The organism is Bacillus cereus group sp. MYBK108-1 (assembly GCF_051917185.1).
GTDB classification, from domain to species: Bacteria; Bacillota; Bacilli; order Bacillales; family Bacillaceae_G; genus Bacillus_A; species Bacillus_A cereus.
Window position 1 is genome coordinate 173,015 of record NZ_JBQAHZ010000006.1, and the last position, 57,671, is coordinate 230,685.

Genomic DNA, 57,671 nt, shown 5'->3' on the forward strand with positions numbered 1-57,671 from the left:
ACTACAACTTTCACTTCTTTTCTTAAAATCTTACGCCACTCGTCATACTTTTCTCCAACAGACAACGCACTATGAAGAACTGCAACTTGCGAGCCAAACCTACCTTTAAAACGATCCACCATTTGGGGCGTTAGTGCAATTTCAGGAACAAGAACGATAGCTTCTTTTCCTTTCTTGAGCACTGCTGCTATAGATTGTAAATATACTTCTGTCTTTCCACTTCCTGTAACACCATATAGTAAAAATGGATTATAAGTTTCATTTGTAATTGATGATAAAATCGGTGTAATAACTTGTTTTTGTTCCTCCGTAAGTGGAAATGGTTTTGTTTGTTCAAAATCATCATCGTCATACGGATTTCGGTATACTTCCACATACTTTTCTGAAATGAATCCCTTTTTAACAAGTGCTTTTATTGGAGCATCTGTTATTTGTAACTCTTCTGTAATTACTTTCAACGGTGTACTTTTATAATTTTCCACAAAATAATAAAGTACATCTTGTTGTTTTTTACTTTTCAGTTCAAATGCCGCTAATTCCAATTTATCTTCTGGCAACTCCGGCTGAACCACTCTTTGCTTCTTCTTTTGTACTTTATCTTTCACCTGATAAACGACTTCAACCGTACCATTTTTAATTTCTTGTTGAATAGTTCGGTATAAATGTGGCTGTTGCTCGATTACTTCAAAATCAATTGCTTGTTTATCCTGAAATAAATATAGTATTTCAGGTGCTATTTCTTCCTGTTTACAAAGTTGTAGACGTTTTTTATACGTTGCTTTTATCGCAGTTGGAAGCATCACTTGAAAAGCTGAAATCATGTAGCATAACGTTTCACTTGTAAGCCAATATCCAAGCTTTAATAATTCATCATTTAAAACCGGTGTTACATCTAATATTTCATGGATTGTCTTTAACTTCTTACTTTCTACATCCACCGAATCTTTAATCCCAATAATAAAACCTTGCAATTTTCTTGGCCCAAACGGAACTACTACACGCATTCCTGTCTGTACAATATCTTCCCATTTTTTAGGAATAATGTAATCAAATGGTCGATCTGTCTGACGGGCAGGTACATCAACAATTACACTTGCAAATTTCATAAACGATCATCTTCTAACATCATTTCAATTTGCTTCAATATTTCACGAGCTACCTCTTTTTTCATTAAAAGTGGCAACTCAATAACTTTTCCATCTTTTCTATACATTGTTACAATATTCGTATCCGTGCCAAATCCAGCTCCTTGCGCTTTTACATCATTCGCGACAATCATATCTGCATTTTTCTCACGTAGTTTTTTCGTTGCATATTCCTCTACATTTGTCGTTTCAGCAGCAAAACCGATAAGTAACTGTTTATCCTTTTTCTGACCTAATGTTTTTAAAATATCCACCGTTCTTTCAAGTTCAATGACAGCATCACCATTTTGCTTTTTCATTTTATTCTCATGCACATATTTCGGACGATAATCTGCAACTGCTGCTGTTTTAATGACAACGTCTACGTTTTGATAATGTTGAAGAACTGCTTCTAACATATCTTGTGCAGATTCCACTTGCACTGTCGTTACATGTAACGGTGGATTTAATGCTGTCGGTCCTGAAACGAGTATAACATCAGCGCCTAAATTCGCTGCCACTTCCGCAATCGCATACCCCATTTTCCCAGAAGAAAAATTCGTCATAAAACGAACTGGATCAACCTTTTCACGTGTTGGGCCAGCAGTTATTAATATTCTTTTTCCCTGCAATGGTTTGTGTTCTGAGAAAGCTTCCTCTAACCGTGCAATAATTGCTTCAGGTTCTTCTAGTCGTCCCTTCGCTACATATCCACATGCTAAAAAGCCTTCCCCAGGCTCAATAAATGTATATCCTAGCGTTTTCAATGTCATCATATTTTTTTGAACTATCTTATTTTCATACATATGCACATTCATAGCAGGCGCAATCCATACCGGAGCTGTAGTAGCTAACAAAGTAGTTGTAATCATATCATCTGCAATACCACCAGCTAACTTTCCAATACAATTGGCAGTAGCAGGTGCGACAAGTACAACATCCGCCCAATCTGCTAAATCAATATGAGCAATAACAGCTGAGTCTTTCTCATCGAATGTATCCGTATATACATCATGGCGAGAAAGCGCTTGGAATGTAAGAGGCGTAACAAACTTCATTGCCGACTCACTCATCATTACTTTGACAATCGCGCCAAATTGTGTCAATTTACTCGTTAACGCAGCTGCTTTAAAAACCGCAATGCCTCCTGTTACACATAAAAGTATCTTTTTCCCTTTTAGCATATGACTCGTCCTCTTTCTTTTTCAAACTTATAATACTGAAATAGAATTCTCAGCTCGTCAGTACCGATATTTCATTCCTTTCGTAAAAAAATAACAACCTACTTGTAAATAGGTTGTTACCGTTACATAGAAAATTATAAAGTCTATGTTTTATTTTGTCGAAGGCAAAGGCTTATTCAGCTACTTTATCTTCACTTGGTACGTAGCTTAATGCTTCTGCATCGATTTCTTCTAATGCTTTACCTACACATTTATGAGAAACAGGTTTTTCTACAACACAGTTATTAGCAAGTTGCATTTCACGTGCGCGTTTTGCAGCCACTGTTACTAAAGTGTACTTAGAATCGATTTTTTGTAGTAATGAGTCAATTGATGGATTTAACATAATTATAGACCCTCCGTCATTTCTTTATAATATTTTGCTACCCTTTCGCGGCGGCAATGTTCGCCAACCACAATTGCTTTAATTCTATCACAAGCTAATTCAACTTGATCGTTTTCTACTACATAGTCGTAAGCGTCCATCATCTCGATTTCTTCTTTCGCTACAGTTAAACGATTTTCAATAACATCTTCAGTCTCTGTACCACGTCCGACAATACGGCTCTTTAGTTCAGATAAACTTGGAGGTGCTAAGAAAATAAATACACCTTCTGGGAAAGCTTTCTTAACTTGAATTGCTCCTTGCACTTCAATTTCTAAGAATACATCTTTTCCTTCTTGTAATGTTTTTTCAACATAGTCAATCGGTGTTCCGTAATAATTACCTACGAACTCAGCCCACTCAAGTAATTTTTCATTACGAATCATTTCCTCGAATTCTTCTCTTTCTTTAAAGAAATAATCCACACCATCTACTTCACCTTCACGCGGCTTACGTGTCGTTACTGAAATAGAGTACTGAAAACGTGTATCCTCATGGCTAAACAGCTCTTTACGAACCGTCCCTTTTCCAACCCCAGAAGGCCCTGAAAGAACGATGAGCAATCCTCTTCTACTTCTCATAAATATGTAAAACCTACCCTTCCTCACTTAAATCTTCTTTATTATTCAAACGATGTGCAATCGTCTCTGGTTGAATTGGACTTAATACAACATGCCCATCATCCATAACAATAACCGCCCTTGTTTTTCTCCCATACGTAGCATCAAGCAAAGCATTATGTTCGCGTGCTTCTTGTACTGTTCGTTTAATAGGAGCTGACTCCGGACTTACAATAGCAATAATTCGATGAGCAGATACAATATTTCCGTATCCAATATTTAAAAACCGCATGGCCATAGTTTGCGCCTCCTAGTAAGTCTATCCGATTTCTCCACCACGTATAACTTTATATATTTTTTGAAAGCTACTCAATATTTTGTACTTGTTCACGAATTTTTTCAAGGTTATTTTTCATTTCTACAACATATTTTGAAATTGTTAAGTCATTTGCCTTAGAACCAATCGTATTAATTTCTCTATGCATCTCTTGCACGATGAAATCCATTTTCCTTCCAACAGGCTCTTCAATCTGCAATGTTTCACGAAATTGCTCTAAATGACTTTGCAAACGAACTAACTCTTCATGAATATCACAACGCTCTGCAAAGATTGCGACTTCTGTTAGCAATCTTTGTTCATCTAGATCTTGATTATGTAATTCTTTTAAGCGATTTTCTAATCGTTCACGATATTTTTGTGTAACAATTGGTGCATGTGGAATAATCGCATTTACACAATTGCTAATCTCTTGTAAACGATACGCTATATCTTTATGTAATCGTTCTCCTTCGCCATCTCTCATCGTTTTCAACATATGAGCAGCTTGACGAACAGCCTCATATAAACTGTTCTCAAAATGTTCATTTACATTTTCTATTTCTTCAATTGCTGTTACTTCTGGCATTGCCATTAATTGTTCGAGTGTAATAGAATCTTGTAATTGAAATTTCCCTTTTATATCTTCCATCATCGATTGGTACTGCTCAAGAAGTGACCAATTCACACTTAATTTTCTTTCAACAAGTCCTTCACCTGCTATACTAATAGACACTTCGATGCGCCCACGTCGAACTTGCTGTGCAATTATTTTACGAATTTTGTCCTCAAATACCATCATTTGCTTAGGAAGTCGAATACTCATCTCTAAAAAACGGTGGTTCACCGATTTCATTTCTACTGTAATTTGAAAAGTATCACTTTCTACTTTCGATCTTCCAAACCCTGTCATACTAGAAATCATTTTTATCACATCCAAGCCATAAAATAACTCAATGAAAAAGGTAATAGAGACAAGGCTCTACTACCTTCTGTAAATTATATCACATTTTCATAACATTGACTATTTCAAGTTTAATCCCTTCTTATATAACATCGGCTTTTTCTTCTTAGCCTTTTTCCCTGTTAATAAAGAACCTACTAGTAAGAAAGTCGGAATTGATGACAAACCTCCAATTAATAACCAATCTCTTGCTTGTATCGGCATTGTGCTAAAGATCGGTTGTAACGGTGGATAATATATAACCACTAGCATAAGTAGTAACGAAATAATAACCGCCCCTACTAAATACACGTTCCCAAATGGATTACGGTGAAAGACAGAATGCTCACTACGACAATCAAATACATGAATAAGCTGTGCAAGTACCAACGTCGCGAACGCTACAGTTTGTGCATATTTCAGTTCATTTGGATGTTGGTTATACGCAATAATAAACGCCACTAACGTCACTGCTCCAATTAAAAACCCTCGACTTATTATTTTCCACGCAAGCCCTCTAGCGAATACCCCTTCTTTCGGGTGACGCGGTGTTCTCTTCATCACATCTCCTTCAGCCTTATCCAAACCTAATGCCATCGCTGGTAAACCATCAGTAACTAAGTTCACCCATAAAATTTGAATAGGAACCATCGGCAGTGGTAATGCAAGTAACATCGCAAATAACATAACTAAAATTTCTCCAACATTTGACGCCAATAAGTAGCGAATGAACTTACGTATGTTCTCGTATATATTTCTTCCTTCTTTAATCGCTGACTTAATTGTAGCAAAATTATCATCTAGTAAAACAAGTGAAGAGGCTTCTTTTGCAACATCTGTCCCTGTAATCCCCATCGCTATCCCAATATCCGCTGTTTTTATAGCTGGAGCATCGTTCACTCCATCACCTGTCATCGCTACTATATGTCCTTGATTTTGCAATGCTTTAACAATTTTCAATTTATGCTCAGGTGATACACGAGCGAATACATACGTATCTTCTACAACATTTTCTAATTCCTCCACATCCATATTCGCGAGTTCTACTCCTTCAACAACGCGTCCATCTGGTGGTAAAACTCCTAATTGTTCAGCAATCGCCATTGCTGTCACTTTATGATCACCTGTAATCATTACTGTTCGAATACCAGCTTCTTTACACTCTTTTACCGCCTGCGCGACTTCTGGCCTTGGCGGGTCAATCATACCTTGTATCCCAACCAACATAAAATCTTTTTCAACGTCTCTTTCATGTTCAATAGAATCCGTGACTTTTAAAGGTTTAAACGCAACTGCAATTGTTCGAAGCGCTTGACTACCTAAGCTATGAATAGCCGCTTGTACTTCTTTTCTATATAGCTCACTTAACGGCTGCTGCTTATCCCCCCATAAGATTGTTTGACTCATTTGCAAAAGAACATCCGGTGCTCCTTTCGTAACAATAAACTTTTTCCCCTCTCGATCTCGTACAATAACACTCATCATTTTTCGAGTTGAATCAAATGGAAATTCACGAATAATTTCAAATTTCCCTTTCAATGCCTCACGTGTTATCCCAGCTTTCATTGCTGCAGCTACAAGCGCTCCCTCTGTTGGATCCCCATCTAATACGTACGCCTTTTTCTTTTGAATAATATTTGCATTGTTACATAGTGAACCAAATGTAAGTAGCTGATAAAGTGATTTTGTCTTAGCTGGATTCACTTCTTTTTCACCTTTCATAAAAGAGCCATTAGGTTCATATCCTTGCCCTGTCACTTTCCACAATTCTCCGCCTGACCACATATGTGTTACCATCATTTTGTTTTGTGTCATTGTTCCCGTTTTATCAGAGCATATAACAGAAGCGCAGCCTAACGTTTCTACGGCCGGTAACTTCCTTACAATTGCTCTCTTTTTTATCATACGCTGTACACCAAGTGATAAAGCTACTGTAACAATTGCTGGCAATCCTTCTGGAATAGCCGCAACAGCTAGCGATACGCCAGCTAAAAACATATGATATACTTCATTCCCTTGATACACACCAGCCAATACAACGAGCGCTGTCAAAATAAGAGCTACAATAATTAATATTTTTCCGAGCTGTTCTAACCTTCTTTGCAGTGGCGTTTCCATTTGCTCTGCATTTTGCAACATATTTGCAATTTGCCCCATCGCTGTATTCATACCAGTTGCTACAACGACTCCTGTACCAGATCCTCGCGTAATCATTGTCCCCATAAAAGCCATATTTTTTTGATCCCCAATTGCAACATCTTGCCCTTGCAGTGCTTCTACCTTCTTTTGTACAGGTACGGACTCCCCTGTCAAAGCAGACTCTTCAATATATAAACTTGATGCCTCAACAAGACGCACATCAGCCCCAATACGATCACCACTGGAAAACTTAATAATATCACCTAAAACAAGTGCTTTAGATGGTGCTTTTACCCACTTTCCATTCCGCATTACAGTAACTTGCGGGGCAGCTAGTTCCTTTAAAGCTTCCAATGATTTTTCAGCTTTTCTTTCTTGAAAAAAGCCGAGAATACCATTGATAATAACAATGGCAACAATAGCAATAGAATCAATGTATTCACCTAAAAACGCAGAAACAATTGTTGCTCCAAACAAAACGAGTACCATGAAATCTTTAAACTGTGCTAAAAATACCATTAGTGCAGAAGGCCTTTTTGCTTCTTCTAATTCATTAGTACCAAATTTCTTTACTCGCCCTTCTGCTTCTTTCTCTGTAAGTCCAACCTTTACATTCGTATTCGTTCTTTCTTCCACTTCATGTGCTCGCATTCCATACCAGTTCATCCTGCTATCGACCTCCTGATTCCAGACATACTCTATTGAAAGCTTATTCAGCCTCGTCCAAAAAAATGCTATAATTAACATTTAGTTAGAAAGGAGTGTTCATTTATGGCATTCGATGGATTATTTACAAGAGCGATTACACATGAAATTGAAAATTCTCTTTACACAGGAAGAATTTCCAAAATATATCAACCTTCAAAATACGAGATTTTATTACATATTCGAGCGAATGGAAAGAACCAAAAACTAATTCTTTCATCTCATCCTACATATGCGCGTATGCACTTAACGAATCAAAACTACGATTCGCCAGCAATACCGCCGATGTTCTGTATGCTTCTTCGCAAACATTTAGAAGGTGGATTTATTGAAAAAATTGAACAAATCGACTTAGAACGCATTATTCAAATTACAGTTCGCAGTCGTAATGAAATCGGAGACGAATCATTAAAAACATTAGTAATTGAAATAATGGGACGACATAGTAACATTATCTTATTAGATACGAAAACAAACGTGATTTTAGATAGCTTAAAACACGTTTCATTAGCCGTAAACCGTCACCGAACTGTATATGCTGGTGCTGAGTACGTCGCGCCACCAGCCCAACATAAAATCAATCCTCTGCAAATTGAAACCGCAGATGATTTTATTAGACCGCTAGACTTTCTATCTGGAAATATGGATAAACAACTCGTTGGTGCTTTCATGGGAATATCCCCATTATTTGCAAAAGAAGTAGTAAAGAAAGCCGGTATGGTAAACGAGAAAGCATTATCAGAAGCATTTTTCTCTATACAAACACCATTACTATCTCATGCATATACACCTACAATGATTACTGCAAATGGAAAAGAATTCTTCTATCTTTTCCCTCTTACACACTTGCAAGGAGAAGAAAAAACATTCTCATCAGTGAGCGAATTGTTAGATCGTTTCTTCTTTGGCAAAGCAGAACGTGATCGTGTAAAACAACAAGCTCATGATTTAGAACGCTTTATGCAAAACGAAAAAAATAAAAACGAGAAAAAACTCATTAAACTCGAAAAAACACTGCAAGATGCTGGAAAAGCAGATAAATATCAACTATTTGGAGAGCTACTTACAGCCAATATGTACGCTTTAAAAAAGGGCGATAAAGATATTGAGGTCGTTAATTATTACGATGAGGATGGTGGAACTGTAAAAATCACATTAGATCCTTTAAAAACACCATCTGAAAATGCACAACGCTATTTCCAAAAGTATCAAAAAGCAAAAAATTCGGTTGCTGTTGTAGAAGAACAAATCGAAAAAACAAATGAAGAAATTCTTTATTTTGATAGCTTACTTCAACAAATGGAAGCTGCTTCTTCAAAAGATATTGAAGAAATTCGTGAGGAATTAGCTGAAGAAGGTTATGTGCGCAATCGCAAAACGAAAAACGCAAAGAAAAAGCCTACTAAACCAGTATTAGATAAATATGTAGCAAGTGATGGCACAGAGATTTTCGTTGGTAAAAACAATAAACAAAATGATTATTTAACAACGAAGTTTGCCCGCCGTGATGAAATTTGGTTACATACGAAAGACATACCTGGCTCTCACGTTGTCATTCGTTCTTTAGAGCCTGCTGAAGAAACTTTACTAGAAGCTGCCAAAATTGCTGCCTATTACAGTAAAGCGAAAGAGTCTAGCTCTGTACCTGTTGATTTCACCAAAATACGCCATGTCAAAAAACCGAGTGGTGCAAAACTTGGTTTTGTTACGTACGACAATCAGCAAACCGTATATGTAACACCAGATGCTGATATTGTAATGAAATTAAAAGCGTAAATACAAAAATGCGTTGCTTATAAGCAACGCATTTTTTATATTCGTTCACACTAGTTCATATACCCATTTACTAATTCATAACATCTTGCTTTTGTCATCTTATATTTCTCTTCTGAAGCTTCTATACGCCTCATCGTTCCGTTATTTGTATCAGTACCAATTGCTTTAACTTTACTTTCTTTTTCTTTAACCCACGCAATTTGTTTCGTTTTTAACGACTGAAACGCATCAGGTGACATCGTACTTTTTAATGTACTGTAAATTTCATTTAGTTTATTATCCCACAGTTCATAATTTCCTTCTATTTCATTTACTATATCATTGGTTGACATAGCATTCGTATGTTTTTCTTGTTTATCTATAGCAGCTAATTCACTTAAAACATTTGCTCTATCTATCTTTGAAGAAGATTCTTTTTGCGATTGTTTCTCTTCTTTTGAGCCTGTATACGCACTCGAATCCTTTCTCTGTACTTGTTCTGTTTCTTGAATATTTCTTTCTTTCGTTACCTTTTCATACCTATTTTTATCTACATTGTATGAAATAAGAGATGTTTTCGCATTTACAGTAATTAATCCGTTACTATCTTTGAATATGTATTTCTTATCGCCACTATTTTCTTCACTTACAAATGACACATTCTTATCGTCTGGCATTTTTAAAATTCTATTTGCTTCTTCTTTTGTAAGTTTTAAATCTTCAGGAAAAACGAATGACCATTTATCCATTAACCATTCCCCTTCTTTATACACCAAATGAAATTCCCAATCTTGGGCCGCATGACCTATTTCATCTTCTAAACTTAATGTATGTACCGTTAAATTTTCTTTATCTTGTGAAGAAGAAAATCTTATTTCAGTTTGAAAATAATTTGGGAATGGTAACATATCAGTCTCTCTCGATCTATTAAAGTTAGCAAGCAATTCAGGAAGCTGATTCTCTACAAACTTTTCTGAAACCAATCCTTTAACTCCTTTTTTAGCTGTCTCTAAATCCCCAAGATTATTTCGGCTCCATCCATTTTCTTTTTCCATCTCACTAAACGCATTTGCTATTCCATCTACACTCTTTCTTACAATCTTTTTCGCTTCTTTTTCTGTCACTTCTGGCGCTTCATCAAGCTGTTCAATCGTTTCATTTACTTGAACTTTGTGTTCACTTGTTTCACACCCCGTTATAACAAGCATACTAGCGGCCAAACAAAATGACATTACTTTACTTAATTTCTTCATACACTCACATTCCTTAACCCAGTTTTTTTCGTTACATCTCTTTACCTATAAAAAACGTAACAATCCCTTATTATACCAATTAAATTAATCCATTTATACAAAAAATATAATATTTAAATTAAAAAGATTTTCGTTTGCGAGTTTATATTATTGTTCAGTCACATAAAAACTTACTGTAAAAATTTTATATATATTTATTTTACATTCGTCTAGTTTTTTGACACACAGCTACCCTCTTCTCTTTTATTCTAAATAAATATACTGGCACAATTCTTGCTTTATTAATGTAAAAAGGAGGAATTAAAATGAATGTAAGAATAACTAACATCCAAAAACAACTACATAATTACGGAATCGACGGGTTACTTATTACAAAAAAAGAAAACCGTCAATACGCAACAAACTTTACAGGTAGCGCAGGCGTTGTCTTAATCGCTGCGCATAAAGCTATTTTCATTACTGATTTCCGTTACGTAGATCAAGCAAAAACGGAAATAAAAGCAGCAGAAATTATTATGCATAAAGGAAATTTAGAAGAAGAAGTTGCAAATCAAGTATCAAAATTAAAAATTCAAAAACTTGGTATAGAAGACAATAATATGACTTTGCAACAATTTAAGAAACTACAAAAATATATACATACAGAAATGGTTCCAGTGTGTGAGATTATTGAAGATATTCGACTTATTAAAGACACATCTGAAATAGAAACAATAAAAATCGCAGCTACGATCGCTGACGAAGCATTTCACCATATTGTTACATTTCTAAAGCCTGGAATAAGCGAGACTGACGTTCGAGATGAGTTAGAATTTTTCATGCGAAAAAAAGGGGCCACATCTTCTTCATTCCAAATCATTGTAGCCTCAGGCGTTCGTTCTTCACTTCCCCATGGAGTTGCATCAAATAAAATAATCGAACGAGGCGATATCGTTACATTAGACTTCGGTGCACTTTACGACGGATATTGTTCCGATATAACACGTACCGTAGCAATCGGGGAACCATCGGAAGAATTCCAAAAAATATACAATGTTGTACGAGAAGCGTTAAAGCGTGGGACTGAAGCAATTAAGCCTGGAGAAACTGCGAAAAGTATCGATGATATAACGAGGAATTACATTACAGAACATGGATACGGTCAATACTTTGGCCACTCTACCGGGCACGGTCTTGGGTTAGAAATACATGAACCACTTCGCTTATCCCAAGAAAGCAAGGCAACTTTACAAGAAGGTATGGTTGTTACAGTTGAGCCGGGCATTTACATACCGAACTGGGGCGGTTGTAGAATCGAAGATGATATTGTCATCACCAAAGATGGTTATGACGTTATTACAAAATCAAATAGAGAACTAATTATAATCCCTTGTTAATATTATGAAGGTTTAAACAAAACTTTTTTTGCACATAGAATTCCTTCTCTGGAGTATTCATTTAAAGAGGGGGAATTTTAATTGAATTTTGTAATTGATAAATTGGAGGGTTTACATGTAGAATTTTCAAAGCTTGTTTCCATGATGAATTACGCTCGCTATACAACAATGCAAGCAGTGGAAAGTTTAACAATTGAAGAACTTGATTATTTATATGATAAGGAAGCAAATTCAATTGGCATGTTATTGTATCATATGGCTGCTATTGAATTTCACTACCAAATTCATACTTTTGAAGACCGTGAACCAACGGAGGCTGAATTAGAACGCTGGTTACCTGGCATTGAATTAGGCGATCTTGGGCGTGAAAAAATAAAAGGAAACGCTATAGAATTTTACATAAATACATTACAAGAAGTACGTTCCAAAACAATCGAGACTTTTCAATCGTTACCTGATGAATGGTTATTTAAAACGACAGACTTTTGGTATGACAAACCAGCAAATAACTATTTTAAGTGGTTTCACGTTTTTGAAGATGAAATCAATCATCGTGGACAAATTCGTTTAATTAAAAAGATGCAAAAAGCTCATGCAGTAAAATGAGGAAATGCCACCGAATAAGGTGGCATTTTCTTTTATTCATTAACGAATAGCTTTTCGTTTACTATTTTAGCGACTACCACTACCAACATTAAAATGCATATTAAATATAGCATTTTCGCAATAAACAACCACCCTTGAAACATTACAATTCCATCTATTATCTCATTTCCTTTCCATAACAAAAACGGAATTGTGCTGATTATAATGACAAATTCGATGCTGAAAACCATTTTCTTTTTTCGACTATATGCTTTCCATTCATTCCAGCGATACATAGGAGCAAAAATCAATACTCCTATACATAATATAACTGGTACCCATTCACTGTTAAGAAATTGTCCTGAAATAATTGATAATAGTAAACAAACTAGCACACCATAATATCCTATTTTTTCTCTCATTCGTACTCCCCCATTCTACTTCTCCTTTAATATGTAACTTGCTATACTTATAACAATTCTTAGAAAAATAACAACTATAATTACAAGATAAAGAACGTTTGCAGAAGACATCCATTCTTGAAAAATAGACATTTTCTCCATTTGTTTCTGACCCTCTATTAAAATAACCCCTGCGAACAATGAGCAAACAACGATGATACTTATCATAATTCCGATACTTTTTACTGTATTGTTTCATACCATCCCAGTTATATAAAAGTATAAATACAAACCCGAAAACAGGTATAATACTTATCCATTCATTGTTTGTAAATAGCTTTAAAATGATTAATAGACTACAAGATATGATAAATCCCAAAAATCCAATTTTTTTGTGCATAAGCCCTCCTCTAATTCCATTTTTAGGATTAATTGTATTGTAACATCCATTTTTTATCCTTACCATTGCAGTACATGAAATTTTACCTTTTTTTCTGTTTCTTATACTCACATACTTTCCCTACTTTCATACAATAAACTACACGATTGCCTAAGGATGTGAATGTTATGGGAGTTGAATTAACGCTATTACACGCTCTCTATGTTATTTGTTTACTCACTATTATTACCTTTTTTATTCTCCGGAAAGATACTACAATTATTTGTATCGTTTTTATCTTTTTATTAGCATTAACTGCTACAAGTTCTATCCCTCTTGCCGTTAGCGGCATTTTTCAAAGTTTTATTTACGCCATTACTGAGCTATTACCAACTATATTAATCATTTCTATTATTGTATCGATGAGTAACCTACTCGTTCATACCGGTATAAATGATACGATGATTTCACCATTTACAAAGATGATCCGTACCCCTACCCTCGCCTACTGGATTATTGGCCTTTTGATGATGACAATTTCTTTCTTCTTTTGGCCTTCCCCCGCTGTCGCCTTAATGGGAGCTATTTTATTACCGGTTGCTGTACGTGTCGGCCTTCCTCCAATTGGGGTTGCAATTGCTATGAACTTATTTGGACACGGCATCGCCTTATCTGGCGACTTCGTTATTCAAGGTGCACCGAAATTAACTGCAGACGCGGCTGGTCTCCCTGTTGCCAGCGTCGTATCTGCAAGTGTTCCACTCGTTATCGTTATGGGCATTGTGACAACTTCCGTCGCATTTTTCTTCTTACGAAAAGAGTTTCATACAGGCTTATCTATACAAGAATCTATCCCATCAACTGATTCTTCTAAAACGCTCACTTCATTATCTCCTCGCATAAAAAAATGGCTCGCTATATGTATTCCTATCGTATATATCATTGATATCCTTTGCATGATTCAATTTAAACTACAAGGAAGCGACGCAACTGCACTTATCGGCGGAACGACTGTTATTATGATTATCATCATTTCACTCATCGCCTACAAAGGTAATGGACTAAATAAAACAACAGATTATTTTATAGAAGGGCTCCAATTTGGATTTAAAATCTTTGGTCCAGTTATTCCAATTGCTGCACTCTTTTATTTAGGAGATAGCGGCTTTGTGAAAATTATCGGAGACTATTTACCGAAAGGTTCACATGGAATCATTAACGACTTAGGGATTGCCTTATCTCAAACGGTCCCTTTAAACCAATACGTATCAGCGGGAACATTAACTATCGTTGGTGTCATAACAGGCTTAGATGGATCTGGTTTTTCCGGTATATCGCTTGCTGGTTCCATTGCAAACCTTTTCGGAACAGCTTTAGGTCATGGAACAGCTACATTAACAGCACTCGGACAAATTGCGGCTATATGGACCGGGGGCGGGACGTTAATTCCTTGGGCGCTTATTCCTGCTGCTGCAATTTGCAAGGTAGATCCATTTGAACTGGCACGCCGAAACTTTTTACCGGTTGTTATCGGTTTAATTGTCACCACTATCTTTGCGATGTTTATTTTATAACGTAAGCAAGTGTTCTCTTGCTTACGTTTTTTCTTGTAAAATTCATCATGAATTACTGGTTTTCAACAGGGATTCGTTATCCCTTAGCGAAATTATATTAGGAGAGTAATTTTTTCAAAACGTTTACGAGAAACAGATTACTGCAATTAGAAAAGGGGACATAACTATGAATGAATTGATTTTCGTCTTATTAATTTGTCCGTTACTTATCTTTATCGTTTCTGTTATTGGAACGCGCAAGACGAAAACGTATTACGTAATGCCGATTGTAACGTTTGCTAGTTTTTTAATAATAGGTGTTATCGCCTTTACTCCAAAATTTTTCTTTTGGGTCGGCATGTATAGCATCTTCTCGTTTATCGTTTCTTATATGACGCTATTGTTTGTGAAAGGATATGAGGTTGCTGAAAACGCTAAATAGTTGTTAGCAAGGAGACAGCAATATGATTTTCTTTGATATTGATGGAACTTTACTTGATTATGAGGCTGCTGAAAGAAATGGTATTATAGATTTTTTTCAAATATATATTTACTTCTAGTGAACTTGGGATATCGAAACCAGATCCTGAAATTTTTCACAGTAGTGTATTACAATCGAATCTTGAAATGAAAGACTGCTATTATATTGGCGATCGATTAGAGACTGATGCGATTAGTAGTACAGCAGCTGGGATGCAAGGGATATGGTTGAATCGGGATAACTCACAACTCAAGTACGATATTCCTACTATCTGTTCGTTACATGAAATTATAACAATGATATAAAAAAACGACCGCGTTCCCCCGCGGTCGTCTTTTTTCGTGTTACGCTGTGATCCAAGCTTCGTTAGCTGGATTTTTACGCCACTCTTGTAATTTTTTCGTTTCAGCTTGTCCAATCATACCTTTTTCTGCTGCAACTTCAGTTAATGCACTGTAATCACTTAAAGAATATGATGCTACGTTAGCTGCTTCTAGTTTTTCTTTTCCTGCTTCTAACTCATATGTGAAGATTGATACGATTCCTAATACTTCACATCCAGCTTCGCGAAGTGCTTCTACACATGTAATTGCACTACCGCCAGTTGAAATTAAGTCTTCTACTACTACGACTTTTTGACCTTTTTCAGCTTTTCCTTCGATTTGGTTCCCTTTACCGTGACCTTTTGCTTTACTACGTACGTAGCACATTGGTAAATCCATACGATCACTTACCCATGCAGCGTGCGCAATACCAGCAGTTGCTGTTCCTGCAATAATTTCTACAGTTGGGAAGTGCTCTTTAATTAACTCTTCTAATCCAGCTGCAATCGCTTGACGTACTTTTGGATAAGATAAAGTTAAACGGTTATCACAATAAATTGGTGATTTCATACCTGAAGACCAAGTGAATGGATCATTCGGTTGTAAAAATACTGCTCCAATTTCTAATAAATGCGATGCGATTTCTTTTTTCATACTGTTACACCTTCCCACTGTTGTTTTACTGTTTTATACGCTTCAAGCGGATTTTCTGCTTTTGTAATACTACGTCCAACTACGATGTAGCTTGAGCCAAGTTCCCTCGCACGTTTCGGTGTTGCTACGCGCACTTGGTCATTTACATCATCGCTTGCAAGACGAATCCCCGGTGTTACTGTTACAAATTCATTTCCGCATACTCCACGTAATTTTGGAACTTCAAGTGTTGAACAAACAACGCCATCAAGTCCACTTTCTTTCGTTAATTTTGCATAATGAGCAACCGCTTCTTCTAACGTTTTCTCAATGCCGATCTCTTTTTTCATCATAGCTTCCGAAGTGCTTGTTAGTTGTGTAACTGCAATACAAATCGGTCTCTCTTTTCCTTCTTGCTTACCTTCCTCTAATCCCTCAATCGCAGCTTTCATCATGCTGCTTCCCCCAGCAGCATGAACATTTACCATATCAACATCTAGACTAGCTAGGCTACGCATAGCGCTTTTTACTGTATTCGGAATATCATGAAGTTTTAAATCTAAGAAGATCTTATGTCCCTTTTCTTTTAAGTACGTAATAATCGCAGGGCCTTCTTTGTAAAATAACTCCATACCTACTTTGACAAATAACTCTTCCCCTTCAAAGTGGTGTAAGAATTGTTCTACTTCTTGTTTCCCTGGAAAATCTAGTGCAACGATTAACGACTGTGACATGTTTGCTTCCAGCTCCTTCCTTGACATTCCGAAATGTGATCAAATCCTAATTCATCTAATAATGCTGGTAACTCTTCAATAATTGTCGGACATACGAACGGATCGATAAAGTTCGCTGTACCTACTGCAACTGCGCTTGCGCCAGCATAGAAGAATTCAATTACATCTTCAGCTGTTTCAATACCACCCATTCCGATAATTGGAATGTTAACCGCTTGGCTTACTTCATGTACCATGCGAATTGCTACTGGCTTAATCGCAGGACCTGATAATCCGCCTGTACGGTTTGCTAAAATTGGTTTAGCTGTTTTTAAATCTAGACGCATACCAAGCAATGTATTAATCATCGTTAAACCATCTGCACCTGCATTTTCAATCGCTTTTGCAATTTCTACTATGTTTGCCACGTTCGGTGACAATTTCACGTATACAGGTACTTCAGAAACCTCTTTTACTCGCTTCGTTAAATCAGCAGCAATTTCAGGATTTGTACCAAAGGCGATACCACCTGTTTTTACGTTCGGACAAGAAATGTTTAATTCTAGTGCATGGACATTAGGCGCTTTAGAAATTTCCTTCGCAACCGCTACGTAATCCTCAGCTTGTGAGCCTGCAACGTTTGCAATAATTGGAAGGTCAAATTGTTCTAACCATGGTAATTCCGAATTCATTACTTTGTCTAATCCCGGGTTTTGAAGTCCGATTGCATTTAGCATGCCCCCTGGTGTTTCAGCAACACGAGGCGTTGGATTTCCATAACGTGGTTGTTCTGTCGTCGCTTTAATCATGATTGATCCTAGTACACTTAAATCGTAAAACTGTGCATATTCACGACCAAACCCAAAGCATCCAGATGCCGGTATAATTGGATTTTTTAATGATAATCCTGGTAATTCAACTTGCAATCTGTTCATAGTACAACCTCCCCGATTGGAAATACTGGTCCGTCGCTACACACCTTCTTGTAAGAATGTCCACTTGGATCTTCTTGTAAGTGGCATACACATGCGAAACAAGCTCCAATACCACAGCCCATACGTTCTTCTAATGAAATATAGGCTTTTTTCTCTTTGTAACGTCCTTCTAATGCACGAAGCATCGCTAGCGGACCACATGAATAAAGAATATCAAAGTCAATTCCGTAATTATCAATTACATCTGTGACAAATCCTTTTGTACCGTGTGTACCGTCTACTGTCGCAACGTACGTATCACCAAGTTCTGCAAATTTTTCTTCATAGAAAACTACATCTTTCGTTTGAAAGCCTAAGATGTGAATAACACGTACACCTTTTGCAACGAGGCGCTGTGATAATTCATAAAGTGGTGGTACACCAATTCCCCCACCTACTAGTAAAGCTGTTTGACCAGCTTCTGCTTCTTCTACAGGAAAACCGTGTCCTAATGGTCCTAGTACATCTACCATTTCACCTTGTTTTCTAGTTGCTAATGTTTTTGTCCCTTGTCCTTCGGCACGATATAGCATTGTAAATTCGTTCTTCTCTTGATCTACATTACAAATACTAATTGGGCGGCGCAGAAGGGGCGCAATGCCCTCTGCTACCTTAATGTGTACAAACTGCCCTGGTTCGTTCATTTGCTGTACTAACGTTCCTTGAAGCACTAATTCGTAAATATTTTTTGCGATTTCTTTTTGGTTAACGACGATCATATTTTGCTTTTGCATCATGCATGTACCACCTCGTGACGCTTTGTTTGCGTAATTTCTTTCATTGAATGAGCTGAGAATGTCATAGATTCTAATACTCGTAAGATTGCTCTTGTTGTATCAAGTGATGTTAAGCAAGCCACACCATTTTCTACTGATTCACGGCGAATGCGGAAACCATCACGCGCTGGTTGTTTACCTTTTGTTAATGTGTTAATTACAAACTGTGCTTTTCCTTGACGGATAATATCTAGTAAGTTGTAGTCTTCAGAATCAATTTTGTTTACAACTTGTACTGGGATATTTTGCTCTTCTAATGATTGTGCTGTTCCAGCTGTTGCTAATAAGTTATAGCCGATTTCGTGGAAACGTTTTGCAATTTCCATCGCCTCTTCTTTATCTTTATCCGCTACAGTAATGATTACTGAGCCGTGCGTTGGGATGTTAATTCCAGAAGCAACTAACCCTTTATATAATGCTTTTTCAAGCGTTAAGTCTTTACCCATTACTTCCCCTGTTGATTTCATTTCAGGTCCTAATGTTGTATCAACTGAGCGTAGTTTCGCGAATGAGAATACCGGAGCTTTTACATATACTTCTTTCTCTTCTGGGTGATAGCCAGTTCCGTATCCTTGCTCTACTAGGTCTTGCCCTAAAATAACTTTCGTTGCAACATTCGCCATCGGTACGCCTGTAATTTTACTTAAGAACGGTACTGTACGGCTTGCACGTGGATTTACTTCAATTACGTACACTTGATCTTTGAATACTACAAACTGGATATTTAGTAATCCAACAATGTTTAATCCTTTTCCAAGTGCAATTGTATGTTCAATGATTTGTTCTTTTAGTTTTTCAGATAAACTTTGTGGTGGATATACTCCAATTGAGTCACCAGAGTGAACTCCAGCGCGTTCAATATGTTCCATAATACCTGGAATGAATACATTCTCACCATCGGAAATTGCATCTACTTCAATTTCTTTACCAACCATGTAACGGTCGATTAATACTGGGTGATCTGCATGAACTTTAACTGCATTTTTCATGTAGTGCAGTAGTTCTTCTTGACGATATACGATTTCCATCGCACGTCCACCTAGTACGTAAGATGGTCTTACTAATACTGGGTAACCAATTTCTTCTGCGATTGCTACCGCTTGTTCTACAGTCGTTGCTGTTTTACCAACTGGTTGCGGGATGCCAAGTTTTGTTAAAGCAGCTTCGAATTTATCACGATCTTCTGCACGGTCTAAGTCTTCAAGTGATGTTCCTAAAATTTTCACACCGTGTTCTTCTAGTTTCGCTGCTAAGTTAATTGCCGTTTGTCCACCGAACTGAACGATAACACCTTCTGGTTTTTCTAAATCGATAATATGCATTACATCTTCAATCGTTAATGGTTCAAAGTATAATTTGTCAGAAATACTGAAGTCTGTTGAAACTGTTTCTGGGTTGTTGTTAATGATAATTGCTTCATATCCAGCTTCTTTAATTGCCCATACTGAGTGAACTGTTGCGTAATCAAACTCAACACCTTGACCAATACGGATCGGACCAGATCCTAGAACTACTACACTCTTACGATCTGTTACAATCGATTCATTTTCGTCCGCATATGTGCTGTAGTAATATGGCGTTGCAGATTCAAACTCTGCCGCACAAGTATCTACCATTTTGAATACTGGCATCATATTATTTTCTTTACGCATATCGTAAATTTCGCGCTCCGTTTTGTTCCAAGCTGCTGCAATGTAGTGATCGCTGAAGCCCATTTCTTTTGCAGTTTGTAGTACTTCCATATTTCCTACATTCGCTTTTACTTCACGTTCCATATTTACGATGTTTTCAACTTTTTGTAAGAAGAAGAAGTCCATTTCACACCATTCATTGATTTCTTCTTTTGTTACACCTTGGCGAATTGCTTCTGCTACAATAAACAGTCGTTCATCATCCGCTTTAATGATACGTTTTTTCATCGTTTCTTTATCAAGTTCTTTTAAGTGGTCTAATTCTAAGTGATAAATGCCAAGCTCTAAAGAACGAACTGCTTTTAGTAATGATTCTTCTAAGTTACGTCCGATTGACATAACTTCACCAGTTGCTTTCATTTGTGTTCCAAGCGTTCTGTTCGCTGATTCAAACTTATCAAACGGCCAACGTGGAATTTTTGAAACAACATAGTCTAACGCTGGCTCGAAGCAAGCGTAAGTTTTTTGTGTTACTGGGTTTACGATTTCATCTAACGTTAAGCCGACTGCAATTTTTGCTGCTAATTTCGCAATTGGATATCCAGTTGCTTTAGATGCTAGTGCAGATGAACGACTTACACGTGGATTTACTTCGATTACATAGTATTGGAAGCTATATGGATCTAGTGCAAGCTGAACGTTACATCCACCTTCAATTCCTAGTGCACGAATAATTCGTAATGACGTGTTACGTAACATTTGGTATTCACGGTCGCTTAGCGTTTGGCTCGGTGCTACAACGATTGAATCACCTGTATGAACACCAACTGGATCGATATTTTCCATGTTACACACTACAATCGCGTTATCATTTGAATCACGCATTACTTCGTATTCAATTTCTTTACAGCCAGCAATACTTTTCTCTAATAAACATTGTGTTACTGGGCTATGTTTTAAACCACTTGTTACGATTTCAATTAGCTCTTCTTCGTTATGACAAATTCCACCGCCCGTTCCTCCTAATGTGAACGCTGGTCGAACGATTACTGGGTAACCAATTTCGTTTACAAATCCATATGCTTCATCAAGGTTATGAATAATTTCACTTGGTGGTGTTGGTTCATTTAAATCTTGCATTAATGTACGGAATAAATCACGATCTTCCGCTTGCTCGATTGCTGATAATTTTGTTCCTAAAATTTCAACTCCGCACTCGTCAAGTACGCCTGATTTTGCAAGTTCAACAGCCATGTTTAAACCTGTTTGACCACCTAATGTTGGTAGGATTGCATCAGGACGTTCTTTACGAATAATACGGCTTACGAATTCTAATGTTAATGGCTCGATGTATACTTTATCTGCTGTTGCAGTATCCGTCATAATTGTTGCTGGGTTAGAGTTAACAAGGATTACTTTGTAACCTTCCTCTTTAAGAGATTGACAAGCTTGTGTACCAGAGTAGTCAAACTCCGCTGCTTGCCCAATTACAATTGGTCCTGATCCGATTACTAAAATTGTGTTAATGTCTAGGCGTTTTGGCATAACTCTTCCCCTTCTTTCTTGAAGTTTTCAATCATTGTTAAGAAATCTTCGAATAAATCATTTGCATCTTCTGGTCCCGCTGAAGCTTCTGGATGGTATTGTACTGTAAATGCCGGGAACTTCTTATGACGAAGACCTTCTACCGTTCCATCGTTTAAAGCAACATGTGTAATTTCAAGATCTGTATTTTCAACTGATTCTTCTTCTACTGCGTATCCGTGGTTTTGAGATGTAATTGCTACTTTTCCAGTTGCAAGATTTTTTACTGGATGGTTTAAACCACGGTGACCAAATTTCAACTTACTTGTATTTGCACCTGATGCTAGAGCGAACAATTGATGTCCTAGGCAAATTCCGAATAAAGGAACTTTACCGATAATGTCTTTTAACATTTCAATTGCTTCTGGTACATCTTTCGGATCTCCAGGTCCATTACTTAACATAATTCCATCTGGGCTAAGGCGTAAAATTTCTTCCGCTGTTGTGTTGTAAGGAACTACAATTACATCACAGTCACGCTTATTTAATTCTCGTAAAATACCATGTTTCATACCGAAGTCTACTAGTACAACTCGGTGACCACGACCTGGGCTTGGGTATGGATCTTTCGTTGATACGCGTTTTACATGATCTGTAAATACTGTCGCTTTTAATTGGCTTACAATGTACTCTACATCTGCATCCATGTTACAAAGGCGTCCACGTAATGTACCGTATTGACGAATTTTTCTCGTTAATTTTCTCGTATCAATCCCTGCTAATCCTGGGATATTTCTTTCTTTCAAGTAATCATTTAACGAAATTTCATTACGGAAGTTTGATGGGTGATCACAAATTTCGTTTACGATTAAACCATTTACAGATGGGTGAATGGATTCAAAATCGTCACGGTTAATGCCGTAGTTTCCGATCAATGGGTACGTGAATGTTACGATTTGACCGCAATATGATGGATCAGATAATGTTTCTTGATATCCAGTCATTCCTGTTGTAAATACAACCTCACCTGACTTTTCGATTTCGCCTCCGAAACCTGTTCCAATTAATACTGTTCCATCTTCTAAGATAAGTTGTCTTTTCATACTAATGCACTCTCCTTTTGCCATGCGATCTTACCACCAACGATTGTCATTACCGGCCATCCTTGGCATTTCCAACCTGCGAATGGTGTATTTTTTCCTTTTGATAAGAATGTTGTTGGGTCAATCTCTTCTTCTTGTTCTAAATCAATGATTGTAATATCAGCTGCTCTACCTTCTTTTAGGCGACCTGCTTCTAAGCCGAATGTATCAGCTGGCTTTTCTGTTAAGAATTGAATTAACTGTTCTAGCGTAATAACTCCCTTTTTCACAAGGTTTGTGTATAGAAGCGGGAATGCTGTTTCAAAACCAGTAATTCCAAACGGTGCTCTTTCAATTCCTTGTGCTTTCTCTTCCGCTGTATGCGGTGCATGGTCAGTTGCGATCATATCGATCGTTCCATCTAATAAACCTTCAATTAATGCTGCATGGTCTTCTTTTCCACGAAGCGGTGGGTTCATTTTAAAGTTAGGATCAGCTGATGGGATATCATCTTCACATAACACTAGGTGATGCGGTGTTACTTCTGCTGTTACTTTAATTCCAGCGCGTTTCGCATCACGGATTACACGTACAGAACCTTTCGTACTTACATGACATACGTGATAGTGGCAATCTGCTGCTTCAGCAAGCAGTATATCCCTTGCAATATGTACAGATTCACATACTGATGGGATACCGTTTAATCCGTGTTTCTCAGAAAACTTCCCTTCATGTACACAACCTTTATTAATAAGCGTATTCTCTTCACAGTGCGCAACTACTGCCATATCTAATTTTGCTGCACGTTTCATAGCCGCTAACATCATGCTCGCATCTTGTACGCCTACGCCGTCATCTGTGAAAGCAAATGCTCCAAGTTCTTTTAATGTTTCGAAATCTGTCATTTCAGAACCAGCTTGACGTACTGTAATTGCTCCGTATGGTAGTACGTTAACATGAGCTTTTTCTTCAATACGTTTTTGCAAGTCTTCCATATGTTCTCTGCAATCTGGTACCGGGCGTGTATTTGGCATTGCGCAAATTGTAGTGAATCCACCTTTTGCCGCTGCTAGTGTACCTGTTTCAATTGTTTCTTTATGTTCACCACCTGGTTCACGAAGATGTACGTGTACATCTACTAATCCAGGTGCGATTAACTTTCCGTTCACATCGATTACTTCAGCATTATCTGCCGTAATATTTTCTGCTACCTTAGCGATTTTACCGTCTTGTACGAGAAGATCCGTTGCTACGATTTTTCCTTCTTCATTCATATAACGACCATTTTTAAACAAATAATTCATGTTTCATTCCTCCTAATACATTTGGTAAGGCGCGTTTTAGTACAGCCATTCTTACGTAAACTCCATTTTCCATTTGTTTAAATATACGTGAACGCTCACACTCAACAAGTTCACTTGCAATTTCAACATCACGGTTTACAGGAGCTGGATGCATAATAATGCTTCCTTCTTTCATACGCTTTTCTCTTTCTACTGTTAATCCGTGTTTCTCATGATATTCTTTCATAATGTCTGTTTCATAATGATCATGACGCTCATGTTGTACACGGAGTAACATCATTACATCAACTTCTGGAACAAGTTCATCTAATGGTTTGTATGTTCCAAATGTGTTGTCTTCATCTTTCCACTCTTCTGGACTTGCAAAGTAAATTGTTGCACCAAGCTTCGTTAATGCTTCTGCATTAGAACGTGCTACTCGGCTATGACGAACATCTCCTACTATTGCAATCTTCAAACCTTCAAATCTTCCAAACTCTTGTTTAATTGTAAGAAGGTCCAGTAGGCACTGTGTTGGGTGGTTTCCGCATCCATCTCCAGCATTTAAGATTGGAATATTCACCTGATCTTTTAGTTCATCGAAGTAGCGATCTTGCTCGTGGCGGATGACCACTGCTTTTGTTCCGATTGATTCTAGTGTTCTTATCGTATCGTATAGAGTTTCTCCTTTTTGTACGCTAGATGCATCAGCTGAAAAGTTTAAAACATCAAGTCCTAATCTCTTCTCAGCAACTTCAAAGCTAAATCTCGTTCTCGTACTATTCTCAAAGAACAAGTTCGCAACAAAAGTTTGCTCTGTCGTTTTGCTCTCTTTTCCATTCGCAAAATCTTCTGCATCTTTTAGGATTTCTGAAATTTCTACTTCCGATAATTCACTCATCGTTAACAAATGGCTCATCGTCATCCCTCATCTTTCTGATTTTTATGTTACCACTTTTGAATTTTTATAACAACCTTTGCATAAAAATACCCTAATCGTGTGAGACTAGGGTGCAAGAAAGAAGCCACCCTTTCCGGTCTCACAGGACTGAATTAAAAGGTTATTATTATGAAGCAATCTGCTTAGATTGTTTTATTTGTTTCGTTTCCGGTAGTAGTAGATTTAACAGTACACCTACAATTGCTGCTAGTGCCATTCCTTCTACTTGGAATGATTCTCCTACGTGAAGTACCGCTCCACCAATACCGATTACTAATATTACTGATGCAATCATTAAGTTTCGTTTGTCACTTAAATCTGTTTTATCATCTACCATCATGCGTAATCCGCTTGATGCGATTACACCGAATAGTAAGATTGATACACCACCCATAACTGGTGTTGGGATCGAATGAATCAGTGCAGAAATCTTACCGATAAATCCGAACATGATTGCGAATACTGCTGAACCGATGAATAAGTATACACTGTATGCTCTCGTAATTGCTAGCACACCGATGTTTTCACCATACGTTGTATTCGGTGGCCCACCGATTAGTGACGCGATTAATGTTGCTACTCCGTCACCGAAGATTGAACGGTGTAAACCTGGTTTTTCAATTAAATCTCTTTTAATAACATTTCCAAGAACAATTTGATGTCCGATATGTTCTGATATTGTTACTAGTGCAACTGGTACCATCAAGAGTACAATCTTCCATGAAAACTCTGGTGTATATGTTACAAATGGTACTGTGAAATCTGGTACAACAAACCATTTTGCCTCAGCTACCGGCTTTAAGTCTACTAGCCCTTGGAAGTAAGCGAAGATATATCCGCCGATAATGCCAAGTAACACTGGTATGATACTGAAAAATCCTCTTCCAAATATCGAGCATATAATTGTAATTGCTAATGTTACTAACGCTACTGAAAAGTGTGTAAAGCTATATTTGCCATCCGCACCGTTCATCGCCATGTTAACTGCTGTATGTGCTAAAGCTAGACCGATTACCATTACTACTGGACCAACTACGATTGGTGGTAGTAATTTCATAATCCACTCTGATCCTGATTTCTTAATTCCGAGTGAGATTAAGATGTACACAAGTCCTGCTAGCAAACCACCAAGCATTGCCGCTCCCGGTCCACCTGCCGTTTTCGCTGTTATAATCGGTGCGATAAAGGCGAATGATGATCCTAGATAAGCAGGTACTTGACCTTTCGTTATAAGAAGGAATGCTAACGTTCCTAATCCACTTGATATTAATGCTACTGATGGATTCAATCCTGTTAAAAACGGAACAAGCACTGTTGATCCAAACATCGCGAACAAATGTTGTATACTTAAAAATAACCATTTTCCCGGTTTCGGTACTTCATTAACGTCTAACACTGGCTTTTGTTCCATTGTTACATCCTCCTTCAGTTTAAATCTTTGCAATAAAAAAACTCTTTGTGCCTGTGCACAAAGAGTCCTACACTTTCGTATGCCAAATTTGACATATGAAAGCCAAGACCCTTTGGCAGCCTCACAGGACTACATTTAAAAGGGCTTTACTTATCGTATATGCTTACTCGATCTTGTTGATCTGTCTCTTGCAAATCAACTTCGATACGCTCTTCACTTGATGTTGGAATATTCTTCCCTACATAATCAGCGCGAATTGGTAATTCGCGATGACCTCTATCAACAAGAACCGCCAATTGGATTTGAGATGGTCTACCTAAATCCATAAGAGCATCCATTGCTGCTCGAACTGTTCTTCCTGTATATAATACGTCATCCACAAGGATAACTTTTTTCTTCGTAATATCTACAGGGATATCAGAACCTTTTACAAGTGGTTCTTTATTTTTCGATTGTAGTGTTAAATCATCACGATATAACGTAATGTCTAACTCTCCAACTTCCATTTCTTTTCCTTCAATTTGACCAATTCGTTCTGCCAAACGTTGTGCAATAAAAATTCCACGAGTTTTAATTCCGACAAGAACACAATTATCGACACCTTTATTTCGTTCCACGATTTCATGACTAATTCGTGTTAAAGCGCGGCGAATCATTTGGTCATCTAAAACGACAGCTTTCTCTTGCATGCTCTACACCTCCAAGCTTTTTTCTTGCGTGAGAGTAATGGTATAAAAAAAGTCCTCTCAGCGTGTGCGAGAGGACTTTTGAAAAAAGGGTACAACATACCCTAAGTATTTCAAACCGTTACCTTCTCAACCTCACGGGGCTGTGTTAAAGGATCATTATTTAACTGTTGTCAGTATCTCAGTTTTCTTATGATTTGTCAATACTATTTTCGTAAAATATTTAATGCGTCTTCAAACACTTCTGGAATCGGTGCCTCAAACTGAATATATTCACCCGTACGAGGATGATCAAAGCCTAAAATACCCGCATGAAGTGCTTGTCCATTCATATCTAACGTTTTCTTCGGACCATACTTCGGATCTCCTGCAAGTGGATAGCCAATATATTTCATATGAACACGAATTTGGTGCGTACGTCCCGTTTCTAAGCGACATTCTACAAGTGTAAAGTCTTTAAAGCGTTCTAACACTTGGAAGTGCGTAACAGCGTTCTTACCATTTTCATCAACTGTCATACTTTGACGCTCTTTCTTATCACGAGCAATCGGAGCATCAATCGTTCCCTTATCATGCGGAATCACACCGTGTACAATCGCTTTGTAACGTCTCGTTACTGTTTTTGCTACAAGCTGATTCACAAGCGATTCATGTGCCATATCATTTTTAGCAACCATTAATAGTCCAGATGTATCTTTATCAATACGATGCACGATACCTGGACGCATTACACCGTTAATGCCTGATAAGTCTGTACAATGATGCATAAGGCCATTTACAAGTGTACCACTTGTATGTCCTGGTGCTGGATGTACAACCATACCACGTGGCTTATTTACAACAAGCACATCTGCATCTTCATAATAAATTTCTAAATTTAAATCCTCTGGTTGAATATCTAACTCTTCTGGTTCAGGAATTGTTACTGTAATTTCATCTTCTTCTTTTACTTTATAATTCCCTTTTACCGCTTTCCCGTTTACTGTCACAACGTTATCTTTAATCCATTGCTGCACTTGCGTACGTGACCATTCGTTATTTATCCCTGCAACGAATTTATCAATTCGCTCGTTTTTTTGCTCTGCTGCAACTGTTACTTGTACTACTTCACTCATTCAATTACTCCTTCGCTTTCTTGCCTTCTAATAATGTTTGAATAATAATTAATACAACACCAATACATAATGCTGAATCAGCTATATTGAATACTGGATAGTTGTACGAGAAAATATACACGTGAATGAAATCCACTACTTCTTGTCTAAATACACGATCAATAAAGTTACCAATTGCCCCGCCCAAAATTAGGCCTAACGAAATACCTAGAAGCTTGTCTGTTTTCGCATACTTTTTCATATAAAATACAATAAACACTACAAAAACAACTGTAATAATGTAGAAGAACCACATTTTATTTTCTAAAATACCCCAAGCAGCGCCTCTATTTCGATGTGATGTTATGTATAATACATTGTCGATAATCGGAATACTCGTACCCAATTCCATGTTCTTTACAATTAACCACTTCGATATTTGATCGATAGCAATGACGAATAACGCTATTACATAATATATCATTTTCATTTCCCCCACAAAGACAGTGTACCTCAAAATTTTAGCATAGCTGCTACCTTTTCACAATGAACCTTTATAGAAGAATAAAATAAATTAAAAAAAGGTAATATAATATCGTTGTGCGTATTCATACATTTACCTTTTCATAAAAGAATTCATGAATCGTACGGGCAGTCGGCATTGTCTTCATTTGCTTTGTCGAAATTAATCTCCCCGTCTCTTCACAAATACCATACATGTCTATTTCCATTTTAAATAATGCGCGTTCTACATCCTTTAAATCCTCTTTTATATCATGTAATAGCAATTTTTTCTTTATCTCTTCCTTAATTTCATATCCAAGCTCTTGGCTGAACTCGACATCATATTTGTGCATTACTTCTTTAGCTAGTCTCTCTTGCAACTCTTTTCTCATCAATTGCAATTCTTCTTTTATTTCCATGTAAATTTCATTCACGTGTACATTCCTCCTAGCTGTAATGTACAGTTAGTGTGTCCGAAATTTATTTGCTTACCTCACACACATTTTTCCTTCACAGGAAAGAGTCTGAAAGTGATTTTGATATGCCATCAACAAAAAAAGCTGACTGCATCAATAGCAGTCAGCTTTTTTTATTATTTTACATAGTTTTCTTTAACAACTGTTGCACAACGCTCACATAATGTTTCATGTTCAGCATCTTTACCAATTGTTTCTGAAACTACCCAACAACGTTCACATGTTTCACCAGTTGCTTGAGCAACAACAACCGCTGTATGTTCATACTTCGGTGCATCTGCTGGCGCTTCATCCATCATACCACCAAGTTTATACTCAGAAACGATGAATAATTGCTTTAAGTCTTCGCTAATAGACTCTAACATAGCTTTCATTTCTGCAGTTGGATATAGCGTAATGCTTGCATTTAATGACTTACCGATTACTTTTTCATTACGAGCTACTTCTAGTGCTTTTAACACGTCATCACGTAATGTCATAAATGCATCCCATTTTGTTTTTAACGCTTCCGCGTCATCTAATTGTACAGCTTCTGGCATATCAGTTAATTGTACACTTTCTTCTGTTACGCCTGGAATGTATGGCCATACTTCATCAGCTGTATGCGGTAAGATTGGTGTTACAAGTTTCGTTAACGCAACAAGAACATCATATAATACAGTTTGAATCGCACGACGATCTTCGTGGTTTGCACCTTCAATATATAAAATGTCTTTTGCAAAGTCTAAATAGAATGAACTTAAATCAATTGTACAGAAGTTATGAATTGCATGATACACAGCAGCGAAGTCGTATGTCTCATATGCTTCTTTAACTTTTGTAATTAAGTCATTTAATTTCACTAACATGTAACGATCTACTTCACGAAGTTCAGCTACAGCTACTGCATTTTCACTTGGCTTAAAGTCGTCTAAGTTTCCTAATAAGAAACGGAATGTGTTACGGATTTTACGATACACTTCTGCTACTTGTTTTAAAATATCATCTGAAATACGTACGTCAGATTGATAGTCAACAGAAGATACCCATAAGCGTAAAATGTCTCCGCCTAATTGATCCATAATTTTCTTCGGTACGACGATGTTTCCAATCGACTTACTCATCTTACGTCCTTCACCATCTAGTACGAAACCGTGACTTAGTACGCCTTTATATGGAGCTTTACCTGTTACAGCAACTGCTGTTGATAATGAAGAGTTAAACCAACCACGATACTGGTCAGATCCTTCTAAATATAAATCAGCTGGACGCTGTAAATCTTCGCGCTCTTCTAATACCGCTTGGTGAGAAGAACCTGAATCGAACCATACATCCATGATGTCTGTTTCTTTACGGAATTCGCCATTTGGGCTACCTGGATGTGTAAATCCTTCTGGTAATAGATCTTTCGCTTCACGCTCGAACCATACGTTAGAACCGTGTTCACGGAATAAATCTGCTACATGGTTAATTGTTTCATCCGTAATAATTGGATCACCATTCTCAGCATAGAATACCGGAATTGGCACACCCCATGCACGCTGACGAGAAATACACCAGTCACCACGGTCACGAACCATATTATGAAGACGAGTTTCTCCCCATGCTGGTACCCATTTTGTTTCTGCTACAGCTTCTATTAATTCTTTACGGAATGCTTCAATAGATGCAAACCACTGTGCTGTCGCACGGAAAATAATTGGTTTTTTCGTTCTCCAATCATGTGGGTATGAATGTGTAATGAATGTTAGTTTCAGTAACGCGCCTACTTCTTCTAATTTTTCTGTAATTGGTTTATTAGCTTTATCATAGAATAAGCCTTCAAATCCAGGTGCCTCATTTGTTAATACACCTTTATCATCGACTGGGCAAAGTACTTCTAATCCATACTTTTTACCAACAACGAAGTCATCTTCCCCGTGTCCTGGTGCTGTATGAACACAACCTGTACCTGCATCTGTTGTTACGTGGTCTCCTAGCATAACTAATGAATCACGATCGTAGAATGGATGTTTTGCAACTGTGTACTCAAGTTCGCTACCTTTTACTGTTTTCACAACTTCAGCATTTTCCCACTCTAACGTTTTTGCAACTGTCTCAAACAGCTCAGAAGCAATGATATATTTCTCATCGTTTACTTTTACAATGCTATATTCAAGCTCTGGGTGAACAGAAATACCTAAGTTTGCAGGTAATGTCCAAGGTGTCGTTGTCCAAATGATGTACTTTTCATCACCTTCTAATACGTTCTTTCCATCTTTTACAGGGAATGCTACGTAAATAGATGCTGATTTTTTATCTTGATATTCAATTTCAGCTTCCGCTAAAGCAGATTCACTCGTTGGAGACCAGTAAACTGGTTTTTGACCTTTATAGATATAACCTTTTTTCGCCATGTCACCAAACACTTTGATTTGTTGTGCTTCATAAGCTGGCTCTAAAGTAATATATGGATTATCCCAATCTGCACGTACACCTAGACGCTTAAATTGTTCACGTTGACGTTCTACTTGTTCATATGCATACTCTGCACATAACTTACGGAACTCAGCAACTGTCATTTCTTTACGTTTTACACCTTTATTTGTTAAAGCTTGTTCAATTGGTAAACCGTGCGTATCCCATCCTGGAACATATGGCGCACTAAAACCAGTCATTGATTTATAACGAACAATAAAGTCTTTTAATACTTTATTTAATGCATGTCCCATATGAATGTCACCATTCGCATATGGAGGTCCATCATGCAATACAAATAAAGGACGTCCTTTTGTATGTTCTTGTACTTTTTCGTAAATATTCATTTCAGCCCATTTTTCTTGCATTGCAGGCTCACGTTTTGGTAAATTCCCACGCATTGGGAACTCTGTTTTTGGCATCAGTAATGTATTTTTGTACTCCATGCTCAATTCCTCCTTACATGTATAAAAGAAACACTTAAAAAACGGAATAAAAAAGAGACCTTCTCATCCCAAAAAGGGACGAGAAAGTCTCCCGCGGTACCACCCTAGTAGATCATATACATATGTATAGAATCCTCTTTATATTCTTAACGCGAATACACGCCTACGCTTACTCTATTTGTTCAGCGCGGAACTCCAGGGTGATATTCCCATATCTCCTTATCCTGAGCTTACACCATCCTCAGTTCGCTATATAAGGTTTGAAAAGGTACTTATCCCTATCTTCGTTTTTCTTAATAAATATGTTGTTTAAAATTATATGTAATAATGAGAAAAACGTCAAGCTTACACTGTTTCTTCTTTTTTCAACAGTTCATCTACTTCGTCTTCTAATTCAATTAGTTTATCCCAATCATCGTTGTTTAACATCTCAAGCTGTGTTTCTAATAACATACGGAAACGAGTTCGGAATACTTTCGCTTGTTTCTTTAGCTCTTCAATATCAAAAGCAACTTTTCTTGATTTTACTAATGCTTCGTTAATAATACGATCAGCATTCTTTTCAGCTTCACGCACAATTAATTTCGCTTCTTTTTGCGCATTACGTTTTACTTCTTCCGCTGCTTCTTGTGCAACGACGATAGATTTGTTTAACGTATCTTCAATATTAGAGAAATGATCTAACTTCCCTTCTAACTGCGCAACTTTTTCTTCTAAAGCTTTTTTCTCACGAATGACCAATTCATAATCTTTGATAATTTGATCAAGAAACTCATTTACTTGATCTTCATCATAGCCACGGAATCCGCGACCAAATTCTTTGTTATGAATATCTAATGGTGTTAACGGCACAACGCCACCTCCAAGTAGTTATCTAAATTTCCTCTTTCAATTATATCTTTTCTTCGACAAAATAGGAGGATTTCCTTCTAAAAAACCAATCATTTTAGTATACCATACAAAATTCTCCATTTGTCGCGTTTTGTTCTACCTTCTACAGAAAATAATTTACTTCGGCCATATCCTCTAACAGAAAAAACATCTCCTGGATAGCATTCATAAGAAGTTTGCTCCACTGTTTTCCAATTGACTTTTACTAAACCATTTTTTATGAAAGGTTGTACTTTCTGTCTAGATAAATGTAACATTTCAGCTAACATAACATCTAAACGAAGTGAAGAAACCGTTCCAGATTTCTCTCCCCACGTTTCATCTATCTGTAGAATTTGTTCTCCTTGCACTGACGCTAAAGAGACTTTTACTTTCCCTATTGATTGTAAGTTCATCTCAATATACGATACAATTTCTTTCGCAACTACAATTTGGGCACGATTTTCTTGCAGCAAAATATCACCACATTTTTCTCTTGTTAAACCAAGAGACATAAATGTACCTAATATTTGCCTATGTTCTAGCGTATAAAACTTGGAAGGATAGTCAATTTCTAATACTTCTACTTGAAATTCTTCTTCATTTAATTCTAGATAGTCTGGATAAATAAGTGCTCTTTTACGCTCTGCATTAGGCGTTGCACCACCAAATTGTACAGCAACATCACCTTGTCCTATTACCATAGAAACAATTTGTTGTTGCCTAGGATCAAGAAAATCCGTTAACTTCACTTGATGGTACTCCGCCGCTCGCTTCCACTCTAGCACTTTATCCACAAAGACCTCCTCATCAGGCCTAAAATGTTCGTAGATGCTCATGTATTTACCTTCTTACTATAAGAAATAGCTTAATAAACTGAACAAACCAGTTTTAGCAAGTTTCAACGCAAAGATCGCAACGATTGGAGAAATATCAATCATTCCAAGCGGCGGAATAAAGCGGCGGAATGGTTCTAAATACGGTTCACAAATACGTGCCAGGAACTCTCCAAAAGATGATTCCTTTGCACCAGGAAACCATGATAGGAGAATGTAAATAATAAGTGCCCACGAGTAAATCTCGATAGCATAACTTAACACTATAAAAACTGTTGTCATGGCGTATTACCACCTCTTTATATTTGTTTCTTCTTCTTCACCGAATAATTCTGAAATCGCACCAACAATATCTACATTTTCAGGTGTACACATAAATGTTTTCGGCCCTATTTTTTGAATGTCCCCGCCTATAGCGTATACAGTACCACTTAAAAAGTCAACGATACGTACCGCTTGATCAGTAGACATTCTCTGCAAATTAATTACAACAGCTCGTCTACCTTTTAAGTGGTCCGCAATCCCTTGTGCTTCCGAATATGTGCGTGGTTCTAATAAAACAACTTTTGAAGATTGTTTTGCTGTTTCAATACTCACAACATTTTGCTTCGGTTGCGCTTTCGGAAACGTAACGTCTTGTTGTTCTGGTGGATCTTGCTGCTTTTTCATGTCTGTTTGCTCCTTTTCATAACCATATTGAGCTGCTTCTTTTTCTTCCGGTGTATCAAAAAAGAAGTATTTTACTTTTGACCAACTCATAATAAGATTCTCCTTCCTTTTACGCTTTTCCTACTAAAATCGTTCCCAAACGAATATATGTAGCCCCTTCTTCAATTGCAATTGTGTAATCGTTGGACATTCCCATTGATAATTCTTTACATGGCGCATGTAATAACTCTAGCTCCTGCACCTCTGTTTGCAGCATACGTAATTCCTTAAAACAGCGTCTGATTTCTTCCTCTTCTTCTGTAAATGGAGCCATCGTCATTAGTCCAACCACTTCAATTTTATCGAATTCTTGCAAACTTTGAATAAAAGAAACAACCTCTTCTATTGCCAATCCTTGCTTCGATTCTTCAGATGAGGTTTTCACTTGAATAAAGCATTTCACTTTCTTATCAGCACGTTTCTGAATTTCTTTCGCCAGCGAAAGACGATCTAACGAATGTAAATAATCAATTTCATTAATGATTTCTTTTACTTTTCTCGTTTGTAATGAGCCAATAAAGTGCCAATTAACTTTTGAACCGAAATGCTCGTATTTCTGTAAGAAACCTTCATTTCTATTTTCACCTAAATCGATAATTCCAGCTTCAATTACTTCGTTTGTTTTTTCAATCCCTACAGTTTTTGTAACTGCAACAAGTTTAATATCTTGCAACGAACGTCCAGCTCGAGCGCAAGATTCTTTAATAGCTTCATTTACAATTACTAAATTTTCTTGTACTGTCACTTGCTTCCTTCCTCCTTAAAACCTATGAAACTCAACATTCTTCCTGTCTTACCTTGATCACGACGATGAGAGAAAAATAGTTGCTCTTCACAGCTTGTACAAAGAGATGACATTACAATATGCTCTTCTTTTATGCCTGCTTGTACACATAATATACGATTAATTTCTTTTAAATTAATTGCGTACTGCCCGTCAGAAATTTTTTGATGAGGAACAGCACCGCTAACTACTTCCTGTGCTGCTGTTAATACACGATCATCCACAACATAACAACAAGATCCGATCGACGGCCCAATTGCAACATGAATTTCATCACTTGAAATACCTTCTGCATTCCACTTTTGAATCATTTCCTTTGCAATCTCTTGTACAGTGCCTTTCCATCCAGCATGCGCAAGTCCTATCATACCATGTGATGGTGCATAAAAATAGAGCGGAACACAATCCGCGTAACAAGACGTTAACAGAACATCTTCATTACTCGTATAAATGCCATCTGTTTTTGAAATGCCGTCCTCATATGAATAGACACCACTTCCCTTTTCCTGTTGCCCTACTTTTTCAACATGATGAGCATGAACTTGTTCAGAGCAAATCCAGTTTTCTAATGGTTTTTGTAACTTATTTGCTAAAATGCGTCTGTTTTCATGAACGTTCTCCACGATATCATTCACATGTAATCCTAAATTCATCGCATGAAAGGAGCCCGTACTTATCCCACCATCTTTTGTCGTAAATCCAGCAGTAATGTTTCCAAGTTCTTTCCACGCTTGTAAATACAGTATACCGTCCACATATTTAAATGGTTCTCTCATAATAAAGCGGCTCCTTTTAATTAAAATAACAGAAAAAAGCATGGTACTTCCTGTCTATTTTACCATACTTTTATTTTTTCATAATCCTAACAGAAAAAAAAGAGGAATTTGTAATATTCTTTATGAAATTGTCGGTGTTTGTATTGATTCTGTTACAGAATTAACAGGATTTACTCTTACAAGTATGACATCTTCCCCAATTTTCACAATTTCCTTCCAAGGAATTACAATCTCAACATCTTTTCCAAAAATACCTAGCATACGTGTCTGTTTGGAAATAATAACAGAACAAATTTTCCCTGTGTTCATATCAATTTCAATATCTCCAATATTCCCAATCCTTTTTCCATCTGAAATATTTATAACATCCTTCATCTGTAACTCTGAAATTCGTATCACCATTTTTATCCTCTCCCTTATATGACAAATTGGAAACTGTTTCTCATATTTACAGGAAGCCACCTATACGAAACACCATGCTAGTTTCATTATATGAACACTAATCCCCTACTATGAGCACAAACCATATTACATATAAAAAGGTCTCACCATAATTGGTGAGACCTTATCCTTGAATCGTTTTATTCATTTGTTTAATGGCTGACTTCTCTAAACGTGATACTTGCGCTTGGGAAATCCCAATTTCTTCTGCAACTTCCATCTGTGTCTTTCCTTGGAAGAAACGTTTTCTAATAATCATTTTCTCTCTATCATTTAAACGCTTCATTCCTTCTTTCAATGCTAATTCTTCAACCCACTGCTCGTCCTTTTGTTTTTCATCACTTAACTGATCCATAACAAAGATAGGATCTCCCCCATCATTATAAATCGGTTCAAATAATGAAACTGGATCTTGAATCGCATCTAAAGCAAATACTATCTCTTCATGAGTTACTTCTAGCACTTTTGCAATATCCATTGCTGTTGGTTCTTTTGAATTTTCTGCAATCAATTTTTCTCTTACTTGCAAAGCTTTATACGCAATATCTCGCAATGAGCGCGATACGCGAATCGGATTATTATCACGCAAATATCTGCGTATTTCCCCAATAATCATCGGCACAGCATACGTTGAAAATTTTACATTTTGGCCTAAATCAAAATTATCAATTGATTTCATAAGTCCGATGCAACCAACTTGAAATAAATCGTCAACATATTCTCCTCTGTTATTAAATCTTTGGATGACGCTCAGTACAAGACGTAAGTTTCCATTCACTAATTTTTCTCTTGCGCTTATCTCTCCACTTTGCATTTCACGAAATAATTTACGCATCTCTTCATTTTTTAATACTGGAAGTTTAGCTGTATCAACACCGCAAATTTCTACTTTGTTTCTCGTCAAAGTGTTCCCTCCTATCGGGAGTTGCTGTACAGTGTAAAGTATTTCCTTTGAAGGGGATTTTATGCATGTGGTTTTTTCACGATTTATTATTTAAATTATCTTTCCTAATACAACTAAATAGAATAAGACCAGCCTACATAACGGCTGGTCTTATTCTTTACACCATTTTATTAAATTCTTTTCGTAATCTTTTTATAATTCTTTTTTCTAAACGCGAAATGTATGACTGTGAAATCCCAAGCATATCAGCCACATCTTTTTGCGTCTTTTCCTCTCCTCCAGCAAGCCCAAACCGAAGTTCCATAATTTGTTTTTCACGATCATTTAATTGGTGTAATGCTTTCATTAAAAGGTGACGATCTACAGTAGCTTCTAAATCTTTTGTAATAATATCATCATCTGTACCTAACACGTCAGACAATAACAGTTCATTCCCATCCCAATCAATGTTTAGTGGTTCATCAAAAGAAACTTCCGAACGATTTTTGTTATTTCGACGTAAATGCATTAAAATTTCATTTTCTATACAACGCGATGCATATGTTGCTAATTTTATTTTCTTTTCTGGATTAAATGTATTTACCGCTTTAATAAGGCCGATTGTTCCTATACTAATCAAATCTTCAATATTTATCCCTGTATTTTCAAACTTTCTTGCTATATATACAACGAGCCTTAAGTTACGTTCAATAAGTAATGACCTTGCTGCCTGATCTCCTTTTGGCAATTTATTCAAAAGAACTTCCTCTTCTTCTTTTGTTAACGGTGGTGGCAACGCTTCACTTCCACCAATATAATAAATTTCATCGGTCTTAATTCCTAATTTCAGCAATACTTTATACCAAAGGTATACTAAATAAAATTTTAATTTCATCATATTATCCCGCCTCTCATTTATTAAGCGATCACCATTTTTTGCGAAATCAACATTTTTGGATGCACAATACATTGATACTCCCCATTAGTAGACAGCTGTTGTGTATTTAATCCAATTAATACTTTGTTTACAACAATAGAACTACCTTCATGGTCAACTTGCACACTGTCAGGCTTAATTGCCCACAAAAATTGACTCTCTACTCCTACTGCACGGAAAGGAATTAAGCGTAATTTGGTCGCCCAACCAGAATCATTTTCTGGTATTTGAGGAATTTCTGTTTTGGAATAAATTTGTTCTGTTAACCAAGATGGTAAGCAATGTTCTAATGATGAAACATGCATAATCATAACAGGTGTTTTTGTTAATGGGTCATAAAGTTGGTTCCCACTATCAATAAGACCTGCGAGTTCTAGTTCTTCTTCGGCTAATTGAATTTTTACTTTCACAATTTGATCATAGTGTATTTTCGTGACCTCTACGCTTTCAATACGCTTTTTAGAAAAATAATAAATTACTGGAAAACCAAAAATAACAAATAACCAACTAATTGGATCACCGTAAGAAATTGACTGAGATTGAACCAATCCATTTACCATTTCATTCGTTTGCAAAAAGAAATGAGTTCCAATTAATCCTCCGCCAACCATAAAGGTTACAAAGTAAAAAGTAAAAACAGTTTGTGCATAATTTCTAAATGTCGTAAACCCAAATGCTGTATACACAATAAGTAACGAGTACAGTAGTTTCATAATTGGATGTGTCATCATAGAAGCAAAAGGAGTAAAGGCAAAAATAACAATGGTTGAACCTATAAATGCCCCTAACACAAGCCTCCATCTTTTGATTTTCTTTTTTAACACGGTAGCTGTTAATAAAAGCAAAAGAAAATCAATGCAGGCGTTTAACAACCAAACAACGTCGGCGTAAACAACCAAACAATTCACCTCTTTTTTCAAGTTGAGACTAGTATAATGCATATCCAATAGGAAAGTGTGTCAATTTGCGGAGGTGTTTTTTTGTTATTTTGTGATTTCTAGACATAATCTGTCGGTAAAAAATAAAAGTACAAATTCATAGAATGATATACTCTTATTTTCACAAACAAAGTATATTGAAATATACGAAATAAAAAAAGACCTGCTTAGCAGGTCTTTTCCATAAAAAATAAAAAGGAGCATGAAAGCTCCTTTTTTTATCGTCTACGACGGTTACGTAAAAATGCTGGAATATCGATATCATCTGAATCTGAATGACGCTCATGTACAACTGGCTCTTCACGCTTCATTTCACGTTTTACTTCACGCTGTTTTGAAGGTTGAGCTACTGGTTGTTGCTGTTGTTGTGTGTGGTTCGCATTCGGACGAATAATTGGTTTTGGTGGTTGAGTTGCAATGCTATCATCAAAACCAGTTGCAATTACAGTTACAACGATATCATCTTTTAATCCTTCGTTAATAACAGAACCGAAGATCATATTTACTTCTGGATCTGAAGCTGAAGCTACGATGTCTGCCGCTTCTTGTACTTCATATAAGCTTAAGTTAGCGCCACCCGTAATGTTCATGATAACACCTTGAGCTCCATCAATAGATGTTTCTAGTAATGGGCTAGAAATTGCTTTTTTCGCAGCTTCTGCAGCACGATTTTCCCCATTACCAGAACCAATACCCATTAAAGCAGAACCTCTATTAGACATAATTGTCTTTACGTCTGCAAAGTCTAAGTTAATTAAACCTGGCGTTGCAATTAAATCCGAAATACCTTGAACACCTTGACGTAATACGTTATCAGCTTCACGGAATGCTTCTAACATTGGCGTATTTTTATCAACAATCTCTAATAAGCGATCGTTTGGAATTACAATAAGAGTATCTACATTTTCTTTAAATGCTGCAATACCAGATGCTGCTTGCGTCGCACGCTTACGTCCTTCAAAAGTAAATGGACGTGTTACAACACCTACTGTTAAAGCACCTAATTCTTTTGCAACTTGAGCAACAACTGGAGCTGCACCAGTTCCAGTTCCACCGCCCATACCGGCAGTTACGAAGACCATATCCGCACCACGAAGTGCTTCTTGGATCTGTTCTTTACTTTCTTCTGCAGCTTTTTTCCCTACTTCAGGGTTTGCGCCTGCACCAAGTCCACGCGTTAATTTTCCACCAATTTGCATTTTTGTTTCAGCTTTTGATAGATTTAATGCTTGTGCATCAGTGTTCACAGCGATAAAGTCTACACCTTGTACACCGTGTTCAATCATACGGTTTACAGCATTGTTTCCGCCACCGCCGACACCGATAACTTTTATATTCGCTAATTGATCTTGAGTAGTATCAAACTCTAACATGTCGAAATCCCCCTAGAACCTCATTTTTCGTGTCCAATTTTAATCCCATAAATAACGGAATACACGTTTTACTTTTGACATCATGCGGTCATCATTTTGATTATTATTGTTTTGATTACGAGTTTTTTGTTTCGTGGGTTGCTGTTGTACCGGCGTTGGTGCTGGTGCTGGTACTGGTTCAAAATGCTCTTGCTTTTCCTGCACATTTTTCCCACGTAATTTAGCTTTTTGATAAGAATGTTTAATTAATCCAACTCCACTTGTATATTGGGGCTCACGCACACCAATATAATCAGGAGTTGCTACACGAACATTTTCATGTAAAATATCATATGCAAGATCAAGAACACCTGGCATAGAAGCAATTCCGCCAGTTAGTACATAACCAGAAGCCACTTGCTTTACTCCTAACTTACGCACTTCATCTTGAACAAACATTAAAATTTCCTCTACACGAGCCTCTATTATATCCGATAATTCCAACTGAGAATATTGTTCTGTTTGATCACTTCCCATAATAGGAACCGTAAACATCTCTTCTTCAGATGCTGTATCATAAAAAGCATGTCCATATTTCAACTTAATTTGATCTGCATTTTCTGTTGAAGTTTTCAACCCAATCGCAATATCTTTCGTTATATGGTCTCCCCCTAATGGTAATACGCTTGTCGCTTGTAACTCTCCATCTTTAAAAATAGATAAAGTTGTAGATCCTCCCCCCATATCAACAAGGGCTACTCCTCTATTTTTTTCATCTGAAGATATTGCAACTGTTGCAGCCGCTAAAGGTTGAAGACAAATATCAACAATTTCAAGACCTGCTTTTTCTACACAACGAAGTAGGTTATGTAGTAAAGTTCTCGAGCCTGTAATAAGTGTACCTTCCATTTCTAATCTTACACCGATCATCCCGCGTGGATCGTTAATCTCGTCAAGACCGTCTACGATGAACTGTCGAGGTACCACATCAATAAACTCACGTTCTGGAGCAATTGACACAACTTGTGCTGCATCTAGAACGCGTAAGACATCTTCATTCCCGATTTCACGATCTTCATTTGAAACAGCGACTACTCCGTGACAAGGAAGTAGCTGTACCTGGTTTGCATTGACACCTACTACAACTTGCTCAATGTGGATCCCCACCATGCGCTCAGCTTGTTCAATTGCTTTTTTAATTGATCGAACAGTCTCGTCTATATCAACTATCGATCCCTTCTTTAAACCATTTGATTTTACATTTCCAACACCAATAATGTTTAAGCTGTCATTAACCATTTCACCAATGATGACTTTAACATTGGATGTACCGATGTCAAGACTAACATATATTTCATTGCTGTTCATTCTTTGGCACCTCCTTCTTTATTTATACCATACAACTCAATATATGGAACAACAATCGCAACTTTACTATTTATAAGAAAAATATTCAACGTCTTTATACGTTTCCCTTTTTTAACCCTATATTTTTCTTATTTTTATTTAGCATTCAATTAAGAATATCGCAGTAAACTATGAATAACTGCTTATCTTGAAATAATTCTATTTCGAGTGTAAAGTTTACCGCCAAGTATAAGTCTACACTAAGATGTACTCATAGAAAAGTGAAACTTGTACCAATACTAGTATGAATCTAAGAATTTTTACATATTTTTCATCAAATGAACCATTCTTCTAAATTCGTATACACATAATAGAACATTCGTTTCGTTTTTTCTGCTATAAGTAACGAAAACTACCATTCTATTCTTTTTTTTCTTCCGCACCTAATTCTTTCGTATATGCACCTACTTCTAAGTCAATTAATACCTTCTTACCTGGCTCAATTGTTTTTAAAATAAGCGGATAGGCTTCCATACGTTTTGCGAAATTTTGAATTGTAGTGCTCACTTCATAACCTTCATTCATATATAAAGTAAGATGATCTTCATTCGCATTCGTTGGTGAATAGCGAATCTCCGAAATAGATTTTAAAATAGCTGGTGTTAATTTTTCTAGTTCAGCGATTAACTCCTTCATTTTCTCTTCTTTAAAAGGTTCGAAAATCGGTGCTGCAACAGGAAGTTTTCCATTAGGCAGTACATCAAGCGTTTTTCCATTCTCTAATAACGGTTGTAATTTTCCCTCTTTATTTATATAACCAATCGTTAAATATTCTTCGATATGAATATCAATATTGTTTGGAAAACGTTTTTTTACATTTACTGCTTTAATTTCTTTTCGCTTCGTTAAGTTTTCTTCAGCTTTATGTGCTGTCACTCGGAAATAACTTGTATCATATGTCACGCCTGAATCCTTCATTACTTGTTCATCCGTCATATAGTGATTTCCAAACACACTAATCTTTTTTATATTACTAAGCGGAGACCGAAAATAAATTAAAAAGAGCACTAATAAAAATAAAATTGATATGTATAAAATCAATCGATGATTAACATTTTTTTTGTTTTTTTTCTTTTGATTTTTCAATTTTGGTACACGATCTTGTAGTTTAATCACTTTACTATTATTCATGTACGATCCCCCTATGTAACATAAAGAACGGCATGTTCCTCATGCCGTTCTTATCTTCTTATTATAACATAAATGATAATGAGCGGAACGAATAACCGTTATCTTCCAATGATTTCTACTTCTGTGTGCATATCTACATCAAATTTATCCTTAATTGTATGTTTTATTAATTCAATTAAAGACAATACATCTTGCGCTGAAGCTCCCCCAGTATTAACAATAAAATTGCCATGCATTTCAGAAATTTGAGCTCCACCAATCCTATAGCCACGAAGCCCTGCTTTTTCTACTAAATCTCCTGCAAAATGTGGGATTGGATTCCGAAATACACTTCCTGCACACGGGTGATTCCATGGTTGCGTTTCACGGCGGTAATCTTTATTATTTTGCATGCTACGTACAATTTCTTCACGTTTCCCCGCCTGTAATTGAAACACCGCCTCTAAAACAATACCAGGACGTTTCGTTTGCAATACAGATGCCCGATAAGAAAACTCCAGTTCTTTATTCGTTAACCAGTCAATTGCACCGTCTTCAAACAGAATGAGAGCCTTCGATAATACACTCGATATATCCGATTTATGTGCACCTGCATTCATATATACTGCACCACCGACACTTCCTGGAATACCGCTTGCAAACTCCAATCCAGCTAACCCTTGACGACTAAGTAAAGTTGACAATTTAATAAGAGGATATCCACTACCAACTCTTACCTTATGTTTTTCGACCTCTAAGTGATCTAATCCTTCTCCTAAACGAATAACAACACCTTCTATGCCTTGATCAGATACAAGAAGGTTTGAACCGCGACCAATTACAGTCCACTTCGTTTTGTATTGCTTTACTAACTGTAATGTTTTTTCAATACCGGCTACATGCTTTGGCACAATTAAAATATCCGCTGGGCCACCTATTTTCATAGTTGTATAACGTGCTAACGGCTCGTTAGCCAAAACACGACCAACGTCTGCTTCTATAAGCTCATTTACTAATTGTTCCATAGACAATCTCCCCCATATTAAGTCTCCTTATGACAATAATATGCAGGGCGTTCACCTAACGTTATCCCTCTATTTACGGGCAGTACAGCTCCTAAATCAAAATTAGGTGATAACAAAAAAATTAGGCGGAATGAGGATACCAGTAAACATCCGATTAGTGAAAGGTAATAATCAAAGAGAGAGAATCACTCCCCACTGATTAAAGCCTCACTTTATTTTTTTACAAGTTTATTCATTACTTCATACAGCTTATTTGCTGCATCTGGAATACCTAGTTGCTTAGCAGCTAGCTTCATATTTTGTAATGTTTGTGCATCTAATAAAATCTCATCAATATCACGAATAAGCGTTTCAGCTGTTAAATCTTTTTCAAGTAACATTTTTGCCGCTCCTTTATCAACAACTGAACGTGCATTCTTTTCCTGATGATTATTTGTTACATACGGACTCGGTATTAACACACTTGGTTTTCCTAACGCTGTTAATTCTGCAAGTGTTGTTGCCCCAGCCCTTGAAACAACAAGGTCTACACCAGTTAGTACCTCTGGCATATTATGAATGAACGGCTTAATAATAACATTGCTTGGGTTCCCTTTTTGCTTCACGGCTTCCATCACTTTGTCATAATGTACTTCACCTGTTACATATAGTATTTCGTAGCTTTTGTTCCCAAACTGTTCAATTGCTTCAACGAAGGCATCGTTAATCGGTCTAGCCCCACGACTTCCACCAAATATAAGTACAGACTTTTTAGGAAGAGAAAGCCCAACTGAACGTTTCCCCTTCATTCCATTTTGTTCCATTACCTCTGATGCTCGTGGATTACCTGTCATTACCACTTTTGACTCCGGAAAATGCTCTATAGCTGCTTCAAAACAAACAGCAACTTTATCAACATAACGGCTTAAAAACTTGTTCGTTACACCTGGTACACTATTTTGTTCATGTACAATAGTTGGAATACCTAATTTGGCTGCAGCGTATACAACTGGTCCACATACATATCCACCCGTTCCAATTACGATATCCGGATTAAAACGACGAATATATCGTTTACTATCCTGTACACCTTTTAGAAAACGCATTACTGTTTTCACATTATCTAATGATATTTTTCGTTTAAATCCACTTATAACAATAGATTGAAATGGTATACCTGCTTTTGGAACGATTGTACTCTCTAGTCCATTTTCCGTACCAATATATAAAAATCTTGCTTCTGGATTTAACTTTTTTATTTCTCTAATTAAAGCAAGAGCTGGATAAATATGACCACCAGTACCCCCACCACTCACTAATACACGCACTACTAACTCCTCCGCTTCTCTTTTCTTATTTCCATTATATTTATTTCTATATACATATTGCATTTTTACACACATACGAAAAACCCTGTCTTATAAACAGGGTTTAGTAGCGAGAATGGCGACTTATATTTAATAATACACCTACTGCCATTAACATTAATGTCAAACTTGATCCACCATAACTTAAAAACGGCAAGGTAATACCCGTAACAGGCATTAGTCCTGTTACAACACCAACATTAATCATTACTTGAATCGCAATCATCGCCACAATACCTACTGCTAAAAACGTACCATATAAATCTGGCGCTCCTAATGCGATACGAATCCCGCGCCATAATAATAGACTAAATAATAATAACACAAATGAACCACCAATAAAACCTAATTCCTCGGATAAGATCGCAAATATAAAGTCAGTTTGTGGTTCAGGTAAATAAAGAAATTTTTGTCTACTTTGTCCAAGTCCAAGCCCAAATAATCCACCAGGTCCAATTGCAAGTAATGATTGGATAATTTGAAATCCACTCCCGAGCGGATCTGACCACGGATCTAAATATGATGTAATGCGTTTCATTCGATACGGTGCTGATGCAATTAACCCTACAAATCCTGCTACACCAATCAAACCAAACATTGCAAAGTGAAAAACTCTCGCTCCCGAAATGAATATCATAATGATACATGTCCCAACCATTACCGTTCCTGTCCCAAGGTCTGGCTGTAACATAATCATCCCAAAAGCAAGAAACACAAAACTAAGAGCCGGTAATAAACCACGTTTAAAAGATGTAATCAATTTTTGCCGTTCTGCTAAAAACTTTGCCAAGAAAATAATCATCGCAAACTTCATAAATTCTGACGGCTGAATCGAAAATGCTCCGATTCCAATCCAACTTCGTGCTCCTCCTCGAACAAGACCTACTCCAGGAATAAGAACGAGAATAAGAAGAATGAAGCAAACTAGCAAAATCACTTTTGAATACGTACGCCACACCCAATAATCAATTTTCATAATAAAAAACATAGCTACTACACCAAGACCCGCAAACAGTAATTGTCTTTTTGCAAAAAAGAATGAGTCCCCCATTTTATAAGAGGCCCAAACTGCACTCGCACTATAAACCATAATCATTCCGATTGTCAACAATGAAAGTGTTACGATGATGAGAATAAAATCAGGCGTTTTCTTCATTACCCACAAACACCACCTCTTTAGGCAGAACCTTTTGCCCTATGTAACAAAACATCAGTAGGTGTTAGCCTACTGATGTTTTGATTTACTTTATATAAGTTTATGCACAGCTTGTATAAAAATGTCTCCTCTTTCTTCAAATGTTTTAAATTGATCCCAGCTTGCACACGCTGGAGAAAGAAGAACGACATCACCATCTTTAGAATGAGCATAAGCTTTCACCACTGCTTCATCTAAAGTATCGACACTTTCAATTATATCTAATCCCGCTTTTTCTGCCGCTCTTACTAGTTTAGGAGCTGTTTGTCCAAATGTTACAATCGCTTTTACATTTTTGAAATACGGAATTAAATCATCGAATTCATTTCCGCGATCAAGCCCACCTGCTAGTAACACAATCGGTTGTGTAAACGCAGATAGTGCTTTCTCAGTCGCTAACATATTCGTTGCTTTTGAATCATTATAAAACTTACGGTTGTTAATCGTTGTTACATATTCTAAACGATGTTTTACACCCGTAAAACGTTTTAACACGACCGTAATTGCTTCATTAGAAGTACCTAATAATTTCGCAATACTCATCGCAGCTAAAATATTTTCTAGATTATGTTGACCAGGTAAAACGATATCGCTTACTTCAATAACTTTTTCACCTTTGAAATAAAGAGCGTTATCTTTTATACACGCACCATCTTCAATTTCTTTCGTTGTCGAAAACAGGATTTTTTGACCTTTAGAATACGCAGACAAAGCCATCACATCTGCATCATCCGCATTTATTACACTATAATCATTTTCTGTTTGGTTTTTAAAAATATTTGCTTTTGCTAAACCATATTCTTTCTTCGTCCCATGATAATCTAAGTGGGCCTCAAATAAATTTAAAAACGCAGCAATTTTAGGTTGGAACAATTCTACTCCCATCAATTGAAACGATGAAAGTTCTGTAACTACAACTTCATTTTCTTTTGCATCCTGTGCTACTTCACACGCTACAGTTCCAATGTTCCCTGCAATTACAGGATGCTTTTGTCCTTCTTTTAGCATTTCAAATGTCAGCATTGTCGTCGTCGTTTTACCGTTAGACCCCGTAATCCCAACAAATGGTGCTTCTGAAATACGATATGCTAATTCAACTTCCGTAACAATCGGAATTTGCTTTTCTTTCGCAGCAACTAATATTGGATTAGAATACGGGATTCCTGGATTTTTTACTACAAGAGAAATATTTCTCTCTAATAATTCTAAAGGATGACCACCGCATACAACGTCCATTCCTTTTGCTTGTAATTCTGCAGCAAGTACATTCTCTGCTAAAGGCTTTCCGTCATTTACAATAACATTTGCCCCTAACTTTTGTAACAATGTAGCTGCTGCATAACCACTTTTTGCAATGCCCAATACAAGAATATTCTTATTTTGAAATTCAGTTACAGTTTTCAATTACATCCACACCCCGATATAAATTCCTAACACAGCTAATAAAAATCCTGCAGACCAAAACGTCACAACAACACGCCACTCTGACCAACCACATAATTCATAATGATGGTGTAATGGACTCATTTTAAAGACACGTTTTCCTGTTGTTTTAAATGAAATGACCTGAATGATAACCGATAAAGTTTCCATTACGAATACTCCGCCAATAATTACAAGTAGCAATTCTTGTTTTAATAAAATCGCTACAGCTGCAATGGCTCCACCTAAAGCTAATGAACCTGTATCTCCCATAAACACTTTTGCTGGATTCGCATTGAATACTAAAAATCCAAGTACAGCTCCTACAACTGCCATACAGAATATCGCTACTCCAAATTGCTCTTGTGCCACAGCAATAATACTAAATGCTCCAAATGCAATAGCAGCTGTTCCTGATAATAAACCATCTAAACCGTCAGTTAAGTTAACTGCATTTGATCCACCAATAAGCATAAATAGTACAAGTACGAAATACGCCCAACCTAATTCAAACTTAACATCCGTTCCCGGAATCATGATGTATGTGTGGAACGCTTGCCCTTTTCCAATTAAAAAGAATGCAATAGCAATAACAAGCTGACCTACTAATTTTTGCTTTGATGTTAAACCAAGATTTCTCTTCTTAACTACCTTTATGTAGTCATCTAAAAATCCAATCAATCCGTAACCAAACGTCACTAATAGTAATAACGAAACCTCTGCACCTAAATAATTAAACTTAATCGCCATAATAAGTGAAGTTACCATCATAGATACGTATATGACGATACCACCCATTGTCGGTGTCCCTGATTTTTTTTGATGTGACTTTGGTCCCTCATCACGAATACTCTGTCCGAACTTTAATTTTCTTAAAAATGGAATAAACAATGGCGAAAGGGCAACAGAAATTAAGAATGCTACCCCAGCCGTTACTAATAAACCTTGCTCAAGCACATGTAGTCCTCCTCTCACGTTGTTACTCTTCGTTGTTTAAACGCCCTGTAATTGCTTCTTTAGCAACTTCACGATCATCGAAATGATGAACTTCTTTACCAATAATTTGATACGTTTCATGCCCCTTACCAGCAATAATAATGATATCATCTGCTTTCGCTTTAGCGATTGCATGGTGTATTGCTTCTTTTCTATCAATGATCATTTCATAATTTTTCCCGCTTGCACCATGTACCATATCATCTAAAATAGCCGCTGGATCTTCACTTCTTGGATTATCTGATGTATAAATTGCATGAGTTGCATATTTTGTTGCAACACTTGCCATTATCGGTCTCTTCGTTCGGTCCCTATCGCCACCACAACCAACGATACAATACACATCACCTTTTGCAAATTGTTTTGCAGTTTTTAATACATTTTCTAAACTATCTGGCGTATGTGCGTAATCAACAATAACTGTATAATTTTGCCCTCCATCAACAACTTCAAAACGTCCTGGAACCCCAGCTAAATCCTTTATAACAGCAATGATTGTTTCTAATTTCACACCCGAAACAAGTCCTGCTGCTGTTGCTGCAAGTACGTTATATACATTAAATTTACCTATTAATTTCATCGTAACATTTACACTTTCATATGGTGTGACAAGCGTAAATGTAGTCCCGCCACTCGTCATAACGATATTTTTTGCCATAATATCACTTGTTGTATCAATACCATATGTTACAACTGTTGCTGCAGTACTTCTCATATACTCTTCTGTTACATTATCATCGCTATTCAGCACAGCGTACTTTTCACGATTATGATTATAACTATTGCCAAGCTGTGCAAATAGTAACCCTTTTGCATGTTTATATTCTTCCATCGTTTTATGATAGTCTAAATGATCTTGTGTTAAATTCGTAAACACCGCTACATCGTAATCACATCCGTGTACACGACCAAGATCTAACGCATGTGACGAAACTTCCATTACCGTGCTGTCCACACCTTGTTCAACCATTTTTGAAAACGTCTGTTGAAGTGTTAGTGCATCTGGTGTTGTATTTTTCACCTCAAATGTTTCATCACCGATTTTCATATTAATCGTTCCAATTAGCCCTGTTTTATGACCATGTGCTCGCATAATCTCATCCATAATATGCGATGTTGTTGTCTTTCCATTTGTACCTGTAATTCCGATTAAATGTAACTTGTGTGTCGGTTGACCATAAAAATAATCAGCTAAAACCGCTAACGAACGAAAAGTATTTTTCACAAGTACAACTGGAACGTCAACATCAATTGGTCTTTCCGCAACAATAGCAGCCGCTCCTTGTGCCGCTGCTTGCTTAGCAAAATCATGGCTATCAACCGTATATCCTTTCATACATACAAATAAGCTTCCCTCTTTCACTTTACGTGAATCAGCTTCTATAGATGTGATTTCTGGATTTTCTTTTGGAACAACTGGAAAATCATGCAAACATGATACAAGTGTATGCAACTTCATTTCACTAAACCCTCTCTACATTGTTTATTTATCTTTTTTTCAGTAAGCAACACATTACCTCCTATATAAGGAGGTAAGTGCTACTGACCTATTTATGAATGAGACACTTACTGTCTCAAATTAAGTAACTGTTCTATAAAGAACTCACTTCCACCAATTGTACCATAAAACGTACTATGTTACCTTTAATTCCCGAAGTAAATTCTAATTTTTGAGCCTTCTTTTACTTTAGCTCCCGCTTCTGGTGATTGTTTAATTACTTTCTCTCCATCTCCACTTATATCAAGCTTCAAATCGACGAGTTGTGTTTGTAAGTCTTTCTTTTTCATTCCAATTAAATTCGGAACTTCCACAGTTGGTGTATCGCCCCATTTATATTCTTTCTCAACTTGTTCTTTTCTCGGTTTCACTCCCATAACAGGAAGCGCATCTCGAAGGATATTCCCGACAATCGGAGCTGCTACCACTCCACCAAACTGTGTAACCCCTTTTGGATTATCAACAGCAACATACACAACAATCTCTGGATCATCCGCTGGAGCAAATCCGATAAAAGATACTATATAATTATTCTCTAAATATTTACCATCTTTCACCTTTTGAGCAGTACCCGTTTTTCCACCTACACGATATCCATCAATATAAGCACCTTTACCAGAACCTTTCGCTACAACATTCTCTAATGCATAACGAACTTTTTCTGAAGTTTCCTTGGAAATAACTTTTCTTTTCTCAACAGGTGTCTTTTTACTAACAACTTGATTATTTTTCGGATCAATAAACTCCTTAGCTATATACGGCTGATACAATGTTCCACCATTTACAGCCGCCGCTACAGCTGCTACTTGTTGAATCGGTGTAACAGAAACCCCTTGGCCGAATGAAGTTGTTGCTTGCTCTACTGGACCAACTTTATCTAAATTAAATAAAATCCCACTGCCTTCACCTTGCAAGTCAATTCCAGTCTTCTGCCCAAAACCAAAATTACGAATGTATTTAAATAATCGGTCTTTACCAAGGCGATCACCAAGTTCAATAAATCCCGGGTTACATGAGTTTTGAACGACTTCTAAAAACGTTTGACTGCCATGACCTCCTGCTTTCCAGCATTTCAATCTAGCTCCACCTACTTCAGCTGCTCCATCATCATAAAACGTATCCTTCTCTAAGTCTACTAAATTTTCATTCAATGCTGCAGCTAATGTAATGATCTTAAATGTTGAACCAGGCTCATACGTACTCCATACAGGTAGATTTCTGTTATACACTTCTGGAGAGACACTTTGAAAATCCGCTGGGTCAAAACTCGGTCGACTAGACATACCTAAAATTTCACCATTTTTAGGATTCATTGCAATCGCAATCATACCGTCAGGATTATAAGTTGACTCCGCAATATTCATTTCTCTTTCCATAATCCTTGTAATACGCGCATCGATTGTTAATCCTAAATTTAAACCAGCTTCTGGCTTTTTGAAATCATCACCAACATTAGGCATCCTTTGTCCTTTCGCATCTGCAAAAAAACGCACATGACCTTTGTCCCCATTTAGCTCTTTATCATAATATTTTTCTAGTCCCATAAGACCTTGGTTATCACTACCTGCAAAACCTAATACATGTGATAAAAAGTTTCCAAATGGATAGTACCGGATAGAATCCTCTGCGATATACACGCCCTTCAAACTTAATCCTCGTACTTCTTTCGCTTTGTCATGTGATATTTTCCTTCCGCCTTTATCTAACCTTACAATCGATTCTTTTTTTGTAATCCTTTTATAAATCTCATCTTTTTCCACACCTAATACTGCAGCTAACTTCTCTGCAGTCTCTGCTGGTTTTTCAATTTGCCTCGGTACAACAAAGACAGTTGGAGCACTTTTATTCGTGGCAAGTTCCACACCATTTCGGTCTAAAATTTTCCCACGTTCGGGTTCAAAAGTAATATTACGACTCCATGAATCTTTCGCACGATCCGTTAACATATTCCCAAGAAAAAATTGCACATATCCAAGACGAATATCGATAATAGTGAAAATAAGTATACCTGATATAAGTATAAAAATAAGTCGTTTTCTAACTGTTACATTTGATACACGCATATCGGAACAAGCCTCCCTTACGCCTAGCTTGTTCCAATATATGCTTGTACTTATTTAATTAGAACTTATTCTCTTTTACCATTACGGCTTTTCTGCTTCTTGCTGTGGTTCGAGTGGCGGTACGAGTGTGACACCTAATTCTGTACCAGGTTGTAATAATGTTCCTTCCGCCACACTTTGTTCTGTTACGTATCCTGTACCAGAAGGTTTCAAGTTAAGCTGTAATGTCTTCGCTAAATTCATAACATCACGCAGTGCCCATCCTTGTATATTTGGCATTGTAGGCTTATCTCCTACCAAGAAGACTCGGTCGCCTTTTAATGTTTGTTCAGTCGCTTTTGGTACTTGTTGCTGTACTTTCCCTTCACCTAGTACGATTGGACGAAGTTTTGCTTTATCAATCGCTTTCCCCGCTTCAGCCATCGTTTTACCAGTTACATCTGGAACAGTAGTTTGTTGTTCTTTCAGATGTTTTTTCGGATCTTTCACTTCATTTGGCTTAATCTTTAAATACTCTAAACTATTTTTTGTTACATATTTAAAAATATCAGCTAAAGGTTGTGCGCCGTTCTCATCATCTTTTAATTTCGGCTGTTTAACAGCTACATACACGACAAGTTGTGGATCGTCCATTGGTGCCATACCTAAGAATGAGAATATATAATTCTGTCTTCCTGTCATATAGCCGCCTTTTCCATCCGGAATTTGCGCTGTACCTGTTTTACCACCAACTGAATATCCATCAATTTTATAAGCTGTCCCTGTACCTTTCGGAGATGTAACAACACGTTCTAATAACTGTCTTACTTGCGCTGCTGTTTCCTTTGTAACAGGTTTTCCTACTTCTTCTGGCTTATGTTCTAATTTTACTTTGTCTGTTATCGGATCTACAATTTTATCAATTGCATAAGGTTTCATCATTTTCCCATCATTTGCAATGGCCGTTGCAGCTTGTACAAGCTGAATTGGTGTTACAGTGGAACCTTGTCCAAAAGCTGTTGTCACTTGTTGTATTTGCTGATCAAATAAAATTGTATTCGATCCTTCACCTGATAAATCAATGTTCGTTTTTTCATCTAATCCAAAACTATGAATATATTTTCGGAAACGTTCTGGACCAAGTTTTTGATCTCCTAAAATTGCAAACGCTACGTTTGAAGAACGCTCTACCCCTTCATCAAACGTGATAGAGCCCCAACCAGCACCGCCATTATGATCTTTTATTTTCCTATTTCCGACTTGATATGTCCCGGATTGATAATAATCTTGTCCTTTGTACACACCTTCATTAATAGCTGCCGCTAACGTAAAAATTTTCATTGTTGATCCAGGTTCAAATGCATTGGCAATCGCGTCATTGAAGAAATATTTAATTTGGCGATCATTAGGGTCATAACTAGGTTTAGTAGACATCGCTAATATTTTCCCAGTTTTCGGATCTGCAACAATCCCTATTAAACTTTCTGGCTCATATTGCTTACTTGCTGCTTTCATCGCGTCTTCTAAATAACTTTGGACACGTTGATCAATTGTTAAATAAGCATTATCTCCATTTTTAGGTGCCTTTACATTAACTTTTCCCCCATCAAGGGACACACCTTTACGATCACCTGTATATGCTACTTCTCCGTTCGAAGCACTTAAGTATTTATCCAAGCTTTTCTCTATGCCAAATTGACCTACCGAGGTTCCATTCTCATTTGGTTTTGCATGACCTATAACGTAAGATGCAAAATCACCGTTTGGATACACCCTTGCATTTTCTGTAATAAAAGATATTCCCGGCAACTTCAACGCTTCTATTTGTTCCTTCTTTTCTTTCGTCAAATCCTTGCCTAACGTTCCAAATTCGACTTGACTTCTACCTTCCTTGTTTAAAGAAGCTAAAATATCCTCTTCGCCTTTTCCAAGTACTCCTGCAATTTTCTTTGCAGTATCTTCTTTATTCTCAACTGAGTTAGCACCTTTTAGTGCAGCTACCATTTTGTAAGAGTTTGCGTCTTGCGCTAACACATGACCGTTTTGATCATAAATGGTTCCTCGGTTCGCTTCAAGAACTCCTTTTTTACTATGCTTTTGTTTAGCAAGTGCATCTAAATCCTGATTATGAACGGTTCCTGTTGATTGTATGTAAAAAAATCGGGCTAATAACAGCAAAAAGAGCAGGAGGAAAAATATCATAAAATAACCTGCTCCCTTATTGGTATGAAATTTAGTCATATTCTTCTTCATCGTTCCTTCACACCTATTGCCTTATTTGAGGCCTTTCACATTATTCGCATTAATTTCTAGCCCATGTTTTTTTGCAACTTCAGCGATTCGTTCATAGCGACTTAACTTCTCTACTTCAGCTTGTAATTCTTGATTTTCTTTTTGCTGCTGTACAATTTTTTCTTCTATCGTCGCTGCTTCTACATTAACTTGATAAAGGCCTGCTTTATTTCCAATAAACGCGACACAGGCATACAATAAAAAGCCAATAAACGCTACATACAACAGTTTTTCGATTCTTGTAATTTTCGCTTTAACCTTCGGCTTAGCCATCTGCTGTGGGGGCGTTTGAATTTGCACCTCTTCTTGCGCTTGTTGTTTGTACTTTACAGCTAAATTAGTCATACCTCTCTCTCCCTTTTATCGTTTTTCAGCGATTCTCAACTTCGCAGAACGCGCACGATTATTTTCTTCTAGCTCTATATCAGAAGGTAAAATCGGTTTTCTTGTAATAAGCTTTAATTTCGGCTTAAATTCATCAGGAATAATCGGTAATCCTGGCGGCAATTGTGGCGTTGTACTATTTCGCTTAAACGTTGTTTTACAAATACGATCTTCTAATGAATGGAATGTTATAACACTAACCCTTCCACCTGGCTTAACCATCTCAATAGCAGATTCCAATGCTTCTTCAAATACTTTTAATTCATCGTTTACAGCTATACGAATTGCCTGAAACACTCGCTTAGCAGGATGCCCACCCGTTCTACGAGCAGGAGCCGGAATACCTTCTTTAATTAGCTCTACTAATTCTCCTGTCGTTTCAATAGCTTTATTCTCACGATAAGCTTCAATTTTTCTTGCAATTTGTTTTGAAAATTTCTCTTCACCGTATTGGAAGAAAATCCTTACAAGTTGTTCATATGACCAGCTATTTACAACATCGTACGCTGTTAATGGGGCATCTTGATCCATCCGCATATCTAGCGGTGCATCATGATGATAACTAAAGCCTCGTTCTGGTGTATCTAATTGTGGGGATGAAACACCTAAATCAAATAAAATACCGTCTACTTCTGTTATACCTATTTCCTGCAGTTTTTCAGCTAAATAACGGAAGTTACTCTTTACTGTTATAAACTGTTCACCGTATGAAGAGAACTTTTCTTTCGCGTTTTGAATCGCTATCTCATCTTGATCAAACGCTATTAATTTTCCACCTTCAGTTAATTGGGATAATAAATAAGAACTATGTCCTCCTCCCCCCAGTGTACAATCTACATATGTACCATCTGGCTTTATATCTAAGCCGTCTACTGTTTCCTTTAAAAGCACTGTTACGTGTTTAAACATTGTTGCACCTACTCTTTTTCCAATTAATTATGTTGAATGTATCCCTTCCTCTAAACACATATTTCACGCTTAGAGAATGAAATAATACGAAAGAACGACTCATTTAACTTACCAACAAAGGCAACATACTATACAAATCGCTATTTTCTTTTATTATATACTAAATTTTATCATCTTTTGCGGGAATTTAAATAAAAAACTGTCGAAAAAGCGAATAATACGTTTACATTTTGTGCTATTTTGTCATATATTTAAGTATCCAACACAATTGCCATATTTAACACTTTTTTTGATTGATAATTCAGAAAAAAATCACTTCACAGTAAATTCAACGGAATAAAAATAAAATCCTGCTCCAAAGAGCAAGATTTTATAGTTTTATAACATGATGTTTTCCGTCCCAAGAAAAAGGGTTTTCCATTACACGATCAACGAAATCCAAACCAAACTGATTTAAATAATAACATACATTCCACACACGTTCTTGCGGTGCACCTAATGGACGAAGTGCGAATTGTATACGGCGGAATTTATTTAGCTGAACCTCATACTTTTTCTCAACATTTCTTTTCAACATTCTTTCCAGCAGTTCAATTTGTTCATTAATTTTCAATTCGTTTTTCCCTGCAAACGCACCTAACCCTGGCTCTATTTTCTTTACAAATTGCTGTAAAGATGTATGAATATCGGCAATTTCTTTTTTCGCCTTTTCAAAATGATCATCAATCGGTTCCTCTATTTGATTAGACAACCAGTTTTCACGCAATTTATCGACATCATTTAAAAACGGATCACTTTCTCTCAATTGCAAATCAAATAAATCCGTCGCTATATCTCTCTCCACATAAGTAATTGTAAGACGAGGAACGACAGGTGGCATTTGAAAACCGACAGTATGGAATACTTGTTGTAATTCACTCCAATAAGCTAATTCTCCTGGACCTCCAATAAATGCGAGCGTAGGAAATACATACTCTTGCATAAGAGGACGTGTTACAACATTATTACTAAAACGTGCCGGATTTCTCTCCATCTCTTCAATCAACTCTTCGTATGAAAAGGAATGCGCCCCATCCTTTCCAACAAACTTACCTTGTTGATCTTCAAGCAATACTCGTTCATTATCTATTTCCATGAATATATGCACTGCATGAGACTTCGTTTCAATAATCGGTTTGTATCCTAGTTCTTTAATTACTTCTTGCTGATTACGAAGCCCCTCTTGTACCTCTTTATACTTACTTATAATTCGCTTGAAAAATGGAATTTCTAACTTTCTTAATTCAGGATGATGTGAATCAACAAGGATTAAACCAGAATTAGCAAAGATTTTCGTAATAAGATGAGCAAAGAAATCTACATACGTATTCGATTTTTTCAAAGCATCATCAACAAATTTTAATACATCCT

At 36.8% G+C, this 57,671-nt stretch carries 52 protein-coding genes, 2 pseudogenes and 1 other annotated feature (2 of these 55 running past the window's edge); of the genes and pseudogenes, 6 read left to right on the forward strand and 48 right to left on the reverse strand.

Translation table 11 applies throughout. The features are described 5' to 3' along the window. The 7 genes from priA to ACTFSL_RS11925 form a co-directional block, all read right to left on the reverse strand. Positions 1–1,106, reverse strand: the start of a protein-coding gene (gene priA, locus ACTFSL_RS11895; RefSeq protein WP_440041789.1) for a primosomal protein N'. Its footprint begins 1,300 nt before the window's first position; the window shows 1,106 of its 2,406 coding nt (coding positions 1–1,106); its start codon is at positions 1,104–1,106; its stop codon lies beyond the left edge, outside the window. Beyond that, complete coding sequence (gene coaBC / locus ACTFSL_RS11900) at positions 1,103–2,308, reverse strand: bifunctional phosphopantothenoylcysteine decarboxylase/phosphopantothenate--cysteine ligase CoaBC (protein ID WP_000911742.1); 1,206 nt, start codon at positions 2,306–2,308, stop codon at positions 1,103–1,105. The genes priA and coaBC overlap by 4 nt, the downstream gene beginning before the upstream one ends. 172 nt (positions 2,309–2,480) lie before the next feature. After that, on the reverse strand, positions 2,481–2,693 hold the full coding sequence (rpoZ, locus tag ACTFSL_RS11905; protein ID WP_000933960.1) for a DNA-directed RNA polymerase subunit omega: 213 nt from the start codon (positions 2,691–2,693) through the stop codon (positions 2,481–2,483). Positions 2,694–2,695: 2 nt separating this feature from the next. Continuing rightward, positions 2,696–3,313 carry a guanylate kinase gene (gene gmk / locus ACTFSL_RS11910; RefSeq protein ID WP_001257741.1) on the reverse strand — a complete coding sequence of 206 codons (618 nt, stop codon included), beginning with the start codon at positions 3,311–3,313 and terminating at the stop codon, positions 2,696–2,698. Positions 3,314–3,326: 13 nt separating this feature from the next. After that, positions 3,327–3,590, reverse strand: a complete 264-nt coding sequence (remA, locus tag ACTFSL_RS11915) for an extracellular matrix/biofilm regulator RemA (protein ID WP_001251456.1) — start codon at positions 3,588–3,590, stop codon at positions 3,327–3,329. A gap of 67 nt (positions 3,591–3,657) precedes the next feature. Continuing rightward, positions 3,658–4,533, reverse strand: coding sequence for a YicC/YloC family endoribonuclease (locus ACTFSL_RS11920; RefSeq protein WP_000625866.1), 876 nt, complete (start codon positions 4,531–4,533; stop codon positions 3,658–3,660). Positions 4,534–4,632: 99 nt separating this feature from the next. Then, a complete protein-coding gene (locus tag ACTFSL_RS11925) occupies positions 4,633–7,356 on the reverse strand; it encodes a calcium-translocating P-type ATPase, SERCA-type (RefSeq protein ID WP_001104778.1) in 2,724 nt (907 codons plus the stop codon). Positions 7,357–7,461: 105 nt separating this feature from the next. On the opposite strand from ACTFSL_RS11925, the gene ACTFSL_RS11930 reads away from it, so the two are divergent. Continuing rightward, the gene (locus tag ACTFSL_RS11930) at positions 7,462–9,171 is read left to right on the forward strand and encodes an Rqc2 family fibronectin-binding protein (protein WP_000863284.1); all 1,710 of its coding nucleotides are present in this window, start codon (positions 7,462–7,464) and stop codon (positions 9,169–9,171) included. Between the two features lie 50 nt (positions 9,172–9,221). On the opposite strand, the gene ACTFSL_RS11935 is transcribed toward ACTFSL_RS11930, so the two are convergent. Next, positions 9,222–10,403, reverse strand: coding sequence for a lysozyme inhibitor LprI family protein (locus ACTFSL_RS11935; protein ID WP_440041790.1), 1,182 nt, complete (start codon positions 10,401–10,403; stop codon positions 9,222–9,224). Positions 10,404–10,708: 305 nt separating this feature from the next. Here ACTFSL_RS11935 and ACTFSL_RS11940 point away from each other — a divergent pair, with 305 nt between their 5' ends. Both ACTFSL_RS11940 and ACTFSL_RS11945 read left to right on the forward strand, forming a co-directional pair. After that, on the forward strand, positions 10,709–11,779 hold the full coding sequence (locus ACTFSL_RS11940) for a M24 family metallopeptidase (protein ID WP_440041791.1): 1,071 nt from the start codon (positions 10,709–10,711) through the stop codon (positions 11,777–11,779). Between the two features lie 81 nt (positions 11,780–11,860). Further along, positions 11,861–12,385, forward strand: coding sequence for a DinB family protein (locus tag ACTFSL_RS11945; protein ID WP_440041792.1), 525 nt, complete (start codon positions 11,861–11,863; stop codon positions 12,383–12,385). Between the two features lie 32 nt (positions 12,386–12,417). Here ACTFSL_RS11945 and ACTFSL_RS11950 read toward each other — a convergent pair whose 3' ends face one another. Both ACTFSL_RS11950 and ACTFSL_RS11955 read right to left on the reverse strand, forming a co-directional pair. Next, complete coding sequence (locus ACTFSL_RS11950) at positions 12,418–12,786, reverse strand: YoqO family protein (RefSeq protein WP_001208249.1); 369 nt, start codon at positions 12,784–12,786, stop codon at positions 12,418–12,420. Positions 12,787–12,801: 15 nt separating this feature from the next. Next, positions 12,802–13,165: pseudogene (locus tag ACTFSL_RS11955) on the reverse strand (YoqO family protein). Positions 13,166–13,332: 167 nt separating this feature from the next. Here ACTFSL_RS11955 and ACTFSL_RS11960 point away from each other — a divergent pair. The 3 genes and pseudogenes from ACTFSL_RS11960 to ACTFSL_RS11970 form a co-directional block, all read left to right on the forward strand. Continuing rightward, on the forward strand, positions 13,333–14,718 hold the full coding sequence (locus tag ACTFSL_RS11960) for a hypothetical protein (protein ID WP_440041794.1): 1,386 nt from the start codon (positions 13,333–13,335) through the stop codon (positions 14,716–14,718). A 166-nt stretch (positions 14,719–14,884) separates the two neighbouring features. Beyond that, the gene (locus tag ACTFSL_RS11965) at positions 14,885–15,139 is read left to right on the forward strand and encodes a YbeF family protein (RefSeq protein ID WP_025689243.1); all 255 of its coding nucleotides are present in this window, start codon (positions 14,885–14,887) and stop codon (positions 15,137–15,139) included. 92 nt (positions 15,140–15,231) lie between these two features. Further along, positions 15,232–15,483, forward strand: a pseudogene (locus tag ACTFSL_RS11970) (HAD family hydrolase); the annotation flags it as partial. A 39-nt stretch (positions 15,484–15,522) separates the two neighbouring features. On the opposite strand, the gene pyrE reads toward ACTFSL_RS11970, so the two are convergent. The 38 genes from pyrE to bshC all read right to left on the reverse strand — a co-directional run. Further along, positions 15,523–16,155 (reverse strand): orotate phosphoribosyltransferase, encoded by a 633-nt coding sequence (gene pyrE / locus ACTFSL_RS11975; RefSeq protein WP_000711440.1) that lies wholly within the window; start codon positions 16,153–16,155, stop codon positions 15,523–15,525. After that, positions 16,152–16,868 (reverse strand): orotidine-5'-phosphate decarboxylase, encoded by a 717-nt coding sequence (gene pyrF / locus ACTFSL_RS11980; RefSeq protein ID WP_440041795.1) that lies wholly within the window; start codon positions 16,866–16,868, stop codon positions 16,152–16,154. Before pyrF ends, pyrE begins: the two co-directional genes overlap by 4 nt. Then, positions 16,853–17,782 carry a dihydroorotate oxidase B catalytic subunit gene (gene pyrD, locus ACTFSL_RS11985; RefSeq protein ID WP_001081049.1) on the reverse strand — a complete coding sequence of 310 codons (930 nt, stop codon included), beginning with the start codon at positions 17,780–17,782 and terminating at the stop codon, positions 16,853–16,855. Before pyrD ends, pyrF begins: the two co-directional genes overlap by 16 nt. Continuing rightward, complete coding sequence (pyrK, locus tag ACTFSL_RS11990) at positions 17,779–18,558, reverse strand: dihydroorotate oxidase B electron transfer subunit (protein ID WP_000983359.1); 780 nt, start codon at positions 18,556–18,558, stop codon at positions 17,779–17,781. Before pyrK ends, pyrD begins: the two co-directional genes overlap by 4 nt. After that, the gene (gene carB / locus ACTFSL_RS11995) at positions 18,555–21,773 is read right to left on the reverse strand and encodes a carbamoyl-phosphate synthase large subunit (protein ID WP_001126101.1); all 3,219 of its coding nucleotides are present in this window, start codon (positions 21,771–21,773) and stop codon (positions 18,555–18,557) included. The genes pyrK and carB overlap by 4 nt, the downstream gene beginning before the upstream one ends. After that, positions 21,758–22,855, reverse strand: a complete 1,098-nt coding sequence (locus ACTFSL_RS12000) for a carbamoyl phosphate synthase small subunit (RefSeq protein ID WP_000828680.1) — start codon at positions 22,853–22,855, stop codon at positions 21,758–21,760. Before ACTFSL_RS12000 ends, carB begins: the two co-directional genes overlap by 16 nt. Then, the gene (pyrC, locus tag ACTFSL_RS12005) at positions 22,852–24,138 is read right to left on the reverse strand and encodes a dihydroorotase (protein ID WP_001108367.1); all 1,287 of its coding nucleotides are present in this window, start codon (positions 24,136–24,138) and stop codon (positions 22,852–22,854) included. The genes ACTFSL_RS12000 and pyrC overlap by 4 nt, the downstream gene beginning before the upstream one ends. After that, positions 24,122–25,036, reverse strand: a complete 915-nt coding sequence (gene pyrB / locus ACTFSL_RS12010; RefSeq protein ID WP_000018849.1) for an aspartate carbamoyltransferase — start codon at positions 25,034–25,036, stop codon at positions 24,122–24,124. Before pyrB ends, pyrC begins: the two co-directional genes overlap by 17 nt. Positions 25,037–25,184: 148 nt before the next feature. Next, on the reverse strand, positions 25,185–26,468 hold the full coding sequence (gene uraA, locus ACTFSL_RS12015; RefSeq protein ID WP_000435928.1) for a uracil permease: 1,284 nt from the start codon (positions 26,466–26,468) through the stop codon (positions 25,185–25,187). A gap of 146 nt (positions 26,469–26,614) precedes the next feature. Further along, entirely contained in the window at positions 26,615–27,157 is a 543-nt protein-coding gene (gene pyrR / locus ACTFSL_RS12020; RefSeq protein WP_001156491.1) for a bifunctional pyrimidine operon transcriptional regulator/uracil phosphoribosyltransferase, read from the reverse strand. Between the two features lie 203 nt (positions 27,158–27,360). After that, complete coding sequence (locus ACTFSL_RS12025; protein ID WP_000005831.1) at positions 27,361–28,269, reverse strand: RluA family pseudouridine synthase; 909 nt, start codon at positions 28,267–28,269, stop codon at positions 27,361–27,363. A gap of 4 nt (positions 28,270–28,273) precedes the next feature. Next, the gene (gene lspA / locus ACTFSL_RS12030) at positions 28,274–28,732 is read right to left on the reverse strand and encodes a lipoprotein signal peptidase LspA (protein ID WP_000642180.1); all 459 of its coding nucleotides are present in this window, start codon (positions 28,730–28,732) and stop codon (positions 28,274–28,276) included. Positions 28,733–28,856: 124 nt separating this feature from the next. Further along, positions 28,857–29,186 carry a molecular chaperone DnaK gene (locus tag ACTFSL_RS12035; protein WP_001002956.1) on the reverse strand — a complete coding sequence of 110 codons (330 nt, stop codon included), beginning with the start codon at positions 29,184–29,186 and terminating at the stop codon, positions 28,857–28,859. Positions 29,187–29,344: 158 nt separating this feature from the next. After that, complete coding sequence (gene ileS2, locus ACTFSL_RS12040) at positions 29,345–32,110, reverse strand: isoleucine--tRNA ligase (RefSeq protein ID WP_000455951.1); 2,766 nt, start codon at positions 32,108–32,110, stop codon at positions 29,345–29,347. A gap of 71 nt (positions 32,111–32,181) precedes the next feature. Next, positions 32,182–32,404: a binding site (T-box leader), on the reverse strand. A 51-nt stretch (positions 32,405–32,455) separates the two neighbouring features. After that, positions 32,456–32,962, reverse strand: coding sequence for a septum site-determining protein DivIVA (divIVA, locus tag ACTFSL_RS12045; protein ID WP_001131611.1), 507 nt, complete (start codon positions 32,960–32,962; stop codon positions 32,456–32,458). Positions 32,963–33,051: 89 nt separating this feature from the next. Beyond that, on the reverse strand, positions 33,052–33,819 hold the full coding sequence (locus ACTFSL_RS12050; protein ID WP_002164454.1) for an RNA-binding protein: 768 nt from the start codon (positions 33,817–33,819) through the stop codon (positions 33,052–33,054). Positions 33,820–33,834: 15 nt separating this feature from the next. Further along, complete coding sequence (locus ACTFSL_RS12055) at positions 33,835–34,098, reverse strand: YggT family protein (RefSeq protein ID WP_000214233.1); 264 nt, start codon at positions 34,096–34,098, stop codon at positions 33,835–33,837. Positions 34,099–34,104: 6 nt separating this feature from the next. Beyond that, positions 34,105–34,575 carry a cell division protein SepF gene (locus ACTFSL_RS12060; RefSeq protein WP_000119129.1) on the reverse strand — a complete coding sequence of 157 codons (471 nt, stop codon included), beginning with the start codon at positions 34,573–34,575 and terminating at the stop codon, positions 34,105–34,107. A 19-nt stretch (positions 34,576–34,594) separates the two neighbouring features. Next, positions 34,595–35,269 carry a YggS family pyridoxal phosphate-dependent enzyme gene (locus tag ACTFSL_RS12065; protein WP_000218005.1) on the reverse strand — a complete coding sequence of 225 codons (675 nt, stop codon included), beginning with the start codon at positions 35,267–35,269 and terminating at the stop codon, positions 34,595–34,597. Next, entirely contained in the window at positions 35,266–36,084 is an 819-nt protein-coding gene (pgeF, locus tag ACTFSL_RS12070) for a peptidoglycan editing factor PgeF (protein ID WP_001209008.1), read from the reverse strand. The genes ACTFSL_RS12065 and pgeF overlap by 4 nt, the downstream gene beginning before the upstream one ends. A gap of 120 nt (positions 36,085–36,204) precedes the next feature. Beyond that, on the reverse strand, positions 36,205–36,486 hold the full coding sequence (locus ACTFSL_RS12075) for a YlmC/YmxH family sporulation protein (protein ID WP_000236745.1): 282 nt from the start codon (positions 36,484–36,486) through the stop codon (positions 36,205–36,207). 163 nt (positions 36,487–36,649) lie between these two features. Then, on the reverse strand, positions 36,650–37,429 hold the full coding sequence (gene sigG, locus ACTFSL_RS12080; RefSeq protein ID WP_000197755.1) for an RNA polymerase sporulation sigma factor SigG: 780 nt from the start codon (positions 37,427–37,429) through the stop codon (positions 36,650–36,652). A gap of 157 nt (positions 37,430–37,586) precedes the next feature. Continuing rightward, positions 37,587–38,306: an RNA polymerase sporulation sigma factor SigE gene (sigE, locus tag ACTFSL_RS12085; RefSeq protein WP_000976948.1), complete on the reverse strand. Its 720-nt coding sequence runs from the start codon at positions 38,304–38,306 to the stop codon at positions 37,587–37,589. Between the two features lie 20 nt (positions 38,307–38,326). Then, the gene (gene spoIIGA / locus ACTFSL_RS12090; protein WP_000261975.1) at positions 38,327–39,244 is read right to left on the reverse strand and encodes a sigma-E processing peptidase SpoIIGA; all 918 of its coding nucleotides are present in this window, start codon (positions 39,242–39,244) and stop codon (positions 38,327–38,329) included. A gap of 257 nt (positions 39,245–39,501) precedes the next feature. After that, a complete protein-coding gene (ftsZ, locus tag ACTFSL_RS12095) occupies positions 39,502–40,656 on the reverse strand; it encodes a cell division protein FtsZ (RefSeq protein ID WP_000888984.1) in 1,155 nt (384 codons plus the stop codon). A 39-nt stretch (positions 40,657–40,695) separates the two neighbouring features. Further along, positions 40,696–42,003, reverse strand: a complete 1,308-nt coding sequence (ftsA, locus tag ACTFSL_RS12100) for a cell division protein FtsA (protein ID WP_001087558.1) — start codon at positions 42,001–42,003, stop codon at positions 40,696–40,698. A 399-nt stretch (positions 42,004–42,402) separates the two neighbouring features. Further along, positions 42,403–43,173 (reverse strand): cell division protein DivIB, encoded by a 771-nt coding sequence (gene divIB, locus ACTFSL_RS12105; protein ID WP_001065793.1) that lies wholly within the window; start codon positions 43,171–43,173, stop codon positions 42,403–42,405. Between the two features lie 98 nt (positions 43,174–43,271). After that, positions 43,272–44,177 carry a UDP-N-acetylmuramate dehydrogenase gene (gene murB, locus ACTFSL_RS12110; RefSeq protein ID WP_000437018.1) on the reverse strand — a complete coding sequence of 302 codons (906 nt, stop codon included), beginning with the start codon at positions 44,175–44,177 and terminating at the stop codon, positions 43,272–43,274. A gap of 212 nt (positions 44,178–44,389) precedes the next feature. Further along, positions 44,390–45,484: an undecaprenyldiphospho-muramoylpentapeptide beta-N-acetylglucosaminyltransferase gene (gene murG / locus ACTFSL_RS12115; protein ID WP_025689214.1), complete on the reverse strand. Its 1,095-nt coding sequence runs from the start codon at positions 45,482–45,484 to the stop codon at positions 44,390–44,392. Positions 45,485–45,587: 103 nt separating this feature from the next. Beyond that, on the reverse strand, positions 45,588–46,679 hold the full coding sequence (spoVE, locus tag ACTFSL_RS12120) for a stage V sporulation protein E (protein WP_000753520.1): 1,092 nt from the start codon (positions 46,677–46,679) through the stop codon (positions 45,588–45,590). A gap of 90 nt (positions 46,680–46,769) precedes the next feature. Continuing rightward, positions 46,770–48,122 (reverse strand): UDP-N-acetylmuramoyl-L-alanine--D-glutamate ligase, encoded by a 1,353-nt coding sequence (gene murD / locus ACTFSL_RS12125; RefSeq protein WP_000860115.1) that lies wholly within the window; start codon positions 48,120–48,122, stop codon positions 46,770–46,772. Beyond that, complete coding sequence (mraY, locus tag ACTFSL_RS12130; protein ID WP_000893060.1) at positions 48,123–49,097, reverse strand: phospho-N-acetylmuramoyl-pentapeptide-transferase; 975 nt, start codon at positions 49,095–49,097, stop codon at positions 48,123–48,125. It lies immediately after the preceding gene. Between the two features lie 22 nt (positions 49,098–49,119). Next, positions 49,120–50,595, reverse strand: a complete 1,476-nt coding sequence (murE, locus tag ACTFSL_RS12135; RefSeq protein WP_000766313.1) for a UDP-N-acetylmuramoyl-L-alanyl-D-glutamate--2,6-diaminopimelate ligase — start codon at positions 50,593–50,595, stop codon at positions 49,120–49,122. A 185-nt stretch (positions 50,596–50,780) separates the two neighbouring features. After that, a complete protein-coding gene (locus tag ACTFSL_RS12140) occupies positions 50,781–52,697 on the reverse strand; it encodes a stage V sporulation protein D (protein WP_001266234.1) in 1,917 nt (638 codons plus the stop codon). An 81-nt stretch (positions 52,698–52,778) separates the two neighbouring features. Next, positions 52,779–54,929, reverse strand: a complete 2,151-nt coding sequence (locus ACTFSL_RS12145) for a penicillin-binding protein (protein WP_000739960.1) — start codon at positions 54,927–54,929, stop codon at positions 52,779–52,781. 21 nt (positions 54,930–54,950) lie between these two features. Further along, complete coding sequence (gene ftsL, locus ACTFSL_RS12150; protein ID WP_000182804.1) at positions 54,951–55,313, reverse strand: cell division protein FtsL; 363 nt, start codon at positions 55,311–55,313, stop codon at positions 54,951–54,953. Between the two features lie 15 nt (positions 55,314–55,328). Beyond that, the gene (rsmH, locus tag ACTFSL_RS12155) at positions 55,329–56,261 is read right to left on the reverse strand and encodes a 16S rRNA (cytosine(1402)-N(4))-methyltransferase RsmH (protein ID WP_000472508.1); all 933 of its coding nucleotides are present in this window, start codon (positions 56,259–56,261) and stop codon (positions 55,329–55,331) included. Between the two features lie 370 nt (positions 56,262–56,631). Further along, positions 56,632–57,671, reverse strand: the 3' portion of a protein-coding gene (bshC, locus tag ACTFSL_RS12160) for a bacillithiol biosynthesis cysteine-adding enzyme BshC (protein WP_440041798.1). The gene runs 577 nt beyond the window's last position; the window shows 1,040 of its 1,617 coding nt (coding positions 578–1,617); its start codon lies beyond the right edge, outside the window; the stop codon is at positions 56,632–56,634.

Bases quoted from the DNA above. Each gene is read 5' to 3' on its own strand.
- coaBC (WP_000911742.1), bottom strand. From the start codon at position 2,308: ATGCTAAAAGGGAAAAAGATACTTTTATGTGTAACAGGAGGCATTGCG.
- rpoZ (WP_000933960.1), bottom strand. From the start codon at position 2,693: ATGTTAAATCCATCAATTGACTCATTACTACAAAAAATCGATTCTAAG.
- gmk (WP_001257741.1), bottom strand. From the start codon at position 3,313: ATGAGAAGTAGAAGAGGATTGCTCATCGTTCTTTCAGGGCCTTCTGGG.
- remA (WP_001251456.1), bottom strand. From the start codon at position 3,590: ATGGCCATGCGGTTTTTAAATATTGGATACGGAAATATTGTATCTGCT.
- ACTFSL_RS11920 (WP_000625866.1), bottom strand. From the start codon at position 4,533: ATGATTTCTAGTATGACAGGGTTTGGAAGATCGAAAGTAGAAAGTGAT.
- ACTFSL_RS11925 (WP_001104778.1), bottom strand. From the start codon at position 7,356: ATGAACTGGTATGGAATGCGAGCACATGAAGTGGAAGAAAGAACGAAT.
- ACTFSL_RS11930 (WP_000863284.1), top strand. From the start codon at position 7,462: ATGGCATTCGATGGATTATTTACAAGAGCGATTACACATGAAATTGAA.
- ACTFSL_RS11935 (WP_440041790.1), bottom strand. From the start codon at position 10,403: ATGAAGAAATTAAGTAAAGTAATGTCATTTTGTTTGGCCGCTAGTATG.
- ACTFSL_RS11940 (WP_440041791.1), top strand. From the start codon at position 10,709: ATGAATGTAAGAATAACTAACATCCAAAAACAACTACATAATTACGGA.
- ACTFSL_RS11950 (WP_001208249.1), bottom strand. From the start codon at position 12,786: ATGAGAGAAAAAATAGGATATTATGGTGTGCTAGTTTGTTTACTATTA.
- ACTFSL_RS11960 (WP_440041794.1), top strand. From the start codon at position 13,333: ATGGGAGTTGAATTAACGCTATTACACGCTCTCTATGTTATTTGTTTA.
- ACTFSL_RS11965 (WP_025689243.1), top strand. From the start codon at position 14,885: ATGAATGAATTGATTTTCGTCTTATTAATTTGTCCGTTACTTATCTTT.
- pyrE (WP_000711440.1), bottom strand. From the start codon at position 16,155: ATGAAAAAAGAAATCGCATCGCATTTATTAGAAATTGGAGCAGTATTT.
- pyrF (WP_440041795.1), bottom strand. From the start codon at position 16,868: ATGTCACAGTCGTTAATCGTTGCACTAGATTTTCCAGGGAAACAAGAA.
- pyrD (WP_001081049.1), bottom strand. From the start codon at position 17,782: ATGAACAGATTGCAAGTTGAATTACCAGGATTATCATTAAAAAATCCA.
- pyrK (WP_000983359.1), bottom strand. From the start codon at position 18,558: ATGATGCAAAAGCAAAATATGATCGTCGTTAACCAAAAAGAAATCGCA.
- carB (WP_001126101.1), bottom strand. From the start codon at position 21,773: ATGCCAAAACGCCTAGACATTAACACAATTTTAGTAATCGGATCAGGA.
- ACTFSL_RS12000 (WP_000828680.1), bottom strand. From the start codon at position 22,855: ATGAAAAGACAACTTATCTTAGAAGATGGAACAGTATTAATTGGAACA.
- pyrC (WP_001108367.1), bottom strand. From the start codon at position 24,138: ATGAATTATTTGTTTAAAAATGGTCGTTATATGAATGAAGAAGGAAAA.
- pyrB (WP_000018849.1), bottom strand. From the start codon at position 25,036: ATGAGCCATTTGTTAACGATGAGTGAATTATCGGAAGTAGAAATTTCA.
- uraA (WP_000435928.1), bottom strand. From the start codon at position 26,468: ATGGAACAAAAGCCAGTGTTAGACGTTAATGAAGTACCGAAACCGGGA.
- pyrR (WP_001156491.1), bottom strand. From the start codon at position 27,157: ATGCAAGAGAAAGCTGTCGTTTTAGATGACCAAATGATTCGCCGCGCT.
- ACTFSL_RS12025 (WP_000005831.1), bottom strand. From the start codon at position 28,269: ATGAGTGAAGTAGTACAAGTAACAGTTGCAGCAGAGCAAAAAAACGAG.
- lspA (WP_000642180.1), bottom strand. From the start codon at position 28,732: ATGATATATTATGTAATAGCGTTATTCGTCATTGCTATCGATCAAATA.
- ileS2 (WP_000455951.1), bottom strand. From the start codon at position 32,110: ATGGAGTACAAAAATACATTACTGATGCCAAAAACAGAGTTCCCAATG.
- ACTFSL_RS12050 (WP_002164454.1), bottom strand. From the start codon at position 33,819: ATGAGCATCTACGAACATTTTAGGCCTGATGAGGAGGTCTTTGTGGAT.
- ACTFSL_RS12055 (WP_000214233.1), bottom strand. From the start codon at position 34,098: ATGACAACAGTTTTTATAGTGTTAAGTTATGCTATCGAGATTTACTCG.
- ACTFSL_RS12060 (WP_000119129.1), bottom strand. From the start codon at position 34,575: ATGAGTTGGTCAAAAGTAAAATACTTCTTTTTTGATACACCGGAAGAA.
- pgeF (WP_001209008.1), bottom strand. From the start codon at position 36,084: ATGAGAGAACCATTTAAATATGTGGACGGTATACTGTATTTACAAGCG.
- ACTFSL_RS12075 (WP_000236745.1), bottom strand. From the start codon at position 36,486: ATGGTGATACGAATTTCAGAGTTACAGATGAAGGATGTTATAAATATT.
- sigE (WP_000976948.1), bottom strand. From the start codon at position 38,306: ATGATGAAATTAAAATTTTATTTAGTATACCTTTGGTATAAAGTATTG.
- ftsZ (WP_000888984.1), bottom strand. From the start codon at position 40,656: ATGTTAGAGTTTGATACTACTCAAGATCAATTAGCGAATATAAAAGTT.
- ftsA (WP_001087558.1), bottom strand. From the start codon at position 42,003: ATGAACAGCAATGAAATATATGTTAGTCTTGACATCGGTACATCCAAT.
- divIB (WP_001065793.1), bottom strand. From the start codon at position 43,173: ATGAATAATAGTAAAGTGATTAAACTACAAGATCGTGTACCAAAATTG.
- murB (WP_000437018.1), bottom strand. From the start codon at position 44,177: ATGGAACAATTAGTAAATGAGCTTATAGAAGCAGACGTTGGTCGTGTT.
- spoVE (WP_000753520.1), bottom strand. From the start codon at position 46,679: ATGAAGAAAACGCCTGATTTTATTCTCATCATCGTAACACTTTCATTG.
- murE (WP_000766313.1), bottom strand. From the start codon at position 50,595: ATGAAGTTGCATACACTTGTATCATGTTTGCATGATTTTCCAGTTGTT.
- ACTFSL_RS12140 (WP_001266234.1), bottom strand. From the start codon at position 52,697: ATGCGTGTATCAAATGTAACAGTTAGAAAACGACTTATTTTTATACTT.
- ACTFSL_RS12145 (WP_000739960.1), bottom strand. From the start codon at position 54,929: ATGAAGAAGAATATGACTAAATTTCATACCAATAAGGGAGCAGGTTAT.
- ftsL (WP_000182804.1), bottom strand. From the start codon at position 55,313: ATGACTAATTTAGCTGTAAAGTACAAACAACAAGCGCAAGAAGAGGTG.
- rsmH (WP_000472508.1), bottom strand. From the start codon at position 56,261: ATGTTTAAACACGTAACAGTGCTTTTAAAGGAAACAGTAGACGGCTTA.